Here is a 57,671-nt window from a genome sequence, read left to right on the forward strand (position 1 = left end):
AGCGTGGTGTTGTAGAAGCGACCGTTGTCGTTCTCGGCCATCCCGATCACCACGGCGAGGTTGCGTTCGCGAGCCGCGGCCTGCACGGCGCTGACAGTCGGACCGTCTACCGCTTCGGCGATCTGCGCCACGGTGTCAGCGGTCGGAAAGCCCATCAGATGGGTCTCGGGGAACACGACCAGTTGCGTGTCAGCCGGGCACGCGGCTATCGCCGCCAGGGCGCGCTCGAGGTTGTACGCCGTGTCTTTGTCACGGCCCGCCAGTTGGGCGAGTTCGACTTTCATGGGGAGTCCTTGTTATGAGCGCCGGGCGCCGAAAGATTGCCCGGCGGCTGTCTGTGGGCCAGTATGCTTCGCATTCGACTGGCCAGGGAATTACGCGGCCGGGGTAACCCGATAGGGGTAGAGGCATGACTCTTTCGTTTGACGACATCACCTGGCACCGCGCCGTCGGGCAGTTGATCGACGCCCTCGACAAGCCGAATTTCTGGGCGCAACTGGTGCGCCTGCTCGACCAGTACGTGCCGTTCGATAGCTGGGTGGCGCTGCTGTTCAGCGCCGACCGTCACCCGCAGGTGTTCGCCGAATGCCCGGGCGAAGACGGCAGTCCCGACCAGTTGTTCCAGGATTATCTGCGCGGGTTGTACCTGCTCGACCCGTTCTACATCGCCTGCCGCGAACAATCGCGCACCGGGTTGTATCGCCTGTCGGAGGTCGCGCCGGAGCATTTCGAGCTGACCGAGTATTACCAGCGATACTTTCGTCTGAATGTGGTGGCCGACGAAATCCAGTTCAATTGCCAGCTCGAAGGCGACCGCACGCTGTGCCTGTCACTGGGCAGCAAGCAGCGTTTCAGCGGCGAGCAGATTGCCCTGCTGTCGCTGATCCAGCCGTGGGTGCTTGGCCTGCTGCGCCAGCGCCTGCCCTACGAAATCAATGAAATCGTCGCCCTCGCCCCGTCGCCGGCGCCACCGGACTGGCGGGTGCAGCTCGAAGCGTCGGTGCAACAACTCAAGGGCGCGCAACTGACCGCCCGGGAACTGGATGTCGGGCGTTTGATGCTCAGCGGTTGCTCCAGTAAAGAAATCGCCCGTAAGCTGGAAATCTCTGTTGAAACCGTGAAAGTCCATAAGAAACACATGTACAGCAAGCTGGGGATCAAGTCCCAGTCGGAGCTGTTTTCGATCTTTCTGCAGGCGCAGAACGCCTGACTGCCGCAAAAAAACCGTCCGAACCAAGGAAACCGTATGAGCCTGTCACTCCTGAGCCGCTACGCCTTCTTTGCCGTCTGCGTGATTTTCACCCTCGCCAGCCTGCCCTTTCTCGACCATGACTGGTTGTGGCCGATCACCGCCGTCACCGGGGTGTTGAGCCTGATCGGTCTGTTCGACCTGATGCAGAGCCCGCACGCGGTGCGCCGCAACTACCCGATCCTGGGCAACATCCGTTATCTGGTCGAGGGCATTCGCCCGGAAATCCGTCAGTACCTGCTGGAATCCGACAGCGACGCCCTGCCCTTTTCCCGCGCCCAGCGTTCGCTGGTGTACTCGCGAGCCAAGAATGAAAGCGCCGACAAACCGTTCGGCACCCTGATCGATGTGTATCAGTCCGGTTTCGAGTTCATCGGTCACTCGATGCGCCCGGCGCCGCTGAGCGACCCGAACAGCTTTCGCGTCACCGTTGGCGGCCCGCAATGCACCCAGCCGTACTCGGCCTCGGTGTTCAACATCTCGGCCATGAGTTTTGGTTCCCTCAGCGCCAACGCGATCCGCGCGCTGAACCAAGGGGCGAAACTCGGCAACTTCGCCCACGACACCGGTGAAGGCAGCATCAGCCCCTATCACCGCGAAAACGGCGGCGACCTGACCTGGGAACTGGGCAGCGGCTACTTCGGCTGCCGCACCAGCGACGGCCGTTTCGACCCGGAGCGCTTCGCCGCCCAGGCGCAGACCCCGCAAGTGCGGATGATCGAAATCAAGATGAGCCAGGGCGCCAAACCCGGCCACGGCGGGATTCTGCCCAAGCACAAGGTGACCCAGGAAATCGCCGACACCCGAGGCATTTCCATGGGCGAAGACTGCATCTCACCGTCGCGCCACAGTGCGTTCTCCACGCCGATCGAGATGATGCATTTCATCCAGCAATTGCGTGAACTGTCCGGCGGCAAACCGGTGGGCTTCAAGTTCTGCCTCGGCCATCCGTGGGAGTTCATGGGCATCGCCAAGGCCATGCTGGAAACCGGCATTCTGCCGGACTTCATCGTGGTCGACGGCAAGGAAGGCGGCACTGGCGCCGCGCCGGTGGAGTTCACCGACCACATCGGCGTGCCGATGCGCGAAGGCCTGCTGTTCGTGCACAACACACTGGTCGGCCTGAATCTGCGGGACAAGATCAAACTCGGTGCCAGCGGCAAGATCGTCAGCGCCTTCGACATCGCCAGCGTGCTGGCCATCGGCGCCGACTGGGCCAACTCGGCGCGCGGCTTCATGTTCGCCATCGGCTGCATCCAGTCGCAAAGCTGCCACACCAACAAATGCCCGACCGGTGTCGCCACCCAGGACAATCTGCGCCAGCGCGCACTGGTGGTGCCGGACAAGGCCCAGCGGGTCTACAACTTCCACCGCAATACATTGAAGGCGCTGGCAGAAATGCTCGCCGCCGCCGGCCTCGAACATCCATCGCAACTGTCGGCCAAGCATCTGGTTCGGCGCATGTCGGCGACCGAGATCAAACTGTTCTCGCAACTGCATGTGTTCCTGAAACCGGGGGAGTTGCTCACCGGGGAAGTGAACGGCGAGTTCTATTCGCGGATGTGGCAGATGGCTAGGGCGGACAGTTTCGAGCCGCAAGACATCGCAGCCGCCTAGCGGTAACGCTCAGGGTATGGCACTTCGGATACTCACCAACTCAAGAGCCGACCATGGGGCGGCTCTTTCATGACGATGAAACCGTAATCGCCAATCAGATAGATGCGGTAATAGAGGCTGTCCACCAACGCTGGAAAACCCTGATAGCCAACGCGGGTGGCGTTGCGCCGTTCGCGTTCCGCGACCACGTTGGTGATGCCGGCCGACGGCAGGTTTTCCGCGAGCATGAAGTAGTCGATGTTCAGCAAGTAGCGCAGCACCGGCAGCGGTCTGAAGGTGCCCTCCGCACCCGCCAGCCAGCGGTCGGAGTAAGTCACTGACAGATAAATCCGTTTGGCTTCGCGCAGTTCGCGATGGGAGGAAATGTCCTGGCTGAGGCTGTACAGGGCGCTATTGGCGAAGGTTTTTTCCATCATCAGCACCCGCCCGTAAGCGAAGGACAGCGACAACGTTGCCAGAAGCGGAATTGCCAACAACAGGGGCAGCCGCGAGTGCAGCGACGTCACCCCGACATAGGCCAGATAGAACAGCAGCATCAGCAGCACGCCGAACCCCATCAGGGTGCGTGCGCCTTCGTTGAAATCGCGAAACAGCAGCGTCATGCCCGGCACCAGCAGCACAATCAACGGCAGCGTCAGCAGGCAGATGAAGCTCAGAAGCAAACCTTGTGCGGTGGGTTCTTTGCGCAGGCGAATCTGCCGTCCCAACCGCACACCACCGAACAGTGCACACAGCACCAACACAATAAACACCGTCGTGTAGCCGCCGTGAAACAGCAGCGCAACTTTCTCCATCACCCGACCGATATTGATGCCGATCTGCAGCAACGGATCGGCGCTCACGTTCAGCAGTTGCGCACGTTCGTTGTCAGTGAACGGATAGGCCGTGACGCTGTAGATCAACACCCCCAGCACCAGTTGCGCCAGCCGCCAGCTCGCAAGGCGCCAGAACTCCGCCCACGGCACTCGCCGATGAACATTCCTCAGCAACTCCACACAACACAGCCCGAGAAACACATTGAGACTGACCTGATACAACCCGATCGCCAGCGCCAGTAACACCGAAGGCACCAGCCATCGCTGTATCCGGGAAGTACCGCAAAACGTGATCGCATAAATCACCGCGACCAGACTCAGGGCCATGCCGGCCCCGTCGTATTGATAGGACAGATTCTGCAACAGGAACGGGTTGTACCAGAGCGGCAACGGCACCAGGCAACAGGCCAGGGTCGGTTCAGGGAAATAGTGAAAGGTCAGTCGGGTCAGGGCCAATGACATGGCCAGCGTGGCGAGCAACAGTGGCAAGGGAAAGATGTTCGGCGCCGCACCTGTGAACGTCAGCGCCTGGTACAGCCAGTCCATGAACAACCGCCCCTGCCCGGCCCAGACATTGCCGGCAGCCAGAGTGCGCCAGTTGTCGTCGATGTAGGGGAAGTCGGCGAGGATCAGCGGCAGGATGTACAGCGTCGTGGCGAGCAGGAAAAACAGCACGACCTGACGGCGGCCGAGTTCTCGTACGAGAAAATCGCTCATCCTCATTTCAGTGCCTCTGCTCACTGTTGTGCCGATTTCGACAGTGATAGAGCTTGGAACATGACAAGGGATCAGAAGTCGTTTTCACCGGTCTTTCAGACCAGCGGTTTTAATCCTTCCCCAACGAAAAAGCCCCGGCCAATCGACCGGGGCTTTCACGTTTCAGCGCTGGCGTTTTACGACGCCGAACGCACCGCGCCCCGGGACGTATCGCTCGGTTGCAGCTTGAACACGTAGAACAATACGGTCAGCAGCACCAGGAATGCCGGGCCGACATACAGCGCCACGCGAGTGTCCGGGAAGTACGCCATCAGACCTACCACCAGCACCAGGAACGCCAGCGCCAAATAGGAGCTGACCGGGAACAGCCACATCTTGTACTTCAGGCCGGCACGTTCGCTGGCGCTCAGGCCTTTGCGGAATTTCAGCTGGGCCAGCAGGATCATCACCCAGGTCCAGATCGCACCGAAGGTGGCGATCGAGGTAACCCAGACGAAGACTTTTTCAGGCACCAGATAATTCAGCAGCACACCCAGCAGCAGGGCGAAAATCGACAGCAGCAACGCCCGACGCGGCACCCCGTTGCTCGACGTACGGGCGAAACCGGCCGGCGCCTGACCGTTCTGCGCCAGGCTGTAGAGCATGCGCCCGGTGCTGAAGATGCCGCCGTTGCACGACGACAGTGCGGCGGTGATCACCACGAAGTTGATGATGCCGGCTGCGGTCTTGATGCCCAGACGCTCGAAGGTCATCACGAACGGACTGCCCTGAGTGCCGATTTCATTCCACGGGTAGATCGACAGAATCACGAACAGCGCGCCGACGTAGAACAACAGAATCCGCCAGAACACCGAGCCGATTGCATTGGGAATGGTCTTCTGCGGGTTCTTCGCTTCACCGGCGGTCAGGCCGATCATCTCCACACCCAGATAGGCGAACATCACCATTTGCAGGGACATCAACACGCCCGTCACGCCGTTGGGCATGAAGCCGCCGTGGGCCCACAGGTTGGAAATCCCCAGCGCCACACCGTCGTTGCCGAAACCGAAGGCAATGATGCCGATGCCGCCGAGCACCATGGCGATGATGGTGACGATCTTGATCAGGGCGAACCAGAATTCGAACTCACCGAAAGCCTTCACCGCGATCAGGTTGATCGAGCCCATGCTGATCAGCGCCGCCAGCGCCCAGATCCAGCGCGGCACATCGGGGAACCAGATGCCCATGTACACCGCCACCGCGGTGATTTCCGCGACGCAGGTCACCAGCCACAGGAACCAGTAGTTCCAGCCGGTCAGAAAGCCCGCCAGCGGGCCGAGATAATCTTGGGCGTAGCGGCTGAAGGAGCCGGCGACCGGGTTGTGCACGGCCATTTCGCCGAGGGCGCGCATGATCACCAGGATCGCCAGACCACCGATGATGTAGGACAGCATGATGGCCGGGCCGGCCATTTCGATGGCCTTGGCCGAACCCAGGAACAGACCGACACCGATACAGGCGCCGAGCGCCATCAGGCGAATGTGCCGTTCGCCGAGTTCGCGTTTGAGCGGGCCGCCTTGAGCGGTCTCGCCATGAGGCAGGTGATTGCCTGTTGGCATTTGGGGACATCCTCGTCTTGTTATTGGATAGACCACCGTGTGTCGAAGCGTCGGCCGACAGGTCTTGGCTTCCCGACACCACGCCTGCCTCGTGGGCAGATGCGTCCTGCAGGGCCAGACCTGAAGGATCAGCGGGGCTGGCAGTATAAAAAGCTTCCAGCAGGAAATTTCACTCTAAAAGCCGCGATATTCAGCGACAACCATCGCTATCCATCGAGCTTTCGAGACAAACACTCCTGAAAAAACCGGATTATTCACTGCCGAAATGGGCGCCGAGTATTGCACAGCAATGGTGCAGCGTCATGCCCCCACCCAAGTCGCATTGACCTCAGGACCGCTCTGGTCCGGCCCTCTCCGGCTTGTGATCGTGTGCCGCAGGGTTGCCGGCGGATTTGCAGATTTGTTCAGGCTCGCCCCTTCACAATTTTTTCACCCGCGCCAACCACCGACTAAGCTTCAGACAAGTCCGATCAATCTGCGTGAATGGATCAATCGACTATGGGCGCTTTGTGGCAAACCGATTCGAGTGAAAAAGTGGTTCCGACTGAACGTGTGGATGAAGCGCCTGCACCTGAGAAACCCCGTCGTAACCGGCATGGGTGGAAGGCTTTCTGGCTATTGCTGTTGATCATTGCAATTGTGGTGGGCCTGGCCGCGACCAAGGAAATGCGCACCTCGCGTTTTCAATCCCGCGAGGTCAGCCAGTACGCCGCCAAATTGACCTATGAACTGCAACCGGGCCCCAGCGAAGCCATTCGTTATCCGGGCAACGGGCCTTTCGATCTGCGTCTGGGTTACAGCTCTCTGGACGAGTTTCTGCCGCGACTACTCAAACGCAATTACGTCATTACCGAACAGACACGCTTCTCGCCAGCGCTGCTCGGCTATACCGACAAGGGCCTGTTCGTGCCCTACTCCGAAAAGATCCAGGCCGGGCTGTCGATCACCGATTGCAGGGCCGCGCCGCTGTATCAGTACAACTATCCGCAACAGCTGTATTCGAGTTTCGAGTCGATTCCGCCGGTGGTGGTCAACAGCCTGCTGTTCATCGAAAACCGCTTCCTGCTGGATCCCAAACAGCCGATGGCCAACCCGGCGGTGGACTGGCCGCGCTTCGGCATGGCCGCGTGGTCGCAAGTCGCCAAACTCTTGCATTTGCCAGGGCAGTCGGCGGGCGGCAGCACCTTGGCCACCCAACTGGAAAAGTATCGCCACTCGCCTGACGGACTGACGGTGAACGGTGCCGAGAAAATCCGCCAGATGATTTCCGCCAGCGTGCGCGCCTATCAGGCCGGCCCGGATACCTTGCCGGCACGGCGCAATATCATTCGTGACTACCTCAACAGCGTGCCGTTGTCGGCAGTGCCGGGGCACGGTGAAGTCCACGGCATGGCCGAAGGTTTGCGGGTCTGGTACGGCGCCGACTTCAATGAAGCCAACGCAAAACTGGCAAGCACTGCGACTGATCCGAAGACCCTGGCGGACAAAGGCCTGGCCCTGCGCGAAATGCTCTCGCTGATGATCGCCCAACGCCGCCCTTCCCATTACCTGACCAAGGGCCGGGAAGAGCTGGCCGACCTCACCGACAGCCACCTGCGCCTGCTTAAACAGAACGGCGTGATCGACGCGGCGCTGGCCGATGCGTCCCTGGCCAGCAAGGTAACGTACCGCGACTGGCAGACCCAGCCGACCATCCAGCCGATCGAGACCAACAAAGGCATCAGCGTCGCTCGCAGTCGCCTGGCCTCGATGCTCAATCGCCCGCTGTACGACCTCGATCGACTCGACCTCTCGGCTACCAGCACACTGCAAGGGGAGCTGCAAACCCAGGCCACCGCCTACCTGAAAAGACTCGCCGACCCGGCCTATGCAACCGAAATCGGCTTGATGGGTGAACGCCTGCTGACGCCCACCAGCACCACTCAGGTGCGCTACAGCTTCACCCTGTTCGAGCTGACCCCGGACGGCTCGCGAGTGCGGGTGCAGACCGACAGCACCGACCAGCCGTTCGACATCAACGAGGGCAGCAAACTGGAACTGGGCTCCACGGCGAAGATGCGGGTGCTGACCACCTACCTGCAAATCATCTCGGAGCTGCATGACAAGTACGGCGCCATGACCGTGCCGGAACTGAAGAAAGTCGACGTACCGGATCAGGATCGCCTGACCCAGTGGGTGATCGATTACCTGATCCAGAACAAGGATCACGACCTGTCGAAAATGCTCGGCGCCGCCCTCGACCGCAAATATTCCGCCAGCCCCGGCGAGGCGTTTTTCACCGGTGGCGGCCTGCATGTGTTCCATAACTTCCGCAAGGAAGACAACGGCCGCATGCCGACCCTGCGCGATGCCCTGCGCGAGTCGATCAACCTGCCGTTCATTCGCCTGATGCGCGATCTGGTGCGCTACACCACCTACTCCGGCCCCAACAACAGCGCCGAATTGCTCAAGGACGACCGTGACCCGCGCCGTCAGGAATACCTCGCTTCGTTCGCCGACCGCGAAGGCACCTCGTTCCTGCTCAAGTTCTGGAAGAAGTACAAGAACAAGGACACCCAGGCCCGGCTCGACACCTTCCTCGACAGCATGCGCCCGACGCCGATCCGCATGGCCGCCGTGCACCGCTACCTGCTGCCCAACGCCAGTCAGGAAGACTTCAACACCTTCGTGCGCTCGCACCTCAAGGGCGTCAAAATCACCGAAAAACTCACCGACGAGCGCCTGGAACGGCTCTACCTCGCCTACGGCCCCGGCACCTATGATTTGCCGGATCAAGGCTTCATCGCCAAGGTCCACCCGCTGGATCTGTGGTTGATCGGCTACCTGCTCAATCACCCGGACGCGACCTGGGGCCAGATCGTCAAGGCCAGCCAGTTCGAGCGTCAGGAAGTCTACAGCTGGCTGTTCAAGAGCAAACACAAGGGCGCGCGCGACAGCCGCATCCGCACCATGCTGGAGATCGAGGCGTTCCTCGACATCCATCAGCGCTGGCAGAAAGTCGGCTATCCGTTCGATCACCTGGTGCCGTCGCTGGCCACCGCCATCGGCAGCTCCGGTGACCGCCCCGCCGCGCTGGCCGAGTTGATCGGCACCATTCTCAACGACGGGGTGCGCATGCCGACGCTGCGCATCGACAGCCTGCATTTTGCCGCCGGCACGCCTTACGAAACCAGACTGGTCAACGACCCTCACGTGGGTAAACGTGTGATGCCGTCCGAAGTCGCCACGGCGATGCGCGAAGCGTTGTCGCAAGTAGTGGACTCGGGGACGGCCAAACGTGTTTCCGGCAGTTTCAAACTGAACGATGGAACGCCGTTGACCATGGGTGGCAAAACCGGGACCGGTGACAACCGGATCGAGGCGATCGGCTCCGGCGGACGGATTCTCAGCTCGAAATCAATCAACCGCACGGCCACCTTCGTGTTCTACATCGGCGACCATCATTTCGGCACACTCACCGCATTCGTGCCGGGGCGTTCGGCGGAGAGCTTCAAGTTCACTTCCGCCCTGCCGGTGCAGGTGCTCAAGGGCATGGCACCCATTCTGATGCCTTATCTGCAACCGGGCAGTGATTCACAGTGCGTGGCGCCGCAAGTACCCACTGTGGCATCAGTGGCGAATTGAACTTCATGACAGGTGGTAGTTATTTGTTTTATGCATTTCATTATTCAATGACTCCACCAATAATCCGGCACTTCGGTAGCAGGCTTTTAAACTAATTAATCCGGACATTGAACGTTAGGCTGAGAATTCTTCACTTATTCAAGGCCTGTACAATGACTGCAACATCAACAAATAAAGGGCAACATTACGACTTAATTGAATCGCGCATCGATCCTGTGTTCATCGATATGCAATTGCATCGTGTCCGTGCACTGGGCAAGACGCCGATCATCCGACAGCCATGGATAACGCAAACTCCCGCAACCGAGCTGGAACGCCTGTCCGCCGATAACCGCCGCGCCTGGGGTGCACAGAACCGCATCGATCGTTTGCTCGTACGTCTGAAGGACATTTACGCCTTTGCCGAACCCCTGCTCAAGGCAAAGCTACTTGACCAATTCAATATCGACGTCGACGTCAAAAATACCTATCTAAGGCTCTACGCTTCGGCGACAACACCCTGGTATGCAATCGACATCACGAGGGGATCCAGGGCCCGAACCGTTTCATTGCTCGATGCCGCGCTGCACAACTTCGCGAACAATGAAATCTACCAACACTATTCAACATTCATTATCAAAACCGATACCACCCGCGACTTGTTCGATACCTCGCCAATCGGCAAAACAATCAGCGTGAGTCAGTTTCAGGCCCTGTGTCGGGAACTGGATATCGGGGCGCAGTACAAAGCCCATCTCGCCACGATCCTGCTGGATCCGGAGCCGGTTGCCGAGACCTATCTGCGTACGCGGGTCGAGCAGAGTCAGCAGGCGACACTGAAAGCGGCGGCGCACATGGCGCAGATCAAAAAGGACATCGGTCGCAGTGCCTATGCGCTGATCCGCGAAGTGTTGCTGGGCCGCCAGGACCTCTGGCTCGACGGGCAGGCCATGTCGGTCTGCGATCTGGGCATGATGGATCTCACCTTCACCGGGATCCTGATCATTCGACCAGACCCTGCGCAGGCGCAGCGCTCGCAAAAGATGATTGCGTACGTACCGCACGATCCCGATCACCCGCTCAAGGAATACCCCTCCACCCTCGCGTTCATGAGCGAGCTGACCCGCCAGTTGCGGGCAAACAAAACGTTGCCGTCGTCCGGCATCAGTTACCGGCAGTTCTTCAGTCAGTTTGTCGATCACGAACAGCGCGGGCATTTTTTTGCAGGGCTCGAACAACGCCTGACCTACGTCAAATGGTATGCGAAGGAGCCCGGCGATTCGCGCCCGTCATGGCGAGAAACACCGGTCGAGAACCCGCAGCTGCAGTTCAGCGCGCCGCCAATCACTGCACCGCTGTGGAGATATCTCTACCAGCAGAAGCTGAACAAGATTCTCAACGATGCGCGGGGTATCGCGGTGTCGACCGCCGACGCTGACAGCAATGCACGATGGGCATGGTGGGAGAACTTCAAGAAAATCGTGTCCGACATTTTCAATGTCTCGTTGCTGGTCATGACGCCGTTCGTACCGGGGTTGGGAGAGCTGATGCTGGCCTACACCGCGTATCAGCTGACCAACGAGGTCGTCGAAGGTGCGCTGGATCTGGCCCAGGGTCATTTGACCGAGGTGGCGGAGCATGTGGTCGGGGTGGTCAGCGATGTAATTCAACTGGCCGCATTCGGCGCCGGCGCTGCCATCGGTAACGAATTTCGCCTGAAAATTTCGTCCTTCGTCGAAGGCATGAAACCGGTGCCGTCATTCGACGGAAAAACCCGTCTCTGGAACCCCGACCTGACGCCTTACGAACAGCCACAACTGGCACCGCCAAGTGCCTCGCAGCCGAACGCTGCGGGGTTGCACAAGAACGCCGGCAAAATCGTCCTGCCTCTCGACGGCCGACATTACGAAGTGAAATATGATCGCGCCAGCGGCCGCCATCGTGTCCGGCACCCTACCCGGTCTGAGGCCTACAAACCGCAGTTGCGTCACAACGAACACGGGGCATGGGTGCATGAGGGCGAGACACCGCAAGACTGGGAGGGCCCGATGCTGATGCGCCGTCTGGGCCACATCGTCGACGGCTACACCGATGCCGAACTGGAAAACCTGCGCAGCATCAGTGGTACACCGCACGACTCGCTGCGCAGGATGTACGTCGACAATGCGCCGCCGCCACCGTTGCTCGCCGATACCCTCACCCGCTTCAAGACCTGGGATGAAACGCGCAACATCGGTCAGTTGATTCGCAGTGGACAGCCACTGGATCCGACGTCGTACTGGTTCGCGCGAATGGTGCCCGACATGCCCGGCTGGCCTGTCGACAAGGCCCTGAAGGTGTTCCAGAGCGCTGACCTGAAAGGCGACTTTCACAAGTACGGCAACGCGCAGGCACCGGATCATGAAACGCTGGATATCAGTCTTGATGACGTCATGGCCGGCAAACTGCCGGAACGGCTGTTGGATTTTCTCGACGATGCAGACATGCAATCACTGCTCGGCAATCACTACCCCAGGAACCAGAGGGTGCCGGTATTGCGCAACCGGTTGGCGGATACCGTGGAAACCCGTACTCCCGAAATCTTCAATTACCAGTATCAGGTCAAAGACCACATCGGCGATGCCCGAGTGCAGCTGTTGAAACAGCAATATCCGCAGTTGCCTTCCCGGGTCGCCGAAACGCTGTTGAGCAAAGCGACGCTCGCGGAACAGACCATCATTCGCGACGAACAACGGATTCCTTTGCGCCTGAAAGATCAGGCTCGGGAAAGCGCGTTCGAGGTGCGCACCGCTCGCGCCATCGAGGGTTTGTTCGAGCCCGCGTTACTGGTGCCTGACACCGAGCGCCTGGCACTCAATGCCTTGCGGATCAAGACCGATGCCTTCGCCGACTTGCGCGTGGAAGTACGCGAGCAGTACTTCGACGGCAGGCTGCGCTGCAGCGTCGGTAACGAAAAGGCCGGGACCGTACGCGTACTGGTCAGAGATGAACGGGGTCGCTACGGCATCTATGACAACCCAAACACCCCTTCACATTCTGCCCCTGACCTGTATGAAGCGATCCTGTTGGCGCTGCCCTCTGACAAACGCGCCGCGTTGGGCTACCGGCCGGGGCAAGGACAACTGTTCAGGCAATGGCTGTTGGTAATGACTGACACACCAGCCCAACGAAGAATGCTGTTCGCTGGCCAACCCATCCGTCAGTCAGTGCCGCTGGCAACCGAACTGCTGCTGCGCGGGCCGGGTCAGTCGAAAACGGCGCTGACCGTGGAACAGAAAATCGAGAATCTCTATCCACATTTCGACAAAGGCGAAGTAGCGGCCTTCAGCCGTTCTCTACACGCCAACGGCGCGCCCCATTCACAAATCAGGATCCTTGAGCAAGAGATAGAGGGTCTCAGGCAAGTCCTGGAAAACTGGCGCCAGCGCTACCTCACCGAATGGGATGGCGAAAACCCGGACAGCAACCTGCCGCGAGCCTACTTCGACTATCAGCACAAAGGCGGGAAATGGCTCGCCGAGCGCTTGCTGGAATGTTTCGAAAGAAAATCTGAAGTGTTCGGCGAGCGCAGCCTGAGCGTGCAGGAAGGTTACCGCCTGGATCTTTCCAGTGAGTGGCTGCCGCATGATGCCGAACGCTGGTGGCGACAGTTGCCGGATGAGTTGAAACCCTGGTTCGAACAAGTCACGACCCTGAATCTGGACGGTTCAACGTTCTCCACAGGAACGAACGGTCTGTTGAAAGACTTCCCGCATGTGCGCCAGCTCAGCGCTCGCAACTGTGGACTGAGTACGCTGCCGGACAACATCGGCAAGATGCAACGGCTGGAAACCCTGCGCCTGAACGACAACCAGATTCGACTGACACCGGGCACTGTCGAACAACTGCGCAACATGACGCGTATGGAGATCCTCAGACTGGACCACAATCCGCTGAACCTTGCACCGAATGTCGAGCGCATGCCAAGGCTCAAGGTATTGAGCCTGATCGACACCGGGCTCGAGGCATGGCCGCCAGGGTTGTTCGAAAAAAAACGGCCGCGCGGCTTCTTTCTCGATTTGGGGGCCAATGTGCTCAAGCACATCCCGGACGTGCCACCGAGCTCCGATAACGCGCGGCTAATTGCCCGTACGCGGGTCTATGCCGACAAGCTCCCGGAAACCGTTCGCGTCAGGTATGAACAATACAGAACGTCAGTTGGCATCCCGCCGCGCCCGACGTATTCCCGGGCGGCAGAGGATCTGCTCGAATACTGGCCTGCTTTCGTCGACACCTCGTTGCGCAACGAGACGGCCGGTGTCGGCACCTACCGACCCGAGGCATGGCATGAACTGTCTGAAGAACCGAATTCCGATGGTTTCTTCACCATCATCGAAGGCCTGACCCACTCGGCCGATTACACCGCAGGTGGCAAGGCCAATGATCAATTGACCGATCGCGTGTGGCGGATGATCGGCGCCATGGACATTGACACACCGCTGCGCGAAGAGCTGTTCCTGATGTCCACCGATCCCGAGGGCTGCGAGGACGCCGGCGCGCAACTGTTCAACAACATGGGGGTCAAGACATTGGCCTCGGAGGCTTACTCGTACTCGACCAACCGGGCCGAGCTTGAGCGCAAGCTGGTGACACTGGCCAAAAGCGCATCACGGCTTGGTCAGGTGAGTGAAATCGCCCGCGCCGACATTCGGGCACGCGGGGGCAATCCCGATGAAGTCGAAGTGCATCTGGCCTATGAAACAGGGCTGGCGAAAAGTCTCGAATTGCCCTGGCAGTCTGAAGACATGATGTTTCGCCCCACCGCCGGCGTCGATGACAAGACCATCGCCACAGCACGCAGCACCGTGCTCGAACGCGAGGCCGGTGACGGACTGATCAACCAGATGATCGAGCAGTCCTTCTGGGAACAATACCTGCGCAACAACTGGCCGGGAGAACTTGAATCCAACAAGCGCATGCATGAGCAAAAATTCGACTGGCTGGACGACTTGCGAGCAGCCCAGGCGCAGTGGGTAAACGCAGCAGACCTGCCACCGATGCAACGTGCGCTACGAAGAAAAAACCTCACGGATCTGGCGGACAAACTCTCAGTGGCGCACAAGGAAGTGTTCACTGGGGAGGAAATGAGCGACGCCACTTATGATCGTTTGTTGCGTGACATTGGTTATCAGGAAAAGGAACTGAGCCGACAATTCACGCGCGATGCCATGGGCCGAGCCGGGATCTGAGTCCGACGCCCTGGAGGCAAAAGCCTCCAGGGCTTTGTGCAGATTCTAGACCTCCGAATCCCAGATCACCGTGACGTTGCCAACATAGCGTTTGCCTTTGCCCGGCTGGAGCATCTGCTCGACATAGGCGCCGGGAATCTCGAAGTGCAGCGTGGCCGGCGCGCGTTGCATGAAACTTGTGGGTTGAAACGCCATGGTATCGGGATTGTTGCTCAACGGACGGCGTTTCACCGGTTGGCCTGCCGTGTCGGAAATACTGTCGGGCAAGCTGACACTCAGGAAAACCTGCGCATCGGTGGCGCCAGTGACCGTGTCGCGCAATGCACAGGCACCGACCGCAGCGTGCTCGCATTCGAAGTACATTTTGAAGCGTGAGGACGCCGAAATATTGAAGGTCTGATCGCGAAACAGCCGGATCGGTTTGCTGCCCTGCTGCAGCCAGGCGTGCCAGCCGCCCTGCGGCACCAGGGCAATCCTGTTACCGCCGGGTGGGATGTCGACCTTGAGCACATGCTGCACGTCGAGAAGAATCCTGAAGGTCAGGCTGGAAGTGTCGGGCAACAGGTTGTTGCCGGCATCGATGTCCTGACCCGGCCCCAGGCCATAGGTGAGTTCACCGGCGTAAATCCCTGCCGACATGCCGAGCGGATTGGGTGTGCGTAGCTCATAACCCACATCCAGGTAATCGTAGGACATCCACGGGATAACGAACGCCGACTGTTTGCTGCACACAGCCTCAGCCGGCGTAAACCAGAAGAACCGGTAGAAGTCCGCGCCATAAGAAGCCATGGCTCCGGGCTCGCAAGGCCTGGGGGGCGAGCTCCAGCCCGCTCTGACCCAGAGGGCATGATGCGCTTCGTAATCGCCCGAGACACCCGTAAGATTGCTCGCCGTATCACTGAGCACATAACGCGTACCAAATCCGCCAATGCGCATCTCCACCGTTTCTGCTTCACCGGTAACGATGTTACGTACCGTCAGGCTGCGCCATTGGGCCGGCATTTTGAACATCGCGCCGTCTTGTTCGGCACTCTGCGGGCGGATCGCCTGCACCGAGGCAAAGCGCAACGGCAGTGAGACCCCCATCAAGTCAAAGCGTCGGCAATCGTTGGGATAGCTGCCGCAATACCCGCTCTGCGGTGTCTGGTTGATGAACTTGTTGTTCTGCGGGTTAGCCGGGTCGGGAACGTAAGTAGCACGAATTTCCTGAGTGATGGCAAACGCAGACGCGGAAAAAATACTCCCGCAAAAGCAGAACACGCTGATTCTTGAGCACTTGCGTACAGCTGAAACCATTGGCTATTTCCTTGCCCCTTGGGTCGGTTGTCCTTGTCCGGTATGTGCTGTTCAACCTGCCGGCGCCGCCACGTTGAACACGATATTGACGGTGCCGTTGTACTCGCCCGGCTTGTAGCCACCGGCCTGCTCCCGCGGCACGATCTCCAGTTGTACGCGGCGACCGGCCATTGCCTCTTCGGCCGACACCACTTGCCGGGGCGTCGGATCCTGGGCGAGCTCCTTGCCGTTGAAACTGACGCGCAACACGATGTTGTCGCGCGAATCGCCGCCAGCCGTCAGATAGGGGAAGTTCTCGAGCCGCGCTTCAATGGCACTGCCGTCGGTTTTCACATCGAAACTCTTGCGCAGCCCGAGCAAGGTCGAGGTGTGGATATCCCACGGCAAGGTCTGTTCGCGATGAATCCAGTCGGCTTCGCTGGGGATCACGTAAAAGCCCAGGGTCGGAATGTCCACCGAGACTTCGAAGGTGTGTTTTTCCTGCGCGGCAAACGTCGCCGGATGGATCGACATCGGTACGGTCAGGCACAGCACGATGGCGGCTTGTTTGATCATGTCAGGGCTCTCTGCATGGATGACGGGATGGACGTCGCTTGCCGATCACTCCCCCGGCGCCCTGGCGTTGAACAGCAGCATGACCGTGCCGTCGTACTCCCCCGGTTTGAAACCGCCGAGCGGCTTGATCGGGTCGATCTCCAGCAACACACGCTTGCCTGCAGCCGCCTCGGCCTGTGATACCACTTCACGCGGACGAATATCCGCGCCCAACACCACGCCATTGAATTTCACATGCAACAGAATCTCCTCCCCCGGTCTGCCGTTGGACATCGACGCCGTGCGCTCCAGGCGCGCTTCGATCGCACTGCTGTCGTGGCGCACGTCAAACGACTTGCGCAAACCACGCAAGGTCGAGGTGTTGTAATCCCAGAGCAATCGCTGCGGGCGGTGAATCCAGTCCGGTTCTGCCGGGATGACATAAAACGCCCGGCTGGGGATGGTCAGGAAAACCTCGAAATTCAGTTCCTCCCGGGCAGCCCAGCCCGGGACACTCATCAGTGTGGTGATAGCCATCAGTGCGGCGACGGCGCATTGCTTGTTCATGATCGATACCTGGCGCGTCATCGGGAGCGGCCTTAGCGGCGCGCCACCCTGAGGTCTTTTTTGCTGTCGCCTTCAACCAGTTTGAAGCGGTATTCACGACCGGTTTCCTTCTCAAAAACGAAGCTCTTGCCGGCCATCACGTGGTGCTTGGTGGTAGCACTGCAGTCCGCTTCATTGCTCTGCGAGCAGCTCTTGAATTCGTCGACCACCATGACCGTGTTGCCGTTGTTACGAATCTCGTAACGCTCGGGCATGTCGTTGATCACGGTGTCGAAACGCGCGTCCCTGGGCCGCACGAAAAACACGATGCCAAACCCGGTCATCACGTTGACCCCGGCGGTCAGCGACTTTTTGTAGTCTTCGCGCTCCTCTTGAGAAACCACGAATTCATCTTCCTTTTCAGGTACGACCGGCACGAAGCGCACGCGGAAATAACGCTCGCGATCACGCTCACCCATGTACAGCAAACGCGTGCCCTGCATGCCCTGCGCCGGTACGATCAACCGCGCGGGACTGGCCATGATGCCGTTACGTGAAGCACCGTCGGCAGCGTTGGCGATGGGAATTTCCTGCGGCTTGCCGTCGGCGTCATAGACGATTTCCAGCACGTTGATCTTGACGAACGCGGTGCTGTCGCCGCTGTTGAACACCCGCTTGAGGTAAGTACTTTTGTCGCCATCGAGATAGTCGTACACCGTGCCGACATTGATCTGCGGCCCGGCATTGACGGTCAGGCAAAACAGCCCGGACAGCATCAGCAAAAACAATCGAGTCATGGACTTCAACCTCGTGAAAATGAATAGTGGCCAGCCCCGGAGATTCACACTTCCGAGTCGAAAATAATGGTGACGTTGCCCCACAGCGTGCCGTTCATGCCGGGCTTGAGCAGCGAATCGATCCACCGTCTCGGGATCTGAAAGCGCAGGTTGCCGGGTTTGCGATCGACGTAGCGGGTAGGTTCGAACGGCCCCAGCCAAGTGTTGTGCGACAACCTGCCAGTCCAGCCGCCGCTGCTGCCGAGGCCGGCGATGCCATCGGGCAGGGTCAGCCTGACCTCGAACTTGGAAAAGCCCACTTCGTTGTTGCCGATACTGCATTCAGTACCACCCAGTGAATTGCAGATCATCATCACCTTGAAGCGCGACGAGGCCGATATGTGGAAAGGTTGGTCACGGTAGATCTCGGTCGGCATTCGCCCGGTATCTACCCAGCGCTGCCAGCCCCCGACAGGTTCCATGGTCACCTTGTCGCCGCCGGGTGGCAGGTCGACTTTGAGGGTGTGCTGGACGTCGAGAACGAAATCCAGGGTCAGGTTGCCGTCGTTGGGCACCATCATCGCGCCCATCTGGAAATCTCCCATAGGTCCCAGGGTGTAGGACAACGAGCCGGTGTAGAGCCCGGAAGACATGCGCAACGGGTTGGGCGTACGCAATTCGTAGGCGAAATCGAGGGTTTCGAAGGACATTCCCGGAATTCGGTAGGCGGCGACCTTCGAGCACCACCCCTCAACCGGGGTTTTCCAGAAAAAACGATAAGTCTTGGGCGTGTAGGCTCCAACTCCACTGTATTGGCAAGGGGCCGGTGCGTAGACCCAACTGCTGTTGGTCCACAGCCGCTGATGACCTTCGAGAATGTTGCCAACCCCGACCAGATTGGCGGCGCTGTCGCTGAGGATGAATTCAGACCCGATTCCGGTGATTCGCACTTCGACCGTTTCGCTTTCGCCCGTGTCGTGATTGATCACGGTCAGAGGTCGCCAGTTGGCAGGTACCTTCAACGACAGGGCATCGGCGGGCGCTCCCGGGACGATCGGGCGGGTGGAATCGAATCGAATCGGCAGCTGGATACTGAACGTACCGTTTTCCGCGCACTCACCGGGATACTGCGCGCAATAACCGCTGTTCGGCGTTTTATTGATGAATACGTTTCGGTTCGGCTGCGAAGAGTCGGGCTGAAAAAACGCACGGATTTCCTGAGTCACCGCGTGGGCAGTCGGCAGGCTCAACGCCGCCAGCAAGCCCAGATAAATGCCTGGCTTTTTCACGGCTCAACCCGCCTTCTGATCGGTAAAGGTCGCATCGGCCAGGGTATCTGGGGTGCAGCGCAGATCCCCGATCATCAACACGTTGTTTTCGCTGCGATGCTGATTGGCGTCGAGCCGGAACTGGCATAACAGGCGGTTATCCTGGCGGACTTCAAGGGTCGGCGAACCGGCGTTCATTTCCATCGAGAAGAACCCGTCGACTTCGGTCACCCCGCGACTGGCGTGGTTGATCACGTGATGCCCCTTGAGGGGCTGGCCCTGTTCATTGATCAACCGACCGAGCACAGTCAGGGTCCTCATCACGCGGATCTTGCGGTAATCCACCCCGCCCTTGTTCAGGTGATAACGAGTGCGCGCCGGTTCGATGGTCGCAGCCGGCACGTGGTTGCCCTCGAAATCGAAACTCACCGAGCTGTTCTGGTACGCAGTAATCGGGATGAAATTGCGCCCCGGTTTCAACGACGCGGTACCGCCACTGAAGTCGTCGGCTCGCAGGGCGATGCCGTCGATGTCCGACTCGACGTCGACGATCATCCCCGCGCCGCGCATTTCGTATTCGCTGGTCATGAGCATCTGCTGACCACCGACCACCAGCGTGCTGTCGACGTTGAGGCCGCCGGTGAAATTGCCGTTGTAGGACGAACGCTGGATGAAGCCGTCGCCATTGACTGTATCGGTGCGAAAGTTGGCCAGGCCGGAAGCGCCGATACCGTAGGTATCGGTCAACGCGGTGACCGAGACGTTCTGCAGGATGTGATCCTTCAGGTCCTTGCGCCAGCTGATCGAGGCGTTGTTGTCGCGTCCGCCATCGCGGTCGGTGCGTGAACCGATGCTGCCGGTGATCTGCTCGCCGGGTGCGCCCAGGGCGACGTTGACGCTCAAATCGACCCCGCGATTGCGCGCGTCGCCACTGCTGTAACTGCCTGGCCGGTCGAACAGCGACAGACGCCAGTTGGCGTCATTGCCGAACAGTTCGCTACGCCGGGTCCAGCCCAGATCCACACCGATGCCTTCGACGTTGCCTTCGCTGTGGGAGACTCGTGCGTTCAGAGAGTTGCGGCTGTTGAGCCGGTGGTTGAGCGCCAGCGATGAATTGCTGGTTTCACCGATGAACACATTGCGCTGACGTACCCGCGTGCCGTCCGGCAGGGTTTCATACTGGTCGGTGGTGTCGAGCCAGCTACGGTTGTGGCTGATCACCAGACTGCCGGAGCCATAGTTGTAGAGGCTCTGCAAATCCAGACCGGTGCCGTGATCCTCGGTCTTGTAGACGTTGGCGTACAGGCTGATGTGGTTGGCCAGGGTCCAGTCGATCGACGTGCCGTATTGCAGTTTTTCACGAATCTGTCGCGCCGACAGGCCGAGGATCACCCGTGGGTGCAGCAGGTAATTGACCGAGGCACCGGCGGTGGGACTACCACTGGACTGTTGGTCCCAGTTGCTCAGCAGTTTCTGTTCTTCGCCGGCAAACAGGTTGTAGCGCCAGCGCTCGTCGAGGTTGCGCCAGTTGCTGGGCTTGTACACCAGCTCCTGGGTGCTGGAAGTGATCTGGCCGTCTTCGATCAGCCGCACTTCCACTTCATAAATGCCGCCGGGTAGCGGTCGGGTGTCGAGCGTCTGCAAACCGGCGGGCACCGATTGGGTGTTGATCAACAAACCGTCGCGCCAGATCTCCACCGAGCCCTGACGATTGGCGGTGACGTAAATCGGGTAGACGCTGGGCGCCGCGTTGTTGATCGCCAGGCTGTCGGAGCTGCCATACATCACGCCGACGGCCGTGTCGGGACTGGTACCGAACGTGCGTGGCTGGCGCGTCAGTCCTTCGGAATTGGGGGTGAAATAGCCCAGGCGAAAGAAATTGCCTTGCAGTTCGCGCTGGGTATAGAGCTCGTGGACCGCGTGATAAAGCTTGTCATCCGGGCCGCCGAGGCGAGCCAGTTGCATGTTGAAGGTCTGGCTCCAGTTGCCCAGGCTGCCGCTGGCTTCGAGGCCGAAACGTCCACCCAGATCCTGGTCCTGACCGCCATTGAGGTTGAGCTGATTACGCACCATCAGGCCGCTGCTGCCGCCTTCGGGCTGATCGTGATAACGCTTGGTCTCCAGGTCGCGCTCGGCGTTCTCGGTGAGAATCGAGACCAGCGAGTTTTCCAGGTTGTAATGCACCGCCAGCACCTGATCGGGGCAGGCGCCGGTGCAATCGCCCAACGTCACGCCTTGTTTCAGGTAAGCCGCCCATTTTTCGCGTTCTGCCGGGGTGTAGCGGTTTTCACTGGTGTCGGTGAATTCCAGCAAAGTGACACGGTCATCACGGGACAACACCACCATGGCCTCCCCCAGCGGTTGCTGGTCAAGCTCGACCCGCACCGCCAGCGGCACATCGAAAAAGTGCTCTTCGAAATCCGCCGGCAAACCTTTGGCCTGCGCCAACAGACTGCGCGGTGTCGTGCCAGCGGGTTCGGAAGCGGCCGCTGCGCTGGCACAAAACAACAGCGCAAGCGCAGCCGCGATAGGTGTCATCGGGAACATGAACTCGTACTCTGATTGACAAAAAATGAAGTCCGGCAGAACAGACATGGCTGCCTGCTCGCCGGGGAACGCGACTGTCTCAGTCGGCGTCTGGTGCCTGATCAGCCCATCACGGGGCAGCGATGACCGGTGGCACGGCATCAAAGGTCATTGCCACAACGCCGGTGTAATCACCCGGCTGGAAGTTGGTGCCTTTGGCACTGATCTTCAGGGGTGCGCGATAGTTGACGTCGGATTCCGACTCACCTACCACCATTTGTGGGGTCAGGGTCAGTTCCTTGTTGTTGAACAGTACTTGCAGATCGATGGCGGTATTGCCGGCGATCAGTTTCGGCAGACTTTCCAGGCTGGCGTGAACCGAGCCGTTGTTGTTGCGTACATCGAAGAAGCCATTGACTTCACGCATCTTGCCGGTGCTTGGCTGGAAGCTCATGTCCTGGTCCTTGTTGACCAGATCGGAATCGGTCGGCACCACGTAGAAACCATTGGTCGGTACGTGGGCGATGAGGCTGATGGAGTGACGGGCTTCGCCGGCAGCGAAGACCACGGACGAGCTCAGAGCCAGAGCAGCGAGAGAAGCAGTGATAGCGATTTTCTTGAACATCGGTCAGTACCTGTTTTCTTTTTAAAGGAATCGGAACATTGAAGTTCATGTCACATCGGCCGATAACAACCGAGAACGTGGAAGTTCAATGCCGGGGCATGATCGACTCTTACCTCAAGAATGTAAGCAGGCAACTTCCCACGAGGTCGTAGTTCAACAACCTCATGACATGAAAGAAAAAACATCAAAAATCAAAAATATATAAAAGTAACTGTAAGGCATTCCCTACCTACAGTTATTCATAAAAAAAGTTACAGCACTTTCGACAATACCAGCCAGCACTTTCTAATATTTTTAGAATATAAGCTCAAGTATTAATAGAGTGATAGCTTTAACTTTCCGGTTATTCCCGTCTCGATCAACAAGGCATGACGGTCCCTCCGTCAGCGCTCCTTTTCACCGTTGACCACTCGTCAGCTCTCCGGCAAAAAGACCTTGCCCAGTCGTAAAGATATATCTTAAGTTGTATCTAAACACGACGAGAGAAGACTGAGATGAGAGACCATCATTCCCCCCACCGCGAACACGGCGACAGCCGTGACGGCTTCGAAAAACGCCACGGCCGCGAACGCGGCGGGCGCGGCCCCCGGGTATTCGCACCGGGCGATCTGAAATTGCTGCTGCTGGCGTTGATCGCCGAACAGCCCTGCCACGGCTACGACCTGATCCGCCAGATCGAAACCATGTTCGACGGTGCCTACAGCCCCAGCCCCGGCGTGATCTACCCGACCCTGACGTTTCTCGAAGAAAGCGAAATGATCACCGGCGATGCCGAGGGCGGCAAAAAGCGTTACGCGGTCACCGACGCCGGCCGCCAATCGCTGAGCGAACAGGCGGTGGCGCTGGACGGCGTGCGCATGCGCATCGACGTCAGCAAGCGCTCGTTGCGCGGCCACGACCGGCCGCCGGAGATCCATGAGGCGGTGCACAACCTGCGTCATGCCCTGCAGATGCACCACGGGCGCTGGAGCCCGGAAGAAATCCTGCGGGTGCGCGACCTGCTCAACGACACCGCCAAAGCCATCGTCGACGGCCCCGCCGTTCAATCTGCCCCGGAGAAAGCCGAATGACTGAAGTCCAGACCCAAGGCATCCACCGCGTGATGCATGAAATCAAACGCCGTCGCCTGGAAGTCCTGCGCGTGGTCGATCTGACCCCACGCATGCGCCGCATCACCCTCGGCGGGCCGGAACTGGCCGGGTTCATCAGCCTGGGCACCGACGATCACGTCAAACTGCTGTTCCCGCAGAACGCCGAACAGGCCGCCGCACTGGAAACCCTGGTGCTTGGCGCCGGCAAAAGCGACGTACCGATGCCGGAGATGCGTGACTACACCCCCCGCCGTTATGACCTCGACAAGCTTGAACTCGACATCGACTTCGTCCTCCACGGCGACGGCCCTGCCTCGACCTGGGCCGAACAGGCCAAGCCGGGGCAGTTCCTGCACATCGGCGGCCCGCGTGGCTCGATGATCGTGCCGGACATCTTCGACAGCTACCTGCTGATCGGCGACGAAACCGCCCTGCCCGCCATTGCCCGCCGACTCGAAGGGCTGGCGGCCAATCGCAAGGCGCTGGTGGTGATCGAAGTGGAAAACGGCAAGGAACAGCAGCCGCTGGAGTGCGCTGCGCAGGTCAATGTGATCTGGGTATTGCGCGAAGGGGGCAAAGACAATCTGCTGGCCACCATCAAGCAGTTGCAGGTGCCCAAGGGCAATCTGTATGCGTGGGTGGCGACCGAGACCAAGGTTTCGCGGCAGATTCGCCGGGTGCTGCTCGATGAGCATGGGCTGGACGAGCAGTTCGTCAAAGCCGTCGGTTACTGGCGCGCCGAAGGCTCCGAAGAAGAGTGAAACGAGCGGCGGCGCTGTTAAAGGCGCCGCCCTTGCCAGCGATCAATCCCGATCACCAGCAACGCAATCAGCACAAACCCCAGCAGTATCCCGCCGGCATTGACGAACACCTGTGGATAACCCAACAACACCACGTCAATGAACGGATAGGCGTAAGCCCCCAGCAGATGCCCGCGCAACAGCGCATAGGCGAAGTACACCAGCGGATAGATCAGCCACAGCGGCAGGTGCTTCAGACGCAAGCTGCCCTTCGGCACGCACACCCACCAATACGCCAGGAACAGCAGCGGCATCACGTCGTGGAGCAATTCGTCAGCGATAAACTGCCAGCCCTGCGGATGCCACAAGTGTCGCAACAAAAGGCTGTAAGCCAGGCCGACCACGGCAATACTCACCGCGATCCCGCTGCTGACCCAGGGTTGCAGAAACCAGCGGCGGGCAGCGGATTCGCGATCCGTCACTGCGCATGTCAACACCACCGCCACCAGGGTGTTGGTGATCACGGTGAAGTAACTGAAGAAGCTCACCAGCCCGCCCAGCAGACTGGCGCCGACGCTCAGGCGAGCGAAGAAAATCAGGTACAGCTGAATCCCCAGCCCGGCCCAACCCAGCACCGCGGCCGAAGTGATCAGGCGTCGCCGCCGCACGGCGTTCATCTCAGAGCGGGCGCTTGGTGCGCATCAGTTTCACGTACAGACGCTCAACCTTTTCCCGCGCCCATGGCGTCTTGCGCAAAAAGGTCAGGCTCGACTTGATGGTCGGATCGCTCTTGAAGCAACGAATGTCGATACGCTCGGCCAGGCCCGACCACTCGTAATGGGTCACCAGTGCATTGAGGATCTGTTCGAGGGTCACACCGTGCAGCGGATCGGGGTTGTGGTCGTTCATGCCGGGCCTTTGGGCGAAGTGAAAATGCAGAAGCCGCGCACCTTAGCCGAGGGGCTGAGCCGGTGGAAGGCCTTCCTTCAAATGTAGGTGAACCGTGCAAGATCGCAGGCTCCGTCGACAGCGGCAATGTGATCGATTGCCGCACTGTTACCGAATCCGAAAGGGTTCATGTCTGCAAAAGCACTTTGTGTTTTTGTAACGGGACATTATCCTGCCGCCCTTCTGCTGAATCGCTTCACTGCCTGCGTCAAATCGTAGCGGTCAGCCCATCCCCCCAAAAAGATCAAGAAAGACCATTTCATGCCTGATTTTCCGTTCTTCCGAGACAGCGCTATCTCAACCCTGCGCCTGATCGGCGGCTGCACCGCCCTTGGCCTCGCCACCTGCACCCAGGCCGCCCCGGCCTTCGACAGTGAATCACCGTATATGCTCGGTGACTGGAACGGCACCCGCAGCGAACTCTCGGCAAAAGGTATCGACTTCAAGCTCGACTACACCGGTGAAATGGGCAGCAACCTGCACGGCGGCTACGACCACGACCGCACTGCACGCTACAGCGATCAATGGGGCCTCGGTACCCATCTGAACCTGCAAAAACTGCTCGGCTGGAGCGACGCCGAATTCCAGTTGACCGTGACCAAGCGCAGCGGCAACAACATCAGCAACGACCGCATCAACGACCCGCGCGTCGGTGGTTTCACTTCCGCCCAGGAAGTCTGGGGCCGTGGCCAGACCACCCGCCTGACGCAGATGTGGTACCAGCAGAAATTCTTCGACCAAAAGCTCGACATCAAGGTCGGCCGCTTCGGCGAAGGCGAAGACTTCAACAGCTTCCCGTGCGACTTCCAGAACCTGGCGTTCTGCGGCTCGCAGGTCGGCAACTGGGTCGGCGGCATCTGGTACAACTGGCCGGTCAGCCAATGGGCGCTGCGCGTCAAGTATCACCTGACGCCCGAGCTGTACGCGCAGGTCGGCGCTTATGAGCAGAACCCGTCGAACCTCGATCGCGGCAACGGCTTCAAACTCAGCGGCAGCGGCACCCAGGGCGCGATTCTGCCGGTGGAGCTGGTGTGGACGCCGAAACTCAACGGCCTGCCGGGCGAATACCGCGCCGGTTACTACTACAGCAACGCCAAGGCCACTGACGCCTATAAAGACAGCAACGGCCAGCCGGCGGCCCTGAGCGGCGAGGCCTATCGCAGCGCCTCCAGCAAACACGGCGTGTGGCTCGGCGTGCAGCAACAGATCACCAGCGTCGCCAGCGACAACTCCCGCGGCTTGAGCGTGTTTGCCAACGGCACGATGCACGACAAGAAGACCAACGCCGTCGACAACTACGTTCAGGCCGGCGTGGTCTACAAAGGCCTGTTCGACGCCCGCGCCAAGGACGACATCGGCTTTGCCCTGGCTCGCGTCCACGTCAACCCGGCCTACCGCAAAAATGCCGAGGCGACCAACCAGGCCCGCGCCGTCTACGACTACGACGATCCGTCCTACCTGCCGCCGCAGGACACCGAATACAGCGCCGAACTCTATTACGGCGTGCACGTCACCAACTGGCTGACCGTGCGCCCGAACCTGCAATACATCCGCCATCCGGGTGGCGTGGACAAGGTCGATGACGCACTGATCGGCGGGATCAAGATCCAGTCGTCGTTCTGAGCGGTACCCGCAGAAGATTCACTTAGCTGAACAAGTTTTATATGAACCATGCCCGCGCCCAATCGTCATCTAAAGTGACTACAGCGCGGGACTACTTGAAACGTCACGGAGAACCACACTATGAGCACCGAAAGTGCTTCGAGTCGAGGCCGTCTGCTACCGAGCCTGCTCGGCATTCTGCTTCTACTGATGGGCCTGGCCATGCTGGCCGGGGGAATCAAGCTGAGCACGCTCGGCGGCTCGCTGTACTACCTGCTGGCCGGTATCGGCATCACGCTGACCGGCATTCTGATGCTGATGCGTCGCCGCGCAGCACTGGGCCTGTACGCCATCGTGCTGTTTGCCAGCACCGTATGGGCGCTGTGGGAAGTCGGTCTGGACTGGTGGCAACTGGTGCCGCGTCTGGCACTGTGGTTTGTCCTCGGCTTCGTGATGCTGCTGCCGTGGTTCCGTCGCCCGCTGCTGCTCAACGGTCCTGCACCGATGGGCATCGGCGGCCTGACCGTGGCCGTGGTTCTGGCCGGCGTCACCGCCCTGGCCAGCCTGTTCACCCACCCGGGCGAAACCTTTGGCGAACTGGGTCGCGACACCGCCGACACCACCAGCACCGCGCCAGCCATGCCCGATGGCGACTGGCAGGCCTACGGCCGCAGCGAATTCGGTGACCGTTACTCGCCACTGAAGCAGATCACCCCGGCCAACGTCGGCAAACTGCAAGAAGCCTGGCGCATCCAGACCGGCGACCTGCCGACCGCCGATGACCCGGTCGAGCTGACCAACGAAAACACTCCGCTGAAAGCCAACGGCATGCTCTATGCCTGCACCGCTCACAGCAAAGTGCTGGCGCTGGACCCGGACACCGGCAAGGAACTGTGGCGCTTCGACCCGCAGATCAAGAGCCCGGTCGGCTTCAAGGGCTTCGCCCACATGACCTGCCGTGGCGTGTCGTACTACGACGAAGCCGCTTACGCCAAGTCTGCAACCGCCGCCTCCGCCGTCATCTCCGAGGCCGGCAAAGCCGTCGCCCAGGCGTGCCCGCGTCGCCTGTACCTGCCGACCGCCGATGCCCGCCTGATCGCACTGAACGCCGACACCGGCAAGATCTGCGAAGGCTTCGGCAACAAAGGCGTGGTTGACCTGACCCAGGGCATCGGCCCGTTCACCCCGGGTGGCTACTACTCCACCTCGCCAGCCGCGATCACTCGCGATCTGGTGATCATGGGTGGCCACGTCACCGACAACGAATCGACCAACGAGCCGTCCGGCGTGATCCGCGCCTACGACGTTCGCGACGGTCACCTGGTATGGAACTGGGACAGCAACAACCCGGACGCCACCGAACCGTTGGCCCCGGGCCAGATCTACAGCCGCAACTCGGCGAACATGTGGTCGCTGGCCAGTGTTGATGAAAAACTCAACATGGTTTACCTGCCACTGGGCAACCAGACCCCAGACCAGTGGGGCGCCGACCGCACCCCGGGCGCCGAGAAATTCAGCGCCGGCGTGGTAGCCCTGGACCTGAGCACCGGTAAAGTGCGCTGGAACTACCAGTTCACCCACCACGACCTGTGGGACATGGACGTTGGCAGCCAGCCAACCCTGCTGGACATGAAAACCGCCGACGGCATCAAGCCTGCGCTGATCGCCCCGACCAAACAGGGCAGCCTGTACGTCCTCGACCGTCGTGACGGCACGCCGATCATCCCGATCAAGGAAATCCCGGTTCCGCAAGGCGCCGTGAAAGGCGACCACACCGCCCCGACCCAGGCCCGTTCGGACCTGAACCTGCTGGCCCCGGAACTGACCGAAAAAGCCATGTGGGGCGCCAGCCCGTTCGACCAGATGCTGTGCCGCATCCAGTTCAAGGAACTGCGCTACGAAGGCCAATACACGCCTCCGTCGGAACAGGGCAGCCTGATCTATCCGGGTAACGTCGGCGTGTTCAACTGGGGCGGCGTATCGGTCGACCCGGTTCGCCAGATGCTGTTCACCAGCCCGAACTACATGGCCTTCGTCTCGAAAATGGTGCCACGCGAAAAAGTCGCGGCCGGCAGCAAACGCGAGAGCGAAACCGCTGGCGTGCAACCGAACACCGGCGCGCCATACGCGGTGATCATGCACCCGTTCATGTCGCCACTGGGCGTACCGTGCCAGGCCCCGGCCTGGGGCTACGTGGCCGGTATCGACCTGACCACCGGCAAAGTCGTCTGGAAACGCAAGAACGGCACCAGCCGCGACAGCTCGCCAATCCCGATCGGCTTCACCCTGGGCGTGCCAAGCATGGGCGGCTCGATCGTTACTGCTGGCGGCGTCGGCTTCCTCAGCGGCACGCTGGACCAGTACCTGCGCGCCTACGACGTGAACTCTGGTAAAGAACTGTGGAAATCGCGTCTGCCTGCTGGCGGCCAAGCGACCCCGATGACCTACACCGGCAAGGACGGCAAGCAATACGTCCTGCTCGTAGTGGGTGGTCACGGCTCGCTGGGCACCAAGATGGGTGACTATGTGATTGCGTACAAACTGCCGGAATAAGCTTTAGCGGCGGTAAAGAGAAAGGCGATGCCCTGTGAGGGGTGTCGCCTTTTTTTGTGGGCTGCGTTTTTACACGGGGTGTGTATGTCCTACAGACAGGGTGTTTGGAGGGGATGTTTCTGACATGTCGCGTCGGTTGTCGCTCGGAAACGGGGTGGATAGGCTTTGGGGGTCGCTGCAAATTCAGCGATGGGGCGTCGCGGCCCGATAACTGATGCATAATCGCCAACCTCACGGCACCCCGGTGCCTGTTGTGTGTGTGTCATGGCGGCTGTGCGCGGGATACCTTCTCTGGAGGTATGCCGATTCCTCAGTTATCGGTCCGCGAACCCGCGTACAGCTGCCACCTCAGATTGCGTCGCGGCAATCGAAGGCAGCTCCAATTTCACCAACTGAGTATTCACCATGAAAAAACCAACACCCAATCCCCCCGAATCAAACGACGCATCGCCCTACGAATCGCCAGACTCCAAAAAACTCCACGACGCTGCCGAGCGCGCGCTCGACCACTACCTGAAACCCAACGCCACCACCCTGCGCTTCCATAAACCCAGCACCATGTTCCAGGTCGCACCCGATCAGGACAGCGAAAGCCTGCTGGTCCACGCCTGCGAATCACTGGCACAGGCCAGCCTCATGACCAGTGACATCGCCTCACACATCGACCTCCCGCAGCGGCGGACAATCCTGGCCATTCAGCAAATCATCATGCTGGCTGAGCTGGCGGTGAATCGGGTGCTGGATAACGTCGAAGTACAGCGTTACCCAACACACAGCTAAGCCGCCCTGACGAAACCGACCTGCCAGCGACAGACCGCATTCGCTGGCAGATCGATTGGGACGCGGAGCGTCCCGGGCTGCATTCCCACGCGGAGCGTGGGAACGATCAAGTTACAGCCATGCGCGGGAGGGCCTAGGCCCTGCCAGGTTCCATTCCCCGGTCGACCAACCCGCGCATGGCTCCTCAAACAAACCGGATGAGCATTAGCTCGACAACGCTCTTGATCTTGATCCACAGGTCCCGTCGGCAGGCTGAGTGGAGGGGTTCATCCGGGGGTAGGCGCGCAGCGCCGTTCGACGCAGTCGAACACATCGAGAGGAGGTGCAGCGAAGCAAACCGGAGGCGATGCCCCCGGATGAATCCCGGAACGAAGGAACCCCGAGCCCCAGCGAGCGGGCCGAACGGTGGGACAAGCCTTTTTTTGCTTACTTTTTTGAGGCGTTTGTCAAAAAAGTGAGTCGCCGTAAGGGCGAAACCGCCAGCGGGCGCCCCCGAAGAAACGGATATGTACCCGATAAAACCGCAGCTTGGTCGGCCCAGAGGCCGCCAAGCCCAAAACCCTGTCAAACCCCTGAACACACAAGCAGAAACACCCACCCCCATTGAAACCACCAAAAGCCTGCCCCATCTAACACCCATACCCAATTGCGCAGGTGCCCCATGAGCGACCAGCAAGAATTCCCCGAGAACCCCGACGACATCACCGAAACCGACGCCGAACACATCGAACACCACGTCCCCGGCAAAGGCCTCGCCCTGCCCGGCCAGAACCTGCCGGACAAGGTCTACATCATCCCGATCCACAACCGCCCGTTCTTCCCGGCCCAAGTTTTGCCGGTCATCGTCAACGAAGAACCCTGGGCCGAAACCCTCGAACTGGTCAGCAAATCCGACCACCACTCCCTGGCCCTGTTCTTCATGGACACGCCCCAGGAAGACCCGCGCCACTTCGACACCAAGGCACTGCCGCAATACGGCACCCTGGTCAAGGTGCACCACGCCAGCCGCGAAAACGGCAAACTGCAATTCGTCGCCCAGGGCCTGAGCCGCGTCCGCATCAAGACCTGGCTCAAACACCATCGCCCGCCGTATCTGGTTGAAGTCGAATACCCGCACCAGCCCACCGAGCCGACCGACGAGGTCAAGGCCTACGGCATGGCGCTGATCAATGCGATCAAGGAACTGCTGCCACTCAACCCGCTGTACAGCGAAGAACTGAAGAACTACCTCAACCGCTTCAGCCCCAACGATCCGTCGCCGCTGACCGACTTCGCCGCTGCCCTGACCTCCGCCACCGGCCCCGAGCTGCAGGAAGTGCTCGACTGCGTGCCGATGCTCAAGCGCATGGAAAAAGTCCTGCCGATGCTGCGCAAGGAAGTCGAAGTCGCGCGCCTGCAAAAAGAAATCTCCGCCGAGGTGAACCGCAAGATCGGCGAGCATCAGCGCGAGTTCTTCCTTAAAGAACAGCTCAAGGTCATCCAGCAGGAACTCGGCCTGACCAAGGACGACCGCAGCGCCGACCTCGAACAGTTCGAGCAGCGCCTGGAGGGCAAAGTCCTGCCGACGCAGGTGCAGAAGCGCCTCGAAGAAGAAATGAACAAACTGTCGATCCTCGAAACCGGATCGCCGGAATACGCGGTCACCCGCAACTACCTCGACTGGGCGACCTCGGTGCCGTGGGGCGTGTACGGCGAGGACAAACTCGACCTCAAGCACGCGCGCAAGGTGCTCGACAAACACCACGCCGGCCTCGATGACATCAAGGACCGGATCCTCGAGTTCCTCGCCGTCGGTGCCTATAAAGGCGAGATCAGCGGTTCCATCGTGCTGCTGGTCGGCCCGCCGGGCGTGGGTAAAACCAGTGTCGGCAAATCCATCGCCGAATCCCTTGGTCGGCCGTTCTACCGCTTCAGCCTCGGCGGCATGCGTGACGAAGCCGAGATCAAGGGCCATCGCCGTACCTACATCGGCGCGCAACCGGGCAAACTGGTGCAGGCGTTGAAAGACGTCGAAGTGATGAACCCGGTGATCATGCTCGACGAGATCGACAAGATGGGCCAGAGCTACCAGGGCGACCCGGCCTCGGCGCTGCTGGAAACCCTCGACCCGGAACAGAACGTCGAATTCCTCGACCACTATCTGGACCTGCGGATGGACCTGTCGAAAGTCCTGTTCGTCTGCACCGCCAACACCCTGGATTCGATTCCCGGCCCGTTGCTGGACCGGATGGAAGTGATTCGCCTGTCGGGTTACATCACCGAAGAAAAAGTCGCCATCGCCAAGCGTCATCTGTGGCCGAAACTGCTGGAAAAGGCCGGCGTGTCCAAGGGCAGCCTGAGCATCAGCGACACGGCGCTCAAGGCCTTGATCGACGGTTACGCCCGTGAAGCCGGCGTGCGTCAGCTGGAAAAACAGATGGGCAAACTGGTGCGTAAAGCGGTGATGAAGCTGATCGACGACCCGAAAGCGGTGATCAAGCTCGGGCCGAAAGACCTCGAAGCGTCACTCGGCCATCCAGTGTTCCGCAACGAGCAAGTGCTGTCCGGCACCGGCGTGATCACCGGCCTCGCGTGGACCAGCATGGGCGGCGCGACCCTGCCGATCGAAGCCACGCGGATTCACACCTTGAATCGTGGTTTCAAACTCACCGGGCAACTGGGCGATGTGATGAAGGAGTCGGCGGAGATCGCCTACAGCTACGTCAGTTCGCACCTGAAATCCTTCGGTGGCGATCCGAAATTCTTCGACGAGGCTTTCGTCCACCTGCACGTGCCGGAAGGCGCAACACCGAAGGACGGCCCGAGCGCCGGCGTGACCATGGCCAGTGCCCTGCTCTCCCTCGCTCGTAATCAGCCGCCGAAAAAAGGCGTGGCCATGACTGGTGAACTGACGCTGACCGGGCATGTACTGCCGATTGGCGGGGTACGCGAGAAAGTGATCGCGGCGCGGCGGCAGAAGATTTTCGAGCTGATTCTGCCGGAGCCGAATCGGGGTAACTTCGAGGAACTGCCGGATTACCTGAAGGAGGGCATTACAGTGCATTTCGCCAAGAAGTTTGCGGATGTGGCGAAGGTGCTTTTTTGATCACTCTGTAACGATCGTTCCCACGCTCCGCGTGGGAATGCATCCTGTGACGCTCCGCGTCACGGTTGCGAAGGGACGCAGAGCGTCCCGGGCGGCATTCCCACGCGGACGGTTCGACGCCTCGACGTGGGAACGATCACGCCAAGCTTGGCGTTGTCACACTTTGTCTCATCTTCAGTTATGCTCGCCGTTCGTCGCCAACGCCGGAGCCACTGAATCCATGTCCCCCATTCGCCTGTTTGTCCCCCTGTCCCTCGCCCTGCTGGCCGCCTGCGCCACGCAACCGAAAACCAACGTGACCGTGGAAAAACAGAGCGAATGCCCGGTGCGGCTGACCAACGGCCAGAACCTGATCGTCATGCTGCCAAGCAACCCCACCACCGGCTACCGCTGGGCCATTCAAGACTCGGCCGGCGGTGTGCTGCATGCCCTGAGCCCCGAGGTTTACAGCAGTCCGAAAGATTCCGGCATGGTTGGCGCGGGTGGTTTCTCCACCTGGCGCTTCCAGGCCTTCGCTTCCGGCACCGGGCGCCTGCGCCTGACATCACAGCAACCCTGGGAGCCTGAAGTCGAGCCGGTGGAAACCTTTGACTGCGCGATCTCGGTGAACTGACCGTGGGCTGGTTGATCCTGGCGCTGATGGGCGCAGTGACCTTTCTTTATGGCGTCAGCACCCATGCGGCGTTGCTTTGCCTGCTGGTCAAACCGTTGCCGGTACTGGCCCTGCTCGGCTGGCTGCACGATGCGCCGCCCAGCGACTATCGCCGCTGGATCAGCCTCGGTCTGATTTTCTCGTTGCTCGGCGATGTGTTGCTGGCGTGGCCGGGGGATCTGTTCGTATTTGGCTTGGGGGCGTTTCTGGTCGCGCACCTGGCGTATCTCAAGGCTTACCTCAGCGATTGCCGTCGCCTGGCCCTGCTGCCGCTGATCCTGGCGCTCAGCGTCGGCGCCGTGCTGTTGGGCATCCTGATCTCCAGCGGACTCGGGCCATTGACCGTGCCAGTGATCGTTTACGGCACAGCCATCAGCGCCATGCTCTGGCGCGCCCTGGCACGACTCGGCAGCGGCGTGCCGCAACGTTCGGCGCTGCTGGCGGCTGGCGGCGCGGTAGCGTTCGTGTTCTCCGACAGCGTGATCGGCATCAATCGGTTTGTCACCCCGTTCAATGCAGCGCCCTACATCATCATCCTCAGCTATTGGCTGGGGCAGTGGGGGATTGCGGCATCGGCGTTTTCCCAAAGCAAACGTCCGGAACTGTGAGACGGCGGTTTATCAGACAACCCGCGCATCTGCGCGCCAGTTTGGCTAAAATGCCGGCCTTTTCATCGACACCGCCGGAACCGCCGTGAGCAAAGAACCCGATCGCATTTTCGCCCAGCCGATGGCCCAGGTGCCTGACTTCGCCTTCAACGAGGACGTGGTGCGGGTGTTCCCGGACATGATCAAGCGCTCGGTGCCGGGTTACCCGACCATCGTCGAGAACCTCGGCGTGCTCGCGGCGCAGTTCGCTCAGCCGAACAGCGTGCTCTACGACCTCGGCGCCTCCCTCGGTGCGGTGACCCAGGCCTTGCGTCGCCACGTACGCACCGACGGTTGCCGGGTGATCGCGGTGGATAACTCGGCGGCGATGGTCGAGCGCTGCCGCGAGTACCTCAACGGTCAGGATTCGATGTTTCAGGAGTTGCTGCCGGTCGAGGTGATCGAAGGCGATATCCTCGCCCTCGATTTCAAACCGGCCTCGGTGGTGGCGCTGAATTTCACCCTGCAATTCATCGCCCCGGAGCAGCGCACCGCGTTGCTGTCGCGCATTCGCCACTCGTTGCTGCCGGGCGGCGCACTGATCCTGTCGGAGAAGCTGCGCTTCAACGATGCCGAAGAACACGCGCTGCTGACCGATCTGCACGTCGCGTTCAAACGCGCCAACGGCTACAGCGAACTGGAAATCGCCCAGAAGCGCAGCGCCATCGAAAACGTCATGAAGCCCGACAGCCTCGAAGAACACCGCGAACGCCTGCTGGCCGCCGGGTTCTCGAAAGTCGTGCCGTGGTTCCAGTGTCTTAACTTTGCCTCGTTGATTGCCTTGCCATGATTGATCTGTCCCCCCTCGCCCGCCGTCTGGCCGGCTCGCCGCTGGCCGAATGGGCCGACACCCTGCAAGCACAGCTCGACAAGAAAATGGAGAAAGGCCACGGCGATCTGGAGCGCTGGCAGAGTGCGCTGGACGCCTTGCCGAAGATCCAGCCGACCGAAGTCGACCTGCTCGATGGCCTGAAGCTGGACACCGATTGCGACGACGAAACCCGCGCACAGATGCGCACCGCGCTGATGGGCCTGTCGCCGTGGCGCAAGGGGCCGTTCGATCTGTTTGGCGTGCACGTCGACACCGAATGGCGCTCGGACTGGAAGTGGTCGCGAGTCTCCCCGCATCTGGATCTGAAGGGCAAACGCATCCTCGATGTCGGTTGCGGCAACGGCTATTACATGTGGCGCATGCTCGGCGCCGGCGCCGACAGCGTGATCGGCGTTGATCCGAACTGGCTGTTCTTCTGCCAGTTCCAGGCGGTGCAGCGTTATCTGTCAGAGCCGAATGCCTGGCATTTGCCCTTCCCGTTCGAAGACCTGCCGCCGAATCTGGAAGGCTTCGACACGGTGTTTTCCATGGGTGTGTTCTATCACCGCCGTTCGCCGATCGAGCATTTGCTGGCGCTGAAAGATTGCCTGGTGAAGGGCGGCGAACTGGTGCTGGAGACGCTGGTGGTCGAGGGCGACAAGCATCAAGTGCTGGTGCCGGAAGACCGTTATGCGCAGATGCGTAACGTGTGGTTTTTGCCATCGGTGCCAGCGCTGGAGTTGTGGCTGCGCCGTGCCGGGTTTACTGACGTGAAATGCGTGGACGTGAGCACCACCACTGTTGAAGAGCAGCGCGGGACTGAGTGGATGAAGTATCAGTCGTTGAGTGATTTTCTTGATCCGGAAGATCACAGCAAGACGATCGAAGGACTGCCGGCGCCGATGCGGGCGGTGATTGTCGCGAAGAAGTAAATCTTCCGAACACTAAAAAACCTGTGGGAGTGGGCATGCCCGTTCCCACAGATTTTTATTCAGTCTGCAGGTTTCGCGCGGCGTGCCCGGAAGAATTCGGTCAGCACGGCGCCACACTCCTCCGCCAACACCCCGCCTTCATACAGCACTCGATGGTTGAGAAAGCCCTGAGTGAAGAACTGCCCCTGGCTCTGCACAATCCCGGCCTTGGGCTCCAGCGCGCCATACACCACGCGAGCAACCCGCGAATGCACGATCAGCCCGGCGCACATGCTGCACGGTTCCAGCGTCACGTAGAGCGTGCTGCCCGGCAGGCGATAATTGCTGACTGCCTGAGCGGCGGCACGGATAGCAACCATCTCCGCATGTGCACTCGGATCGCTCCCCGTGATCGGGCAGTTGAAGCCGCGACCGATGATCTCGCCGTCCTGCACCAGCACCGCGCCCACCGGCACTTCGCCGAGGGCTGCGCCTTGGGCGGCCAACGCCAATGCTTCACGCATGAAGTCGCGATCACGGCTGCGGTCGATGATCGCCGCGGGGCGAATCTGGCGCATCACTTCACCTCGATGGCGGCCATCAGGCCGGTTTCCATGTGGTCGATCACGTGGCAGTGGAACATCCACACCCCCGGGTTATCCGCCACCAGCGCCACTTGCGCGCGCTCGTTCTTGCCCAGCAGATAAGTGTCGGTGAAGTACGGCACGATCTTGTGCCGGTTCGACGCAATCACCTTGAAGCTCATGCCGTGCAGGTGGATCGGGTGCTGGTACTGGGTCATGTTCTTCAGTTCGAAAATATAGCTCTGGCCCAGTTTCAGGCTGGCGATCGGCCGGTCGGCGCAGGTCTTGTCGGTGATGTCCCAGGCCTTGCCGTTGATCTGCCACAGGCTCGGCGGCTTGCCGTTGTCGACATTCACCGACACCGAACCGACCCATTCGAAATTGAAGTTGAGTTTCTCGGCATTGGCCAGGTCAGGCTCCGCGACCGGGTTGGCCGGGAGAGCCTTCGGCCAGTCGGTCGGCGAGTCATTGTTGGCCACCGAACGCAGGGTACCCAAACGTACCGGGCCGTTGCGCAACGACAGTTCCTCACCGGCCGGCGGCGCCTTGATCGCCAGGCAGATGCGCATGCCCGGACCCAGCCAGTATTCCTTGCCCAACGGGCGCGGCTCGACCGGGTTGCCGTCCAGCGCATAGATCTGCGCTTCGACGCCGGGAATATTGATGCGATAGGTCAGGGTGTTGTCGAGGTTGAGCAGGCGTACGCGGGTGATCTGCCCCGCCGGCAACTCGATCACCGGCGAAGGCACACCGTTGATGGTCGACAGCCGACCCGCCGTGCCGCCACGGGCCGCTTCGCGCGGAATGCTGAACTCGACGAAGTTGCCCTCGTCGTCGATGTGCCAGTTTTTCAGGCTCAGGGTCTTTTCGTACTTGAAGCCTGTCGGCTCGCGCTCTTCGACGATCAACGGCCCGACCAGCCCACGACCGAGTTCTTCGCTACTGCTGACGTGCGGGTGATACCAGTAGCTGCCGGCGTCCGGCACACGGAATTTGTAATCGAAGTATTCGCCCGGCAGCACCGGCAATTGCGAGACGTACGGCACGCCGTCCATCTCCAGTGGCAGGCGAATGCCGTGCCAGTGAATGGTCGTCGCGACCGGCAGGTGATTGATGAACCGCACCCGCAGCCATTCGCCCTGACGTACGCGCAACTCAGTACCCGGCGCCGACGGGCCAAACGCCCAGGCTTCGGTCTTGTGCCCTGGCACCAGCTCGACGTCCAGTGGCGCGGCGATCAGCTCATAGTCATGCCCCGCGTCGGCATCGGCCATTTTGCCCAGCCAGTAACGCGACGCGCCCCCCGCGCCCACACCAACGACAACAAGACCGGCCAGGCCACCGAGGATTTGGCGACGGGTAAAGGACATGAACTCAACTACCTCACGTATCTGCGGCGGGCCCGCAGACCCGTAAAGGGCGAATACGATACACCTGCAATTGCGAAACAGTAAGGGCAGCGCGGCGACTGGCCGCAGTTCCTCAGAGCGAAAAGCAGGACTCAACTGCTGCAAATTGCCGGGTTTTCGTACTGGATCCTGATCGTTTTCCCATACGTCACGCCTATTGTTCCGACACCCGTTACACACAGCAGCCGACAGACCCTTCCTACGCCCGCCTGAAATGATCCGGTCCCATCCGTACCACCCTCAAGGAAAGATCGTGGACACATCCGAAAACACTGCATTACCCAATGTTGCCGACAAACTGGTCCTGAAAAATCTTGTACCCGCACTGGTTCAGGCCTGCCCCGACATGTACGAAATGGCCTGTGATATCGCCAGGGATATCCTGCGCAAACATGGCGTGGATCATCTGGACCCAGAACAGGTTTACTGGCACCGCTTCAAGTTCTCCAGCAGCAGCTGGAAAGCCTTCACGGGCTGGGAACATCATGGTGCCCGGCCAACCGAGTCCATGACCTTGCCGCAACTGGTGATCCAGCGGTTCCGCGTCGGTGATCAGGACAACTCGGACATGCTCGATGTCGATGGGGGCTTTTACACGACCGGACCGGACGCCGAGGACTTCGACGAAACCAATGAAGTGCGGTTGCACGGCAACGAGGTGCTGAAGGATTTCTGGGCGATCAACTTTGCCGATCTGTTCAATCAAAAGGTCGCCTCGTTCTGGAAAAAACACACCAGGACGTTCCGCAGCCTGGCCAAGTGCACCTTTCTCGCCCAGGCCATGGAGGATCGCGAGGGTGGCCGGTTGTCGGACGAGAACTTCCGAACCGTGATCAAGGCTGTCGCCGGCAATGTGAGCTGGCCCGTCACGTTGCAGATGCTGGAGGAGGATGCTGCGCCCGCCAAGGGAATGCATCTGAGCCTGCTGAAGGTGGGGGGTTATGTAGCGACCGATATTCTGTGCATCACCGACGTCAATGGCCGAAAGATCCTCTACACCCCCGGAGAAATCTGGGGTCTGCATGCCTTCGAGACAGCGAAGGATCTGCATTGGTGGGTGTTGTCGCAAACCCGTAAACCGGCTGACCGCCAACGTTTCCTCGCGCACTTTCAAGTGGCCGATCACGACATCATGGAAGACACCTCATGGCGCGACGCTGCGAAACCGGGGTGGCTCCCCCTGTTGAGTCCCGGGACATATCTGCTCACTGAGATATTCCGCCCGCCGCATGTCGAAAATGTCGGGCTCAATCATGTCCTGGATCTGCTGGTCAGCGCCTGGGACTGCGCCGATCACTCCCTGATCGAACACACCAGCGAGACGTTCAAGAGCGACGCCTTCACCTTCCTCGCCAGCGCCACTCACGCCAGGATGATCAGCGACGCCACGTTCATGATGCACACCAATGGCGATCTGCGGAAAAAGCTGTGGATCGGCTATCTGAATGCTTTCGGGCGCATGTTCGGCCCGATGGCGGCTGTCGGCTGGCCAGTAGCGCTGGCGGTCGTGGGTGCCGGCATTGCCAACGTCGGGTTGCAGATTGATCAGGCGGTCAATGGCAAGACACCCGGCGAGCGCAAGGCTGCCGTGACGGGCGCCATCTTCGCGACAATCGATACCCTGTTCAACGCCACCTTCCTCAAGGGCAGTGGCCGTCTGCCGGAAATAGCCGAGGCCAGTGCTGTTTTCGCACCGGAAGAAAAACTCGCCGAAGCGGTGCTTGCCCGCCCCTCACTGCCCCCGCTGGAGGACATCGCCCCGACACGTATCCTGCCCGCGCAGCCAGAGGATTTTCTCGCCTCATTCAAGACTGAAATCACTGAGGGCACCCGCGTCGAAACCGGCGATCCCAAATTGCAGGAGATCATCCTGACCGCGTCGGGCAAACGGTACATTTACATGCGCCGCGCGGGGAGCGACGGCTTTTACCAGGTGCGCTATGTCGAACAACTACGCGGCTGGGTGATTATCGATCCCGCCAATCCTTTCTCGTTTTACCGCAATGTCCCGGTCCGTTTGAACGAAGCACTCAGGTGGGAACCCGTCGCACGCCCCGGCCTCAAGGGCGGCATGAAGATTTTCGGCAAGTGGCCCTTCGGACACACTGCCGATCCACTGCCCGAAGTGGTCGTGCAGCCACTGGCGTACGACGTGCCGCAGACCTCGCGGCCAGCGTTGCAACCTGTGGCCGAAGCGCAGGTGGACGATTTCCCCCTGGATCCTCAGGACAGCAGCGACCGCTTCTATCAAGACTTCAAAACCCTGCGTCGCGGCCTGTATGACGATGCCATAGACGCCTATGCCACCGCCGAATTCCCGCCTCGACCGCTGGTCCCAGCCTTCAAACCCACGACACCGTTCACTGAAATGACCAAGCGCCTGTTCAAGGACGGCACCGGTCTGGTGATCGGTCAGGACAGCTCGGTAATCGGTGCCCGACGGCTACTTGTCGACAACCTCAAAGCGCTGAACAAGCAAAAGATCAGAACCCTTTATCTGGATCACTTGCTCACGGATTTCCATCAAACGGATCTGGATGTTTTCCATCAGACCGGCAAGATGCCGCCCGCCCTCGAACGATATCTGAAGGCTTTGGACGTCCGGTTCAAGACTGATCCGGCCGGGCCGCACTCCTACACCGAGCTGGTAAAAGCCGCGCAGAAAAACCACATCCGCGTGCAGGCCATCGACAGCATGGCCACCCGGCGCTTTCCACAGATGGAAGGCACCACGGAAGTCAGCAACCGGAAAATGATGAATTACTACTCGGACACCGTGATTCAAGCCGATCAAGCCGCACGAGGTGCTCATCGCTGGGTCGCACTGGTTGATGAAGCCCGCGCCAGCCGCTTCGACAAGGTTGCCGGGCTGAGTGAGCTGGAAGGAACGGTCGCACTGCGCGTCGAGGAAAGCGCGCTCGGTCAGGCTCAGGGACTGACCACCGACCCGGGAAAAAAGATCAAGGACATCCTGGAACGTCCCTTGGACGAGTTGAAAAGTGACCTGCGCCTGCAACTGAGCGCCCCGCCACCGATGGCAACAGCTCGCTCGCTGGAGGAGGCGTTGCCCAAGCCTGGCATGTTCATGGTGCAGGAGCCTTCCACCCTTGTTCACCGCAGCGGCGATGGCAGCCTGGTGCGCACGCCGATCCAGCAGGACACCGCCGGTTTTTCCATCCTCCGGCCTAAGTGGTCAGCCGTCAGCAGGCGTCACTTCGACAGCTTGCATGAGTTGCTGGAAGCCATTGAACACGAAGGCCTCACACAGGTACGCGTGCGTATCGACCCAACCGTCACACCCGGTCAGTCGCCAGACATTCAACCGTCCATCCCGGTGACCGAAGCGCCGCCCGCCCCGGATTTGATGGTCAAGGATCCACCTCGCTTTACCTCGCCGTATGAGATTCCGGTGCAGGCGCGTGCGGAGCTGAAAAATGTTGCCCGGGGCAACGACAGCCATCTGTTGGGCGACGCCCTCAAGTCATGGAGCGGCAATTCGCCTCTCGACACTTTCAAGGCGCTGCGAGGGCAACTGCACGAGGCGGCGGTGCGCTTCTATGCCGAATTGCGCCTGCCGGTGCGTCCGTCGATGGATTCGCTGACAGCGGGACTGTCGGGGCAAACATTCATCGAGCGGGTATTCGCAGAATTTCGTGGGCTGGTCATCGGCGAAAGTCATTCCGGTGTCGGCAGCAAACAATGGCTGATCGACAATATGCAAACCCTGGCCAACAAGGGTGTGAAGACCCTCTACTCCGAGCACCTGCTCACGGACTTCCATCAGGCCGCGCTGGACAATTACGCCAGGACTTCGGTCATGCCGCGGGATCTGGAGAACTACCTGATTCAGCTCGACAGCGGTCACATGACCGATCCGCTGCAACGCTACACCTTTCTCAATCTGGTCAAGGAAGCCAATCGCAACGGAATACGCGTTCAGGCCCTCGATTGCCTGGCCAGCTATCGGGTTGAAGGAATGAGAACGGCTGACCTGTCGGCGCGCCAGAGAATGATGAACTACTACGCTCACACCGTGATCGAGGCCGACCAGACGGCTCGCGGGCCGCATAACTGGGTGGCACTGGTGGGAAATTCCCACTCCAACACCTTTGAAGGCGTTGCCGGTGTCAGTGAGATAGAAGGTGCCGTCGGCTTGCGCGCCGAAGATGTCGCAGAAGGTCAGTCCGGTGGTATCGAAGCGGATCCCGGTAAAAGTCTCGGCGATCAAATGGGCAAGAATGAGGCGCTCGTCAAAGGCGACCTGCGCCTGCAAGTCGAAACGCCGTGGTTTGCGCGGACGAACTCAGAGATTGAACGGCTACTTTCCCGACCGGGTATGTATACCTTGACCAAGAAACTGCGCAACACACTCCTGGTTCATCGCAGCCGCACCAACCTTATCGTGGAAACTGATATTCGCTTCGAATCCGACCGCGTGTTCATTGAGCGGCCCGAATGGCCCACCGTGCATGAAAAACGCTTCGCCAATCTCCAGGCGCTGCTGAAGGCGCTTGATGAACGAGGCATGAAACTGGCCGGCTGGTCCAAGCCGTTGTAATCGACGTCTGATCACCAGATACAGAAAAGCCGCGTGAAACATCGTTTCACGCGGCTTTTTGTTGATCCCTTGCTTCAAACCATCATGGCTTGCGCGGGATCACTCCCACTCAATGGTCGCCGGCGGCTTGCTCGACACGTCGTAAGTGACGCGGGAGATGCCTTCGATTTCATTGATGATGCGGCCGGAAACGGTTTCCAGCAGTTCGTAAGGCAAGTGTGCCCAACGCGCGGTCATGAAGTCGATGGTTTCCACGGCACGCAGGGCCACGACCCAGGCGTAACGGCGGCCATCGCCAACCACGCCAACCGACTTGACCGGCTGGAATACTACGAATGCCTGGCTGACCTTGTGGTACCAGTCGGCCTTGCGCAGTTCTTCGATGAAGATGTGGTCGGCGCGACGCAGCAGGTCGGCGTATTCCTTCTTCACTTCACCGAGGATCCGCACGCCCAGGCCCGGGCCCGGGAACGGGTGACGGTAGACCATGTCGTACGGCAGGCCCAGTTCCAGGCCCAGACGACGGACTTCGTCCTTGAACAGTTCGCGCAGTGGCTCGACCAGTTTCAGGTTCATCTCTTCCGGCAGGCCGCCCACGTTGTGGTGCGACTTGATCACGTGCGCCTTGCCGCTTTTCGCGCCAGCCGACTCGATCACGTCCGGGTAGATGGTGCCCTGAGCCAGGTACTTGATGTTGTCCAGCTTGCAGGATTCGGCATCGAACACGTCGATGAAGGTGCGACCGATGATCTTGCGCTTCTTCTCCGGGTCGGCTTCGCCGGCCAGGTTGTTCAGGAACTGGTCTTCAGCGTTGGCGCGGATCACCTTGACGCCCATGTTCTCGGCGAACATGGCCATCACTTGCTCGCCTTCGTGCAGACGCAGCAGGCCGTTGTCGACGAATACACAGGTCAGTTGATCACCGATGGCCTTGTGCAGCAGCGCCGCAACCACCGAGGAATCCACACCGCCGGACAGGCCCAGCAGCACGTTGTCGGTGCCGACCTGCGCGCGGATGTTGGCGATGGCGTCTTCGGCAATCTTCGACGGGGTCCACAGCGCTTCGCAACCGCAGATGTCGAGGATGAAGCGCGACAGGATGCGACCGCCCTGCTTGGTGTGGGTCACTTCCGGGTGGAACTGCACGCCGTAGTAAGCGCGCTCATCGTTGAACATGCCAGCGATCGGGCAGCTCGGGGTGCTGGCCAGGATGTGGAAGTCTTCCGGCATCTTGGTGACCTTGTCACCGTGGCTCATCCACACGTCGAGGCCGAACAGGCCGTCGGCGTCGATGTGGTCTTCGATGCCGTCGAGCAGGCGGCTCTTGCCGACCACATCAACGCGGGCATAACCGAACTCACGCAGCTCGGAACCTTCAACCTTGCCACCCAGTTGCTCGGCCATGGTCTGCATGCCGTAGCAGATACCGAAGACCGGTACGCCCAGGTCGAACACCGCTTGCGGGCAGCGCGGGCTGTTGGCTTCGTGCACGGACTCGGGGCCGCCGGCGAGGATCACGCCTTTTGGCGCAAATTGGCGAATGGCTTCCTCGTCCATGTCGAACGGATGCAGTTCGCAGTACACGCCGATCTCGCGCACGCGGCGGGCGATCAGTTGGGTGTACTGCGAACCGAAGTCGAGGATCAGGATGCGGTGAGCGTGAATGTCGAGGGCCATGATTCAGTCTCGTCTAAGTAATTCAGAAACAGTCTTGATTCAGAAACGACTCGGGGCTGAATAAAACAGCCCCGGTCATTTAACGTTTTGCTTGAAGCCTCAACCTACGCGGTAGTTTGGCGCTTCTTTGGTGATCTGCACGTCGTGAACGTGGGATTCGGCCATGCCGGCACCGGTGATCCGCACGAACTCAGGCTTGGTGCGCATTTCTTCGATGTTGGCGCTGCCGGTGTAACCCATCGAGGAACGCAGACCGCCCATCAACTGGTGAATGATCGCGCTCAGGGTGCCCTTGTAAGGAACACGGCCCTCGATGCCTTCCGGAACGAGCTTCTCGGCGCCTGCCGAGGAGTCCTGGAAGTAACGGTCGGAGGAACCTTGAGCCTGGGACATGGCGCCCAGCGAACCCATGCCGCGATAAGCCTTGTACGAACGGCCCTGGAACAGTTCGATCTCGCCCGGTGCTTCTTCGGTACCGGCGAACATCGAGCCCATCATCACGCAGGAAGCACCGGCAACGATGGCCTTGGACAGGTCACCGGAGAAACGGATGCCGCCGTCGGCGATCAACGGAACACCGGTACCTTCAAGGGCAGCGGCGACGTTGGCGATGGCACTGATTTGCGGAACGCCGACACCGGCGACGATACGGGTGGTGCAGATCGAGCCAGGGCCGATACCGACTTTGACAGCGTCGGCGCCGGCTTCGGCCAGAGCCTTGGCGGCTGCGCCGGTGGCGATGTTGCCGCCGATCACCTGCACTTCAGGGAAATTCTCTTTGACCCAGCGAACGCGATCGATCACGCCTTTGGAGTGACCGTGAGCGGTGTCGACCACCACCACGTCCACACCGGCATTGACCAGCGCGGCAACGCGGTCACCGGTGTCTTTACCGGTACCGACCGCAGCGCCGACACGCAGACGACCTTGATCGTCCTTGCTGGCCAGCGGGTAAGCCTTGGCTTTTTCGATGTCTTTGACGGTCATCATGCCTTTGAGGGCAAACTTGTCGTCGACGATCAGGACTTTTTCCAGGCGGTGCTTGTGCAGCAACTCGCGGACTTCGTTCTTGTTGGCGCCTTCGCGAACAGTGACCAGACGCTCTTTAGGCGTCATCACTTCACGAACGGTGGCTTCCAGACGGGTTTCGAAACGCACGTCACGGGAAGTGACGATGCCGACCAGGTCGCCATCGTGCAGCACCGGAACGCCGGAAATGTTGTGCATGCGGGTCAGTTCGAACAGATCACGTACCGTGGCGTCAGCCTCGATGGTGATTGGGTCCTTGACCACACCGGCTTCGAACTTCTTGACCTTGCGGACTTCGGCAGCTTGCTGCTCGATGGTCATGTTCTTGTGGATAATGCCGATGCCACCTTCCTGAGCCATGGCGATTGCCAGACGGGCTTCAGTAACGGTGTCCATGGCGGCAGAAACCAGAGGAATATTCAGTTCGATGCCACGGGTGAGGCGGGTCTTGAGACTGACTTCGTTAGGAAGCACCTCGGAATAACCAGGCACTAAAAGAATGTCGTCGAAGGTCAGAGCTTCTTGGCTGATACGCAGCATCGCGGGGGCTCCCGAGCGGGAAAATGGAAGCGCGCCATTATAGTCAGACACCCCTTCGGGTTCAATGTAAAACTTGTCTTATATCAATGTTGCTGATGTACGGGAAAAGCAGCCCCTACAACTCGACCTTGACCCAGCTCACCGGTTGATCCAGCCAGTCGGCGAATTCGTCGATGAAACTCTGCTTGAACCCCGCCTCCAGCCAGTTGTTGAAGATGAAACCGAGGTTGGAAAACCCGCACTCCTGCAAATACAGAAAACCGTTGATGTCATCTTCATGCCCGCACTCGGGGCAGGTGAAGTTGTCGGTACGGCCCGGCATCCAGTCTTCCAGGCTTTCGAACAGCGCTTCGCCGATCTCCTGACGGCACTCGGCGCAACCGGCCTCTTCGAGAAAGCCTTTGGCCGGGGTGTAGATGCAGCGTTTGGTGACGACCTCCAGACCATTGATCGGCTCACCGAACGGCAGCGCCTCGGGGTGCAGCACCACCGCGCGGGCGCCATCGGCGATGGCGTAGGCCATGCGATTGCCGGTGCGCCCACAGGTGCTCAGTTCTTCCTTGACGATATTCTTGCGCACCAGCCAGCGCAGGATCGCTCGAGCCCGGGGTTCGTGCACCGGCAGGTTGGAGATTTTCGGGACGATGATGCTTTGGGAATTCATGGTGCAAGCCTGCTGCGTCAAAGGATGTTCTGCGACGAACGCGGCCGGCAGCTTAATCCCTGAGACAATCCGGTCAAGTGCTTAAATAGCGGCCGATCAGCGCCAGACCGCTCGCCAGCACCAGCCAGGTCACCAGCCGCACGAAGGCCTCGCGGGACAAGCGCTTGGTCAGCCGCCGTCCAATCCACAGTCCCAGCGCCATGGCCGGCAACAGACACAACGCCAGCATCAACAAGGGTAGCTCGGCATACACCCCGGCGATGGCGAACAGGCTCAAACGCACCACCGTGCTGCAACTGATCAGCGCACTTTGCGTGGCCCGGGCCGCGTCCTTGGGCAGTCGGCTGTTGAGGTAGATCGCATAAAGAAAGCCGCCACTGCCAAACAACGCGCCGAACAGTCCGCCCACCGTGCCCATCGGCAACGCCCACATCGCGGACAACTGCGCCGGCCGGGCCTTGATCCACAAGCTGTAAACCGCGTAGGCACTGATGAACAGCCCCATCAACAGCAACAACAGGTCGGACTTGAGGTTAAGCAGGAAAATCACCCCCAGCGTGCAACCCACCGCCATGCATGGCAGCAGCCGCAGCAATTCCGGTTTCGCCACATCGCGCCGCGACGGCAGCAGATTGCCGAAAGCAGCGACGAAATCCAGCAGCACCAGCAACGGCACGATCTTCGACAACGGCATGAACAGAATAAGGATCGGCCCCGCCACCAGCGCCGTACCGAACCCGGCAATGCCGAACACGATGTAGGCCAGCGCGATGGCCAGTCCGATCACCACCCAGCCCTGCACGCCCCACGACCATTCGCTCACCAACCCCGCCACGCTCATTCGCTCGCTTCCTATATAAGCCTGCGATGACTTTAGCCAGCGCCGAGGGTTGCGACTAATATCATCGAAACCGCCAAGCCATCTCGAAAAGGCATGCCTCGTGCTTTCAACCCGTCAATTGCGTTATTTCGTGGAAATCGCCGAGAGCGGCAGCTTCAGTGCCGCGGCCGAACGCCTGTTCATTGCCCAGTCGGCGCTGAGCCGGCAGATCAAGGACATGGAAAACCGCCTGCAAACACCGCTGTTCGAACGTACCGCGCGCCAGCCCCGGCTCACCGCCGCCGGCGAAGCGTTTTTGCCCCGGGCGAGGAACCTGCTCAACGAATTGAACAAGGCCAGCACCCTGGCCACGGAAATCGGCCAGGGCCAGCGTGGCACCTTGCGCCTGAGCCATTCCAGCACCGTACCGATCAGCGGCCGATTGTTGCGCGACATGAGCACCTACCTGGAGCAACAGCCCGGGGTTTCGCTGGACATCGGCACTCTGTCTTCGGAGGCACAGCTTGAAGAGTTGGCCGAGGGACGGCTCGACATCGGACTTTTGCGTCTGCCGGTTCTGCGCCAGCGCGAGGGCGTTCAGGTTGTGCCGCTCTACACCGAGCGCTTGCTGCTTGCTGTGCCGGAGAATCATCGACTGGTATTGCATGATGCAGTCGATCTGGCGCAATTGAAGGACGAAGCATTCATCTCCATCCCCCATCCGCAGCGCGGCGGACTGAGTTATTTGTGCGCAGACCTGTGCATGCGTCACGGCTTTTTCCCCCAGGCTGCGCGGGTGATGTCGCGCAAGACCACGCAATTGCAGTTGATCCAGGCCGGATTCGGCATCGCTCTGCTGCCGGAATCGATGCAGGACATCGCGCCCGCTGGTGTGAGATTTCTGCCGCTGACCGGCGATTGCCAGAGCACTGTCGCCCTCGCCTCTCGCCAAGATCCCACACCTTTGGTGCAACACTTCCTCCAGACATTCACCGGCGAAAGCCTTTAAACTGCGCCCCATGATTAAAGATCCCTTTGCAAGACTCGGCCTCGACCGCGAAGTCCTGACCGTCAGCCAGCTCAACGGCCGCGCGCGGGTGTTGCTCGAAGACGTGTTCAGCAACATCTGGGTCGAAGGCGAAATTTCCAACCTCGCCCGCCCGGCGTCCGGCCACGTGTATTTCACGCTCAAGGACAGCGGCGCGCAGGTACGTTGTGCGCTGTTCCGCCAGAACGCCGCGCGGGTGCGTCAGGCGCTGAAGGATGGTCTGGCGGTCAAGGTACGCGGCAAGGTCTCGCTGTTCGAAGGGCGTGGCGACTATCAGTTGATCCTCGACACCGTGGAGCCTGCCGGTGACGGCGCCCTGCGTCTGGCCTTCGATGCCTTGAAGGAAAAACTCAGCGCCGAAGGCCTGTTCAGTGCCGAGCGCAAGGTGCCGCTGCCGGCGCACCCGCAGCGCATCGGTATCATCAGTTCGCCGACCGGCGCGGTGATTCGCGACATCATCAGCGTGTTCCGCCGCCGCGCGCCGCAGGTGCAACTGACGCTGATTCCCACCGCCGTTCAGGGCCGCGAAGCCACCGCGCAGATCGTCCGCGCCCTGAAACTCGCAGATGCCCGTGGCTTCGACGCGCTGATTCTTGCCCGTGGCGGCGGCTCGCTGGAAGACCTCTGGTGCTTCAACGAAGAGGCCGTGGCCCGGGCGGTGGATGCCTGCGTGACGCCGATCGTCAGCGCGGTCGGGCATGAAACCGATGTGTCGATCAGCGACTTTGTGGCTGATGTTCGCGCACCGACTCCCTCTGCGGCGGCCGAATTGCTTGCCCCGGATTCCAGCCACCTGATCCGTCAGGTCGAAAGCCTGCACCGTCGGCTGGTGATGCGCATGCGCGATCGATTGATGCGTGACCGTCTGCGTCTTGAGGGCATGGCCCGTCGTCTGCGTCATCCCGGCGAACGATTGCGCCAGCAGGCACAACGCCTGGATGACCTGGACATGCGCATGCGCCGGGCGTTCGAGCGCCAGCTCAACACCCGCCGCGAACGTCTGATCCGCCTGGAAACCCGCCTTGCCGGGCAACACCCGGGACGACAACTGGCCCTGTTGCGCCAGCGTCTCGACAGCCTCGCCGAGCGCCTGCCACGAGCAATGAACGAAGGCCTGAAACGACGCCGTTTACAGTTGCAAAGCCAGATGCAGACCCTGCATGTGGTCAGCCCGCTGGCGACGCTTGGTCGTGGCTACAGCATTCTGCTCGACGAACGCGGCAACGCGATCCGCGACGCAGCGCAAACCCACACCGGCCAGCGCCTCAAAGCCAAACTGGGCGAAGGCGAACTGCAAGTGCGCGTCGAGGACAATCACCTGACACCTGTCACCCTCTCTTTACTGGACTGATCCATGCCGCGCTTTCTTGCTCCGCTGTTGTTGCTGTGCCTGACCTTCAACGCCCACGCCGACAGCTACATCACCCGGCTGCTGAACAAACCGGTACCGGGCGGCGTCGCGGTCGTCGATCTGGGCACCGCCGCGCAAGCGCCGAAAGCCACGTATCAGGGCAAACCGGTGCTGGTGGTCAAGGAACAGAACAACTGGCTGGCGATTGTCGGCGTACCGCTGACCGTCAAACCCGGCACCCAGCAGATCAGCAGCGGCGGCCGAAACCTGAACTTCAGCGTCGGCAACAAGAAATACCCGGAACAGCACATCACCCTGAAGAACACTCAGCAGGTCAATCCGAACCCGGCCAACCTGAAGCGCATCGAGGGCGAACTGGCCGAACAGATCAAGGCCTACCGCAGTTTCAGCCCGAATACGCCGAGCAACCTGCTGCTCGACAAACCGGTCAACGGGCCGCTGTCGAGCAAGTTTGGCGTGCGCCGTTTCTTCAACGGTGAAGAGCGCAACCCTCACGCCGGCCTCGACTTCGCGGTGCCGGCCGGCACACCGATCAAGACCCCGGCGGCGGGCAAGGTGATCCTGATCGGCAATTACTTCTTCAATGGCAACACCGTGTTCGTCGACCACGGCCAGGGCTTCATCAGCATGTTCTGCCACATGTCGAAGATCGATGTGCAGAACGGTCAGCAACTGGCGCGCGGTGCGGTGGTGGGCAAGGTGGGGGCCACGGGTCGCGCGACCGGGCCGCACATGCACTGGAACGTCAGCCTGAACGACGCGCGGGTGGATCCGGCGATCTTTATCGGCGCATTTCAACCCTGATTCCAGGCTGAGCCTCCTCCCGCAGGGATTGCGCACGACGAATGGTCTGCGCAATCCTCGCCAACAATTGCCGCCATATCAAGAATAAAATCTCGGAAAAAACTGCTTTCCGGGTATTCCTCTCAATTTTTTTCGACTGCTTGCCATCCTCAGCCCCCGCGGTTAGGGTTGAAGGCATGAAAACCTCTCACACCCTTATTCAGCTTCGCCAGCACCGCAGCCTGTGCCTCGTCAGCGCACGACTGCCGGGCTGAATCGCTGCGCCTCGTCCCAAGCTTCTACCCGAACATTCGTTCCACCGGCAGGCCGCCTCTTTTCGGCCCAGACAATAAGGAATTTCCCGATGAGCATGCTCAAAGACCCGTCTTCGAAATACCGCGCGTTTCCTGTGATCAACCTGCCGGATCGCACCTGGCCGTCGAAAACCATCGATGCCGCGCCAATCTGGTGCAGCTCCGACCTGCGTGACGGCAACCAGTCGTTGATCGAGCCAATGGACGCGGTGAAAAAGCTGCGCTTCTGGAAAACCCTGGTGCAGGTAGGTGTGAAAGAAATCGAGGCGTCGTTCCCGGCGGCTTCGCAAACCGACTTCGACTTCGTGCGTACCCTGATCGAAGAAGGCCACATCCCGGACGACACCACCATCCAGGTGTTGACCCAGGGCCGTGAAGACCTGATCGAGCGCACCTTCGAATCCCTGCGCGGGGCGAAGAAGGCGATTGTTCACCTGTACAACGCCACCTCGCCTTCTTTCCGTCGCATCGTGTTCAACCAGGACAAGGACGGGATCAAGGCCATCGCCGTGAACGCCGCCAAGCTGTTCGTCAAATACGCAGCCATGCAGCCGGACACCGAGTGGACCTTCGAATACTCGCCGGAAACCTTCAGCGCCACCGAGCTGGAATTCGCCAAGGAAGTCTGTGACGCCGTGATCGAGGTCTGGAACCCGACGCCTGAGCACAAGATCATCCTCAACCTGCCGGCCACCGTTGAATGCGCGACCCCGAACGTCTACGCCGACCAGATCGAGTGGTTCCACCGCAACATCAACCGTCGTGACAGCGTGATCATCAGCCTGCACACCCACAACGACCGTGGCACCGGCGTGGCCGCCACCGAACTGGGCCTGATGGCTGGCGCCGACCGTGTCGAAGGCTGCCTGTTCGGCAATGGCGAGCGTACCGGTAACGTCGACCTCGTCACCGTGGCACTGAACATGTACACCCAGGGCCTCGACCCGCAACTGGACTTCTCCGACATCGACGGCGTGCGCAAAGTCGTCGAAGAGTGCAACCAGATTCAGGTTCACCCACGTCACCCGTACGTTGGCGACCTGGTACACACCGCGTTCTCCGGCTCCCACCAGGATGCGATCCGCAAGGGCTTCGCCCAGCAGAAATCCGACGCACTGTGGGAAGTACCGTACTTGCCGATCGACCCGGCCGACATCGGTCGCAGCTACGAGGCGGTGATCCGCGTCAACAGCCAGTCGGGCAAGGGCGGCATCGCCTACCTGCTGGAACAGGAATACGGCATCAGCCTGCCACGTCGCATGCAGATCGAGTTCAGCCAGGTCGTGCAGCGTGAAACCGATCGCCTGGGCCTGGAGATGACCGCCAAGCAGATTCATTCGCTGTTGATCAGCGAGTACCTGCAAGCCAACACCCCGTACGCGTTGGTCAGCCATCGCCTGCAGGAAGAAAACGGCAACAGCGCCGTCGAAGTGGAAGTGGCGAGCAAGGGTCAGGGCGAAACCAACCTGCACTGGCGTGGCAAGGGCAACGGCGCGCTGGAAGCGCTGGTGGCCGGTCTGCCGATTCCGGTGGAGATCATGGACTACAACGAACACGCCATCGGCGCGGGCACCAACGCCAAGGCCGCGGCGTACATCGAACTGCGTGTGAACGGCGAACGTGCGGTACACGGCGTGGGCATCGATGAAAACATCACCACGGCCAGCTTCAAGGCACTGTTCAGCGCGCTGAACCGCTCGCTGAGCCAGCCGGAAGCGAAAGCAGCGTAAATCACCGCTGAAATACAAAAGGCCCCGGGGTTTGCACCTCGGGGCCTTTTTCGTTCTGGGTGATCACGACTATCAGGTGAACTCGAAGGTGTCTGCGTCCAGATTCGCCGGGAACCGCTCGCGGTAAGCAGCAAGCGATGCCGCTTCCAGAACCACCTTGAACACCCCATCGGCCTCCCCCGCCGCGAGCAAGGTTTCGCCCTGGAAGTCCAGCACCTGACTGTCGCCGGTGTAGGCAAAGCCCTTGCCGTCGGTACCGACCCGATTGACCGCCGCTACATAGCACAGGTTTTCGATGGCCCGGGCCGGCAGCAACCGGTTCCAGTGCTGACGCCGTGCACCCGGCCAATTGGCGGTGTACAGCAGCAGGTCGGTGTCTTGCGCATCACGACTCCATACCGGGAAACGCAAGTCGTAGCAGATCAGCGGACGCACCCGCCAGCCCTTGAGCTCGAACTGCACCTGACGTTCGCCGGGGGTGTAGTGATTGTGCTCGCCGGCCATGCGGAACAGGTGGCGCTTGTCGTAATGCCACACCTCACCGTCCGGTCGAGCCCACAGCAAGCGGTTGCGGTGACTGCCGTCTGCGGCCTGGATGATCACGCTGCCAGTGACGACGGCATCCAGTTTCGCCGCCTGGGCCCGCAGCCATTTGCTGGTCGGTCCGTTTTCGGCTTCGGCCAGGGTTTCGGACTCCATGGAGAATCCGGTGGTGAACATTTCCGGCAGGATGATCAGGTCAGCACCGCGCGCCTGCTCCAGCAAAGCGTCGAAATGCTCAAGATTGGCCTGACGATCATGCCAGGCCAGGCTGGTCTGGATCAGCGCCAGATTGAGATCGGGTAAAGCACTCAGATCACGCATAGTTTTGCCGCCGCTTCCCGCAGCGTCTCCTCGCGTTTGGCAAAGCACAGACGCACCAGGCGCTGGCCTTCGGGTGGATTCTGGTAGAACACCGACACCGGGATACTGGCTACGCCATGCTCGCGGGTCATCCACATCGCCATCTCGACATCGTTCAAGTCAGGACGGATCTGCGAGTAATCGACCAGTTGGAAATAGGTGCCGGTGACCCGGGTGAAGCTGAATCGCGAAGGCTCCAGCAAATCGCAGAACAGATCACGCTTGGCCTGATAGAAACCCGGCAGCTCCTCGACGTGTTCCGGATGCTCGGCCATGTAATCGGCCAGGGCGTACTGCAGCGGTGTCACACCACAGAAGCTCACATACTGGTGCACTTTGCGCAGCTCGGCCGTCAGGGCCGGAGGCGCCACGACGTAGCCGGTTTTCCAGCCAGTGACGTGATAGGTCTTGCCGAACGAACTGACCACGAACGCGCGCTGATACAGCTCTTCATGGGCCAGCACGCTGACATGTGGAACGCCGTCGAAGACCAGGTGTTCGTAGACTTCGTCGCTGATCACATAGATATCGCGACCACGAATCAGCGCCGCCAACTGGTCGAGCTCGGCACGACTGATCAGCGCGCCGCTCGGGTTATGCGGGGTGTTGAGGATGATCATCCGCGTGCGCGGGCTCAGGGCTGCACTGAGTTGGTCGAAGTCGATGGAGAAATCATTCAGGCCCAACTGCACATGCACGCAGCGCCCGCCGGCCAGTTCCACCGACGGCTCATAGCTGTCATAAGCCGGGTCGAACACGATGACTTCGTCGCCGCTGTGGATAACCGCCTGGATCGCACAGAAGATCGCCTGGGTCGCACCGGGGGTCACGGTCACTTCAGTGTCGGTATCCACGGTGGCGCCATAACTACGAGCGATTTTGGCTGCGATCTGCTGACGCAACGCCGGCAGGCCGGTCATCGGCGAATACTGGTTATGGCCACTGGCAATATGCCGACCGACCGCATCGCGCAGCGACTGCGGGCCGTCGAAATCGGGAAAACCCTGGGACAGGTTGATGGCTCCGGTCTGTGCCGCGAGCTGAGACATCTGCGTGAAAATAGTGATGCCGACATTCGGCAGCTTGCTGGTAATCATCGGGGTTCCCTGCTCTGCCCCGGCACTGACGACGGCGCGGGAGAGCCCGAGGATAGCCCATCCGGCGCCCATAAAAAAAGGGCGCCAAACGGCGCCCCTTCTCTCTCGATGATCGTTCCTGTGCTGTGCATGGAAACGATCAACGGGCAGCGACCTTACTTCTTGTCGCGGCGCTTCTTGCTGGCCTTCTTGTTGTGCGACATCAAACGACGCTTCTTGTTGACCTGGCGGTCGGTCAGCGTGTTCTTGTTGCCTTCGTACGGGTTCTCACCACCCTTGAACTCGATACGGATCGGCGTACCGACCAGTTTGAGCACACGGCGGTAAGTGTTTTCCAGATAGCGCACGTAGGACTTCGGCACTTTCTCGATCTGGTTGCCGTGGATCACGATGATCGGCGGGTTCGCGCCACCCAGGTGAGCGTAACGCAGCTTGATCCGGCGGCTGTTGACCATCGGCGGCTGGTGCTCGCTGACCGCGTCTTCGAGGATCTGGGTCAGGCGGCTGGTCGGCCAGCGGGTGACCGCGGACTTGAACGAGTTCTGCACCGAAGCATAGAGGTTGCCCACGCCGGTACCGTGCAGTGCCGAAATGAAGTGGATGTCGGCGAACTCGACGAAGAACAGGCGACGTTGCAGCTCGATCTTCACGAAGTCGCGCTCGCTCGGCGTCATGCCGTCCCACTTGTTGATCGCGATCACCAGCGCACGACCCGCCTCAAGGGCAAAGCCCAGCAGGTTGAGGTCGTGATCGACCACACCTTCGCGGGCGTCCATCACGAAGATCACCACGTTGGCGTCTTTGATCGCCTGCAGGGTTTTGACCACGGAGAACTTTTCGACTTCTTCGTGGATCTTGCCGCGCTTGCGCACACCGGCGGTGTCGATCAGCGTGTACTTCTCGTCGTTACGTTCGAACGGGATGTAGATACTGTCGCGGGTGGTGCCGGGTTGGTCATAGACGATTACCCGGTCTTCACCGAGCATGCGGTTGACCAGCGTCGACTTGCCAACGTTAGGACGACCGATGATGGCGATCTTGATGCCGTCTTTTTCGCTCGGGCCAGGAATGCGCTTGGCTTCCTCGCCTTCGGCAACGATCTCTTCCTCTTCGCCTTCCGCCGGCTCGTCATCATCGCGCGGGAAATCGCTCAGGGCGGCTTCCAGCAATTGAGTGATGCCGCGACCGTGGGCGCCAGCGATCGGAATCGCGTGGCCCATGCCCAGCGGGGCGAATTCGGCGCGGGCCATTTCCGGGTCGATGTTGTCGACCTTGTTGGCAACCACGTGGGAACGCTTGTTACGTTTGCGCAAGTGCTCGGCGATCATCTGGTCGGCAGCGGTGAAACCGGCCTTGGCATCTACCAGGAACAGAACGACATCCGCTTCTTCAATGGCCAGCAGCGACTGCTCGGCCATTTTTTCGTCCATACCATGTTCGTCACCGGAGATACCGCCGGTGTCGATCAGAATGTAGGAACGCCCTTGCCACTTGGCCTCACCGTACTGGCGATCACGGGTCAGACCGGACAAGTCGCCGACGATGGCGTCGCGAGTCCTGGTCAGGCGGTTGAACAAGGTGGACTTGCCGACGTTCGGTCGGCCCACCAGGGCGATTACGGGAACCATGCGGCTCTCCACTTCGTTATTTCAGAAAATACAAAAGCCGCTGCGAGGCAGCGGCTGGTGCTCGGGGCAACGCCAGAAAGCGCTGCAAGCCCCGGAATACCGGGGCCGCCTGGGGGGGTTAACCCCAAGCATAGTTGTTACTTGATGGTCAGGGCTTCCAGTTTGCCGCTGTTGCCATACACATAAATCGTGTCACCCACCACCAGCGGACGGGCACGCAGGCCGTCGCTGTCGATGCGCTCGCGGCCGACGAAACGACCGTCCACCTGACTCAGCAGATGCAGGTAACCTTCCAGGTCACCGACTGCAACGTAGCTGGAGAACACTTCCGGTGCCGACAGTTGACGGCGGGCCAGCGAATCGTTGGTCCACAGTGCAGTGGTCGAACGTTCATCGACGCCTTCAACGGTGCCCGAAGACAGGCTCACGTAGACGTTGCCGAAGCCCTGAGCGATACCGGCGTAGCTCGACGCATCGCGCTGCCACAGTTGACGGCCGCTTTCCAGGTCCAGTGCCGCAACGCGACCCTGATAGCTGGCAACGTACAGCGTACCGCCGGACAGCAGCAGACCGCCGTCGATGTCGACCACGCGCTCCAGTTCCGAACGACCTTGCGGAATCGCGATCCGTTGTTCCCAGACCGGCACGCCGTTGGAAATGTCCAGAGCGATCACTTTACCGGTCGACAGGCCAGCCACCGCGAGGCGGTTGGTCACGAGCGGTGCGCTGGTGCCGCGCAGAGTCAGCACGGCTGGCGTGCTGTCATACACCCAACGTTGTTGACCGGTGGAAGCATCCAGACCGATCAGACGATCGTCCTGGGTCTGCACAACCACGATGTCACCGTTGTTGGCAGGTGGCGCCAGCACTTCACTGGTCACGCGAGCGCGCCATTTCTCTTCACCGTTGATGGTGTCGAGTGCAATGACTTCGCCTCGCAGGGTGCCGACCAGCACCAGACCGTAACCCACGCCAACGGCGCCGGAGACAGGCAGGTCAAGTTCCTTTTTCCACTTCACGTCGCCGTTGCTGCGATCCATGGCCATCACGATGCCGGTTACATCGGCCGCGTAGATGGTGTCACCATCGATCGCCGGTACCAGCATGTTGTAGGTTTCGCCCTGACCGTCACCGATCGAGCGGCTCCACTGCTTGTGCAGAACCACTTCTTCCTTGAAATCGGTCAGTTCGGCCGGTGGCAGTTCTTTTTTGCTGTTGCTGCTGCAACCCGCGGCCAGAAGGGCCAGAGCCAGCAATGCTGCATGCTTCCAACGGATCACGTCACGCATCCCCTTTG

The 57,671-nt window shown here is 60.4% G+C and carries 42 protein-coding genes (2 of these 42 cut by a window edge); 19 read left to right on the top strand and 23 right to left on the bottom strand.

Annotation, left to right across the window (positions count from 1 at the left end; translation table 11 throughout):
• On the bottom strand, positions 1–284 hold the 5' portion of the coding sequence (locus AC07VV_RS22460; protein ID WP_495037510.1) for a carbon-nitrogen hydrolase family protein. 538 nt of this gene lie to the left of the window's left edge; the window shows 284 of its 822 coding nt (coding positions 1–284); the start codon lies at positions 282–284; its stop codon lies off the left edge, out of view.
• Positions 285–409: 125 nt separating this feature from the next.
• On the opposite strand from AC07VV_RS22460, the gene AC07VV_RS22465 reads away from it, so the two are divergent.
• Together AC07VV_RS22465 and AC07VV_RS22470 are read left to right on the top strand one after the other, a co-directional pair.
• Positions 410–1,210, top strand: a complete 801-nt coding sequence (locus AC07VV_RS22465; RefSeq protein WP_495037511.1) for a helix-turn-helix transcriptional regulator — start codon at positions 410–412, stop codon at positions 1,208–1,210.
• A gap of 36 nt (positions 1,211–1,246) precedes the next feature.
• Complete coding sequence (locus tag AC07VV_RS22470; protein WP_249490544.1) at positions 1,247–2,866, top strand: FMN-binding glutamate synthase family protein; 1,620 nt, start codon at positions 1,247–1,249, stop codon at positions 2,864–2,866.
• Positions 2,867–2,898: 32 nt separating this feature from the next.
• On the opposite strand, the gene AC07VV_RS22475 is transcribed toward AC07VV_RS22470, so the two are convergent.
• Together AC07VV_RS22475 and AC07VV_RS22480 are read right to left on the bottom strand one after the other, a co-directional pair.
• On the bottom strand, positions 2,899–4,404 hold the full coding sequence (locus AC07VV_RS22475; protein ID WP_495037512.1) for a glucosyltransferase domain-containing protein: 1,506 nt from the start codon (positions 4,402–4,404) through the stop codon (positions 2,899–2,901).
• A 170-nt stretch (positions 4,405–4,574) separates the two neighbouring features.
• A complete protein-coding gene (locus AC07VV_RS22480; protein WP_495037513.1) occupies positions 4,575–5,996 on the bottom strand; it encodes an amino acid permease in 1,422 nt (473 codons plus the stop codon).
• A 498-nt stretch (positions 5,997–6,494) separates the two neighbouring features.
• Between AC07VV_RS22480 and AC07VV_RS22485 the strand changes: the two genes are divergently transcribed.
• Together AC07VV_RS22485 and AC07VV_RS22490 are read left to right on the top strand one after the other, a co-directional pair.
• Positions 6,495–9,620 (top strand): transglycosylase domain-containing protein, encoded by a 3,126-nt coding sequence (locus tag AC07VV_RS22485; protein WP_495037514.1) that lies wholly within the window; start codon positions 6,495–6,497, stop codon positions 9,618–9,620.
• A gap of 227 nt (positions 9,621–9,847) precedes the next feature.
• Positions 9,848–14,827: an NEL-type E3 ubiquitin ligase domain-containing protein gene (locus AC07VV_RS22490; protein ID WP_495037515.1), complete on the top strand. Its 4,980-nt coding sequence runs from the start codon at positions 9,848–9,850 to the stop codon at positions 14,825–14,827.
• 45 nt (positions 14,828–14,872) lie between these two features.
• On the opposite strand, the gene AC07VV_RS22495 is transcribed toward AC07VV_RS22490, so the two are convergent.
• From AC07VV_RS22495 to AC07VV_RS22525, 7 genes are all read right to left on the bottom strand, one after another.
• The gene (locus tag AC07VV_RS22495; protein ID WP_495037516.1) at positions 14,873–16,123 is read right to left on the bottom strand and encodes a hypothetical protein; all 1,251 of its coding nucleotides are present in this window, start codon (positions 16,121–16,123) and stop codon (positions 14,873–14,875) included.
• A gap of 51 nt (positions 16,124–16,174) precedes the next feature.
• On the bottom strand, positions 16,175–16,678 hold the full coding sequence (locus AC07VV_RS22500) for a CS1 type fimbrial major subunit (protein ID WP_495037517.1): 504 nt from the start codon (positions 16,676–16,678) through the stop codon (positions 16,175–16,177).
• 45 nt (positions 16,679–16,723) lie between these two features.
• Complete coding sequence (locus AC07VV_RS22505) at positions 16,724–17,224, bottom strand: CS1 type fimbrial major subunit (protein ID WP_495037518.1); 501 nt, start codon at positions 17,222–17,224, stop codon at positions 16,724–16,726.
• Positions 17,225–17,256: 32 nt separating this feature from the next.
• A complete protein-coding gene (locus AC07VV_RS22510; protein ID WP_495037519.1) occupies positions 17,257–18,000 on the bottom strand; it encodes a molecular chaperone in 744 nt (247 codons plus the stop codon).
• A gap of 44 nt (positions 18,001–18,044) precedes the next feature.
• Entirely contained in the window at positions 18,045–19,268 is a 1,224-nt protein-coding gene (locus AC07VV_RS22515) for a hypothetical protein (RefSeq protein WP_495037520.1), read from the bottom strand.
• Positions 19,269–19,271: 3 nt separating this feature from the next.
• Entirely contained in the window at positions 19,272–21,794 is a 2,523-nt protein-coding gene (locus AC07VV_RS22520) for a CS1-pili formation C-terminal domain-containing protein (protein WP_495037521.1), read from the bottom strand.
• Between the two features lie 109 nt (positions 21,795–21,903).
• Complete coding sequence (locus AC07VV_RS22525) at positions 21,904–22,398, bottom strand: CS1 type fimbrial major subunit (protein WP_495037522.1); 495 nt, start codon at positions 22,396–22,398, stop codon at positions 21,904–21,906.
• A gap of 494 nt (positions 22,399–22,892) precedes the next feature.
• On the opposite strand from AC07VV_RS22525, the gene AC07VV_RS22530 reads away from it, so the two are divergent.
• The gene (locus AC07VV_RS22530; RefSeq protein WP_163976374.1) at positions 22,893–23,468 is read left to right on the top strand and encodes a PadR family transcriptional regulator; all 576 of its coding nucleotides are present in this window, start codon (positions 22,893–22,895) and stop codon (positions 23,466–23,468) included.
• Positions 23,465–24,250, top strand: coding sequence for a siderophore-interacting protein (locus AC07VV_RS22535; protein ID WP_495037523.1), 786 nt, complete (start codon positions 23,465–23,467; stop codon positions 24,248–24,250). Before AC07VV_RS22530 ends, AC07VV_RS22535 begins: the two co-directional genes overlap by 4 nt.
• Positions 24,251–24,267: 17 nt before the next feature.
• Here the strand turns inward: AC07VV_RS22535 and AC07VV_RS22540 are convergent, their stop codons facing one another.
• Positions 24,268–24,906 carry a Pr6Pr family membrane protein gene (locus AC07VV_RS22540; protein WP_495037524.1) on the bottom strand — a complete coding sequence of 213 codons (639 nt, stop codon included), beginning with the start codon at positions 24,904–24,906 and terminating at the stop codon, positions 24,268–24,270.
• A gap of 1 nt (position 24,907) precedes the next feature.
• A complete protein-coding gene (locus AC07VV_RS22545; protein ID WP_007956650.1) occupies positions 24,908–25,138 on the bottom strand; it encodes a VF530 family protein in 231 nt (76 codons plus the stop codon).
• Between the two features lie 300 nt (positions 25,139–25,438).
• On the opposite strand from AC07VV_RS22545, the gene AC07VV_RS22550 reads away from it, so the two are divergent.
• From AC07VV_RS22550 to cmoB, 8 genes are all read left to right on the top strand, one after another.
• Positions 25,439–26,800, top strand: a complete 1,362-nt coding sequence (locus tag AC07VV_RS22550; RefSeq protein ID WP_495037525.1) for a carbohydrate porin — start codon at positions 25,439–25,441, stop codon at positions 26,798–26,800.
• A 120-nt stretch (positions 26,801–26,920) separates the two neighbouring features.
• Complete coding sequence (locus tag AC07VV_RS22555) at positions 26,921–29,332, top strand: glucose/quinate/shikimate family membrane-bound PQQ-dependent dehydrogenase (protein ID WP_495037526.1); 2,412 nt, start codon at positions 26,921–26,923, stop codon at positions 29,330–29,332.
• 405 nt (positions 29,333–29,737) lie between these two features.
• Complete coding sequence (locus AC07VV_RS22560) at positions 29,738–30,112, top strand: DUF6124 family protein (RefSeq protein WP_248742658.1); 375 nt, start codon at positions 29,738–29,740, stop codon at positions 30,110–30,112.
• A gap of 661 nt (positions 30,113–30,773) precedes the next feature.
• Positions 30,774–33,197, top strand: coding sequence for an endopeptidase La (gene lon / locus AC07VV_RS22565; RefSeq protein WP_495037527.1), 2,424 nt, complete (start codon positions 30,774–30,776; stop codon positions 33,195–33,197).
• 220 nt (positions 33,198–33,417) lie between these two features.
• Positions 33,418–33,810 (top strand): protease inhibitor I42 family protein, encoded by a 393-nt coding sequence (locus AC07VV_RS22570; protein ID WP_495037528.1) that lies wholly within the window; start codon positions 33,418–33,420, stop codon positions 33,808–33,810.
• 2 nt (positions 33,811–33,812) lie between these two features.
• Positions 33,813–34,457, top strand: a complete 645-nt coding sequence (locus AC07VV_RS22575) for a lysoplasmalogenase (RefSeq protein WP_495037529.1) — start codon at positions 33,813–33,815, stop codon at positions 34,455–34,457.
• A 121-nt stretch (positions 34,458–34,578) separates the two neighbouring features.
• Entirely contained in the window at positions 34,579–35,286 is a 708-nt protein-coding gene (cmoA, locus tag AC07VV_RS22580) for a carboxy-S-adenosyl-L-methionine synthase CmoA (RefSeq protein ID WP_495037553.1), read from the top strand.
• Positions 35,283–36,239 (top strand): tRNA 5-methoxyuridine(34)/uridine 5-oxyacetic acid(34) synthase CmoB, encoded by a 957-nt coding sequence (gene cmoB, locus AC07VV_RS22585; protein ID WP_495037530.1) that lies wholly within the window; start codon positions 35,283–35,285, stop codon positions 36,237–36,239. The genes cmoA and cmoB overlap by 4 nt, the downstream gene beginning before the upstream one ends.
• Positions 36,240–36,298: 59 nt before the next feature.
• On the opposite strand, the gene tadA is transcribed toward cmoB, so the two are convergent.
• Together tadA and AC07VV_RS22595 are read right to left on the bottom strand one after the other, a co-directional pair.
• Complete coding sequence (tadA, locus tag AC07VV_RS22590) at positions 36,299–36,796, bottom strand: tRNA adenosine(34) deaminase TadA (RefSeq protein WP_495037531.1); 498 nt, start codon at positions 36,794–36,796, stop codon at positions 36,299–36,301.
• Entirely contained in the window at positions 36,796–38,172 is a 1,377-nt protein-coding gene (locus tag AC07VV_RS22595; RefSeq protein WP_495037532.1) for a multicopper oxidase family protein, read from the bottom strand. Before AC07VV_RS22595 ends, tadA begins: the two co-directional genes overlap by 1 nt.
• Before the next feature lie 253 nt (positions 38,173–38,425).
• Between AC07VV_RS22595 and AC07VV_RS22600 the strand changes: the two genes are divergently transcribed.
• Positions 38,426–42,769, top strand: coding sequence for a membrane-targeted effector domain-containing toxin (locus tag AC07VV_RS22600; protein WP_495037554.1), 4,344 nt, complete (start codon positions 38,426–38,428; stop codon positions 42,767–42,769).
• 99 nt (positions 42,770–42,868) lie between these two features.
• On the opposite strand, the gene guaA is transcribed toward AC07VV_RS22600, so the two are convergent.
• From guaA to AC07VV_RS22620, 4 genes are all read right to left on the bottom strand, one after another.
• Entirely contained in the window at positions 42,869–44,446 is a 1,578-nt protein-coding gene (gene guaA, locus AC07VV_RS22605; protein WP_096818575.1) for a glutamine-hydrolyzing GMP synthase, read from the bottom strand.
• Between the two features lie 99 nt (positions 44,447–44,545).
• Complete coding sequence (guaB, locus tag AC07VV_RS22610; protein WP_085709413.1) at positions 44,546–46,015, bottom strand: IMP dehydrogenase; 1,470 nt, start codon at positions 46,013–46,015, stop codon at positions 44,546–44,548.
• 115 nt (positions 46,016–46,130) lie between these two features.
• The gene (locus tag AC07VV_RS22615) at positions 46,131–46,679 is read right to left on the bottom strand and encodes a sugar ABC transporter ATPase (RefSeq protein WP_192558923.1); all 549 of its coding nucleotides are present in this window, start codon (positions 46,677–46,679) and stop codon (positions 46,131–46,133) included.
• Between the two features lie 73 nt (positions 46,680–46,752).
• Positions 46,753–47,520, bottom strand: a complete 768-nt coding sequence (locus AC07VV_RS22620; protein WP_495037533.1) for a sulfite exporter TauE/SafE family protein — start codon at positions 47,518–47,520, stop codon at positions 46,753–46,755.
• Positions 47,521–47,620: 100 nt separating this feature from the next.
• Between AC07VV_RS22620 and AC07VV_RS22625 the strand changes: the two genes are divergently transcribed.
• The 4 genes from AC07VV_RS22625 to leuA all read left to right on the top strand — a co-directional run bounded on the left by AC07VV_RS22625 (position 47,621) and on the right by leuA (position 52,746).
• Positions 47,621–48,508, top strand: coding sequence for a LysR family transcriptional regulator (locus tag AC07VV_RS22625; RefSeq protein ID WP_495037534.1), 888 nt, complete (start codon positions 47,621–47,623; stop codon positions 48,506–48,508).
• Positions 48,509–48,518: 10 nt separating this feature from the next.
• A complete protein-coding gene (gene xseA, locus AC07VV_RS22630) occupies positions 48,519–49,898 on the top strand; it encodes an exodeoxyribonuclease VII large subunit (protein ID WP_495037535.1) in 1,380 nt (459 codons plus the stop codon).
• 3 nt (positions 49,899–49,901) lie between these two features.
• Positions 49,902–50,723, top strand: a complete 822-nt coding sequence (locus tag AC07VV_RS22635) for a peptidoglycan DD-metalloendopeptidase family protein (protein WP_495037536.1) — start codon at positions 49,902–49,904, stop codon at positions 50,721–50,723.
• 343 nt (positions 50,724–51,066) lie between these two features.
• Complete coding sequence (gene leuA / locus AC07VV_RS22640) at positions 51,067–52,746, top strand: 2-isopropylmalate synthase (protein WP_096818584.1); 1,680 nt, start codon at positions 51,067–51,069, stop codon at positions 52,744–52,746.
• 72 nt (positions 52,747–52,818) lie between these two features.
• Here the strand turns inward: leuA and AC07VV_RS22645 are convergent, their stop codons facing one another.
• The 5 genes from AC07VV_RS22645 to AC07VV_RS22665 all read right to left on the bottom strand — a co-directional run.
• Positions 52,819–53,610, bottom strand: a complete 792-nt coding sequence (locus AC07VV_RS22645; RefSeq protein WP_495037537.1) for an amidohydrolase — start codon at positions 53,608–53,610, stop codon at positions 52,819–52,821.
• Complete coding sequence (locus AC07VV_RS22650; RefSeq protein WP_495037538.1) at positions 53,598–54,746, bottom strand: pyridoxal phosphate-dependent aminotransferase; 1,149 nt, start codon at positions 54,744–54,746, stop codon at positions 53,598–53,600. Before AC07VV_RS22650 ends, AC07VV_RS22645 begins: the two co-directional genes overlap by 13 nt.
• A 155-nt stretch (positions 54,747–54,901) precedes the next feature.
• Entirely contained in the window at positions 54,902–56,374 is a 1,473-nt protein-coding gene (gene der, locus AC07VV_RS22655) for a ribosome biogenesis GTPase Der (RefSeq protein ID WP_096818590.1), read from the bottom strand.
• Positions 56,375–56,511: 137 nt separating this feature from the next.
• Positions 56,512–57,663 (bottom strand): outer membrane protein assembly factor BamB, encoded by a 1,152-nt coding sequence (gene bamB / locus AC07VV_RS22660; RefSeq protein WP_096818592.1) that lies wholly within the window; start codon positions 57,661–57,663, stop codon positions 56,512–56,514.
• Positions 57,656–57,671 carry the final stretch of a tetratricopeptide repeat protein gene (locus AC07VV_RS22665; RefSeq protein WP_096818595.1) on the bottom strand. 626 nt of this gene lie beyond the right edge of the window, so 16 of the gene's 642 nt are visible here — the last part of the coding sequence; its start codon lies beyond the right edge, outside the window — the gene reads right to left on this strand; its stop codon occupies positions 57,656–57,658. Before AC07VV_RS22665 ends, bamB begins: the two co-directional genes overlap by 8 nt.

The sequence above is a fragment of the Pseudomonas sp. GW821-FHT02C04 genome (assembly GCF_059421845.1).

Excerpts from the sequence above, each read along its gene's own strand:
- AC07VV_RS22465 (WP_495037511.1), top strand. The coding sequence starts at position 410 with ATGACTCTTTCGTTTGACGACATCACCTGGCACCGCGCCGTCGGGCAG.
- AC07VV_RS22470 (WP_249490544.1), top strand. The coding sequence starts at position 1,247 with ATGAGCCTGTCACTCCTGAGCCGCTACGCCTTCTTTGCCGTCTGCGTG.
- AC07VV_RS22475 (WP_495037512.1), bottom strand. The coding sequence starts at position 4,404 with ATGAGGATGAGCGATTTTCTCGTACGAGAACTCGGCCGCCGTCAGGTC.
- AC07VV_RS22480 (WP_495037513.1), bottom strand. The coding sequence starts at position 5,996 with ATGCCAACAGGCAATCACCTGCCTCATGGCGAGACCGCTCAAGGCGGC.
- AC07VV_RS22485 (WP_495037514.1), top strand. The coding sequence starts at position 6,495 with ATGGGCGCTTTGTGGCAAACCGATTCGAGTGAAAAAGTGGTTCCGACT.
- AC07VV_RS22490 (WP_495037515.1), top strand. The coding sequence starts at position 9,848 with ATGCAATTGCATCGTGTCCGTGCACTGGGCAAGACGCCGATCATCCGA.
- AC07VV_RS22495 (WP_495037516.1), bottom strand. The coding sequence starts at position 16,123 with ATGGTTTCAGCTGTACGCAAGTGCTCAAGAATCAGCGTGTTCTGCTTT.
- AC07VV_RS22500 (WP_495037517.1), bottom strand. The coding sequence starts at position 16,678 with ATGATCAAACAAGCCGCCATCGTGCTGTGCCTGACCGTACCGATGTCG.
- AC07VV_RS22505 (WP_495037518.1), bottom strand. The coding sequence starts at position 17,224 with ATGAACAAGCAATGCGCCGTCGCCGCACTGATGGCTATCACCACACTG.
- AC07VV_RS22510 (WP_495037519.1), bottom strand. The coding sequence starts at position 18,000 with ATGACTCGATTGTTTTTGCTGATGCTGTCCGGGCTGTTTTGCCTGACC.
- AC07VV_RS22520 (WP_495037521.1), bottom strand. The coding sequence starts at position 21,794 with ATGTTCCCGATGACACCTATCGCGGCTGCGCTTGCGCTGTTGTTTTGT.
- AC07VV_RS22525 (WP_495037522.1), bottom strand. The coding sequence starts at position 22,398 with ATGTTCAAGAAAATCGCTATCACTGCTTCTCTCGCTGCTCTGGCTCTG.
- AC07VV_RS22530 (WP_163976374.1), top strand. The coding sequence starts at position 22,893 with ATGAGAGACCATCATTCCCCCCACCGCGAACACGGCGACAGCCGTGAC.
- AC07VV_RS22535 (WP_495037523.1), top strand. The coding sequence starts at position 23,465 with ATGACTGAAGTCCAGACCCAAGGCATCCACCGCGTGATGCATGAAATC.
- AC07VV_RS22540 (WP_495037524.1), bottom strand. The coding sequence starts at position 24,906 with ATGAACGCCGTGCGGCGGCGACGCCTGATCACTTCGGCCGCGGTGCTG.
- AC07VV_RS22545 (WP_007956650.1), bottom strand. The coding sequence starts at position 25,138 with ATGAACGACCACAACCCCGATCCGCTGCACGGTGTGACCCTCGAACAG.
- AC07VV_RS22550 (WP_495037525.1), top strand. The coding sequence starts at position 25,439 with ATGCCTGATTTTCCGTTCTTCCGAGACAGCGCTATCTCAACCCTGCGC.
- AC07VV_RS22555 (WP_495037526.1), top strand. The coding sequence starts at position 26,921 with ATGAGCACCGAAAGTGCTTCGAGTCGAGGCCGTCTGCTACCGAGCCTG.
- AC07VV_RS22560 (WP_248742658.1), top strand. The coding sequence starts at position 29,738 with ATGAAAAAACCAACACCCAATCCCCCCGAATCAAACGACGCATCGCCC.
- lon (WP_495037527.1), top strand. The coding sequence starts at position 30,774 with ATGAGCGACCAGCAAGAATTCCCCGAGAACCCCGACGACATCACCGAA.
- AC07VV_RS22570 (WP_495037528.1), top strand. The coding sequence starts at position 33,418 with ATGTCCCCCATTCGCCTGTTTGTCCCCCTGTCCCTCGCCCTGCTGGCC.
- cmoA (WP_495037553.1), top strand. The coding sequence starts at position 34,579 with ATGGCCCAGGTGCCTGACTTCGCCTTCAACGAGGACGTGGTGCGGGTG.
- cmoB (WP_495037530.1), top strand. The coding sequence starts at position 35,283 with ATGATTGATCTGTCCCCCCTCGCCCGCCGTCTGGCCGGCTCGCCGCTG.
- tadA (WP_495037531.1), bottom strand. The coding sequence starts at position 36,796 with ATGCGCCAGATTCGCCCCGCGGCGATCATCGACCGCAGCCGTGATCGC.
- AC07VV_RS22595 (WP_495037532.1), bottom strand. The coding sequence starts at position 38,172 with ATGTCCTTTACCCGTCGCCAAATCCTCGGTGGCCTGGCCGGTCTTGTT.
- AC07VV_RS22600 (WP_495037554.1), top strand. The coding sequence starts at position 38,426 with ATGATCCGGTCCCATCCGTACCACCCTCAAGGAAAGATCGTGGACACA.
- guaA (WP_096818575.1), bottom strand. The coding sequence starts at position 44,446 with ATGGCCCTCGACATTCACGCTCACCGCATCCTGATCCTCGACTTCGGT.
- guaB (WP_085709413.1), bottom strand. The coding sequence starts at position 46,015 with ATGCTGCGTATCAGCCAAGAAGCTCTGACCTTCGACGACATTCTTTTA.
- AC07VV_RS22615 (WP_192558923.1), bottom strand. The coding sequence starts at position 46,679 with ATGAATTCCCAAAGCATCATCGTCCCGAAAATCTCCAACCTGCCGGTG.
- AC07VV_RS22620 (WP_495037533.1), bottom strand. The coding sequence starts at position 47,520 with ATGAGCGTGGCGGGGTTGGTGAGCGAATGGTCGTGGGGCGTGCAGGGC.
- xseA (WP_495037535.1), top strand. The coding sequence starts at position 48,519 with ATGATTAAAGATCCCTTTGCAAGACTCGGCCTCGACCGCGAAGTCCTG.
- AC07VV_RS22635 (WP_495037536.1), top strand. The coding sequence starts at position 49,902 with ATGCCGCGCTTTCTTGCTCCGCTGTTGTTGCTGTGCCTGACCTTCAAC.
- leuA (WP_096818584.1), top strand. The coding sequence starts at position 51,067 with ATGAGCATGCTCAAAGACCCGTCTTCGAAATACCGCGCGTTTCCTGTG.
- AC07VV_RS22645 (WP_495037537.1), bottom strand. The coding sequence starts at position 53,610 with ATGCGTGATCTGAGTGCTTTACCCGATCTCAATCTGGCGCTGATCCAG.
- AC07VV_RS22650 (WP_495037538.1), bottom strand. The coding sequence starts at position 54,746 with ATGATTACCAGCAAGCTGCCGAATGTCGGCATCACTATTTTCACGCAG.
- der (WP_096818590.1), bottom strand. The coding sequence starts at position 56,374 with ATGGTTCCCGTAATCGCCCTGGTGGGCCGACCGAACGTCGGCAAGTCC.
- bamB (WP_096818592.1), bottom strand. The coding sequence starts at position 57,663 with ATGCGTGACGTGATCCGTTGGAAGCATGCAGCATTGCTGGCTCTGGCC.